57 protein-coding genes and 1 riboswitch are annotated in these 53,364 nt (G+C 70.9%); of the genes, 19 read left to right on the top strand and 38 right to left on the bottom strand.

Annotated elements, in window-relative coordinates; all coding sequences use genetic code 11:
• Positions 1 to 125: 125 nt before the first annotated feature.
• Positions 126 to 1,100, bottom strand: a complete 975-nt coding sequence (locus AB0G59_RS27480; RefSeq protein ID WP_360916907.1) for a hydroxyacid dehydrogenase — start codon at positions 1,098 to 1,100, stop codon at positions 126 to 128.
• Positions 1,101 to 1,210: 110 nt separating this feature from the next.
• On the opposite strand from AB0G59_RS27480, the gene AB0G59_RS27475 reads away from it, so the two are divergent.
• The 3 genes from AB0G59_RS27475 to AB0G59_RS27465 all read left to right on the top strand — a co-directional run bounded on the left by AB0G59_RS27475 (position 1,211) and on the right by AB0G59_RS27465 (position 4,498).
• Positions 1,211 to 2,488, top strand: coding sequence for a histidine kinase (locus AB0G59_RS27475; RefSeq protein WP_360916904.1), 1,278 nt, complete (start codon positions 1,211 to 1,213; stop codon positions 2,486 to 2,488).
• Entirely contained in the window at positions 2,485 to 3,141 is a 657-nt protein-coding gene (locus AB0G59_RS27470) for a response regulator transcription factor (protein ID WP_360916901.1), read from the top strand. Before AB0G59_RS27475 ends, AB0G59_RS27470 begins: the two co-directional genes overlap by 4 nt.
• 190 nt (positions 3,142 to 3,331) lie before the next feature.
• A complete protein-coding gene (locus tag AB0G59_RS27465; RefSeq protein WP_360916898.1) occupies positions 3,332 to 4,498 on the top strand; it encodes a serine hydrolase domain-containing protein in 1,167 nt (388 codons plus the stop codon).
• 30 nt (positions 4,499 to 4,528) lie between these two features.
• Here the strand turns inward: AB0G59_RS27465 and AB0G59_RS27460 are convergent, their stop codons facing one another.
• The 6 genes from AB0G59_RS27460 to AB0G59_RS27435 all read right to left on the bottom strand — a co-directional run bounded on the left by AB0G59_RS27460 (position 4,529) and on the right by AB0G59_RS27435 (position 11,817).
• A complete protein-coding gene (locus AB0G59_RS27460; RefSeq protein ID WP_360916895.1) occupies positions 4,529 to 6,097 on the bottom strand; it encodes a type VI secretion protein in 1,569 nt (522 codons plus the stop codon).
• Position 6,098: 1 nt separating this feature from the next.
• Entirely contained in the window at positions 6,099 to 7,511 is a 1,413-nt protein-coding gene (locus AB0G59_RS27455; protein ID WP_360916892.1) for an ATP-binding protein, read from the bottom strand.
• A 10-nt stretch (positions 7,512 to 7,521) separates the two neighbouring features.
• A complete protein-coding gene (locus AB0G59_RS27450; RefSeq protein WP_360916889.1) occupies positions 7,522 to 9,081 on the bottom strand; it encodes an SCO6880 family protein in 1,560 nt (519 codons plus the stop codon).
• On the bottom strand, positions 9,078 to 10,454 hold the full coding sequence (locus tag AB0G59_RS27445; protein ID WP_360916886.1) for a hypothetical protein: 1,377 nt from the start codon (positions 10,452 to 10,454) through the stop codon (positions 9,078 to 9,080). The genes AB0G59_RS27450 and AB0G59_RS27445 overlap by 4 nt, the downstream gene beginning before the upstream one ends.
• Entirely contained in the window at positions 10,444 to 11,301 is an 858-nt protein-coding gene (locus AB0G59_RS27440) for a hypothetical protein (protein ID WP_360916883.1), read from the bottom strand. The genes AB0G59_RS27445 and AB0G59_RS27440 overlap by 11 nt, the downstream gene beginning before the upstream one ends.
• Positions 11,302 to 11,508: 207 nt before the next feature.
• Positions 11,509 to 11,817 (bottom strand): hypothetical protein, encoded by a 309-nt coding sequence (locus tag AB0G59_RS27435; RefSeq protein WP_071965919.1) that lies wholly within the window; start codon positions 11,815 to 11,817, stop codon positions 11,509 to 11,511.
• A 324-nt stretch (positions 11,818 to 12,141) separates the two neighbouring features.
• Here AB0G59_RS27435 and AB0G59_RS27430 point away from each other — a divergent pair, with 324 nt between their 5' ends.
• Entirely contained in the window at positions 12,142 to 13,440 is a 1,299-nt protein-coding gene (locus AB0G59_RS27430) for a serine/threonine-protein kinase (protein ID WP_360916880.1), read from the top strand.
• 6 nt (positions 13,441 to 13,446) lie between these two features.
• Here AB0G59_RS27430 and AB0G59_RS27425 read toward each other — a convergent pair whose 3' ends face one another.
• From AB0G59_RS27425 to AB0G59_RS27410, 4 genes are all read right to left on the bottom strand, one after another.
• Positions 13,447 to 13,665 carry a DUF397 domain-containing protein gene (locus tag AB0G59_RS27425; protein WP_360916877.1) on the bottom strand — a complete coding sequence of 73 codons (219 nt, stop codon included), beginning with the start codon at positions 13,663 to 13,665 and terminating at the stop codon, positions 13,447 to 13,449.
• 220 nt (positions 13,666 to 13,885) lie between these two features.
• A complete protein-coding gene (locus tag AB0G59_RS27420) occupies positions 13,886 to 14,653 on the bottom strand; it encodes a hypothetical protein (protein ID WP_360916874.1) in 768 nt (255 codons plus the stop codon).
• 26 nt (positions 14,654 to 14,679) lie between these two features.
• Positions 14,680 to 16,920, bottom strand: coding sequence for a hypothetical protein (locus tag AB0G59_RS27415; protein ID WP_360916871.1), 2,241 nt, complete (start codon positions 16,918 to 16,920; stop codon positions 14,680 to 14,682).
• A 68-nt stretch (positions 16,921 to 16,988) separates the two neighbouring features.
• Entirely contained in the window at positions 16,989 to 17,375 is a 387-nt protein-coding gene (locus tag AB0G59_RS27410; RefSeq protein WP_360916868.1) for a DUF6507 family protein, read from the bottom strand.
• 249 nt (positions 17,376 to 17,624) lie between these two features.
• On the opposite strand from AB0G59_RS27410, the gene AB0G59_RS27405 reads away from it, so the two are divergent.
• From AB0G59_RS27405 to AB0G59_RS27395, 3 genes are all read left to right on the top strand, one after another.
• On the top strand, positions 17,625 to 19,382 hold the full coding sequence (locus AB0G59_RS27405; RefSeq protein ID WP_360916865.1) for a serine/threonine-protein kinase: 1,758 nt from the start codon (positions 17,625 to 17,627) through the stop codon (positions 19,380 to 19,382).
• Positions 19,383 to 19,457: 75 nt separating this feature from the next.
• Positions 19,458 to 20,468, top strand: coding sequence for a bifunctional lytic transglycosylase/C40 family peptidase (locus AB0G59_RS27400; protein WP_360916862.1), 1,011 nt, complete (start codon positions 19,458 to 19,460; stop codon positions 20,466 to 20,468).
• Between the two features lie 191 nt (positions 20,469 to 20,659).
• Positions 20,660 to 21,385, top strand: coding sequence for a phosphatase PAP2 family protein (locus tag AB0G59_RS27395; RefSeq protein WP_360916859.1), 726 nt, complete (start codon positions 20,660 to 20,662; stop codon positions 21,383 to 21,385).
• Positions 21,386 to 21,403: 18 nt separating this feature from the next.
• On the opposite strand, the gene AB0G59_RS27390 is transcribed toward AB0G59_RS27395, so the two are convergent.
• Positions 21,404 to 21,613, bottom strand: a complete 210-nt coding sequence (locus AB0G59_RS27390) for a hypothetical protein (protein WP_360916856.1) — start codon at positions 21,611 to 21,613, stop codon at positions 21,404 to 21,406.
• 89 nt (positions 21,614 to 21,702) lie between these two features.
• Between AB0G59_RS27390 and AB0G59_RS27385 the strand changes: the two genes are divergently transcribed.
• Positions 21,703 to 22,752, top strand: a complete 1,050-nt coding sequence (locus AB0G59_RS27385; protein ID WP_360916853.1) for a hypothetical protein — start codon at positions 21,703 to 21,705, stop codon at positions 22,750 to 22,752.
• Positions 22,753 to 22,864: 112 nt separating this feature from the next.
• Positions 22,865 to 23,056, top strand: coding sequence for a hypothetical protein (locus AB0G59_RS27380; protein WP_360916850.1), 192 nt, complete (start codon positions 22,865 to 22,867; stop codon positions 23,054 to 23,056).
• 100 nt (positions 23,057 to 23,156) lie between these two features.
• On the opposite strand, the gene AB0G59_RS27375 is transcribed toward AB0G59_RS27380, so the two are convergent.
• A complete protein-coding gene (locus AB0G59_RS27375; RefSeq protein ID WP_071965891.1) occupies positions 23,157 to 23,540 on the bottom strand; it encodes a metal-sensitive transcriptional regulator in 384 nt (127 codons plus the stop codon).
• 270 nt (positions 23,541 to 23,810) lie between these two features.
• Between AB0G59_RS27375 and AB0G59_RS27370 the strand changes: the two genes are divergently transcribed.
• Both AB0G59_RS27370 and AB0G59_RS27365 read left to right on the top strand, forming a co-directional pair.
• Positions 23,811 to 24,431 (top strand): DUF47 family protein, encoded by a 621-nt coding sequence (locus AB0G59_RS27370; RefSeq protein ID WP_121801285.1) that lies wholly within the window; start codon positions 23,811 to 23,813, stop codon positions 24,429 to 24,431.
• 6 nt (positions 24,432 to 24,437) lie between these two features.
• Complete coding sequence (locus tag AB0G59_RS27365; protein ID WP_360916845.1) at positions 24,438 to 25,436, top strand: inorganic phosphate transporter; 999 nt, start codon at positions 24,438 to 24,440, stop codon at positions 25,434 to 25,436.
• 122 nt (positions 25,437 to 25,558) lie between these two features.
• On the opposite strand, the gene pstB is transcribed toward AB0G59_RS27365, so the two are convergent.
• The 4 genes from pstB to pstS form a co-directional block, all read right to left on the bottom strand.
• Positions 25,559 to 26,338, bottom strand: a complete 780-nt coding sequence (gene pstB, locus AB0G59_RS27360) for a phosphate ABC transporter ATP-binding protein PstB (protein ID WP_360916842.1) — start codon at positions 26,336 to 26,338, stop codon at positions 25,559 to 25,561.
• Between the two features lie 29 nt (positions 26,339 to 26,367).
• Positions 26,368 to 27,441, bottom strand: a complete 1,074-nt coding sequence (gene pstA, locus AB0G59_RS27355) for a phosphate ABC transporter permease PstA (protein ID WP_360916839.1) — start codon at positions 27,439 to 27,441, stop codon at positions 26,368 to 26,370.
• Positions 27,438 to 28,433, bottom strand: coding sequence for a phosphate ABC transporter permease subunit PstC (gene pstC, locus AB0G59_RS27350; RefSeq protein WP_360916837.1), 996 nt, complete (start codon positions 28,431 to 28,433; stop codon positions 27,438 to 27,440). The genes pstA and pstC overlap by 4 nt, the downstream gene beginning before the upstream one ends.
• 102 nt (positions 28,434 to 28,535) lie before the next feature.
• Positions 28,536 to 29,669 carry a phosphate ABC transporter substrate-binding protein PstS gene (gene pstS / locus AB0G59_RS27345; protein WP_360916834.1) on the bottom strand — a complete coding sequence of 378 codons (1,134 nt, stop codon included), beginning with the start codon at positions 29,667 to 29,669 and terminating at the stop codon, positions 28,536 to 28,538.
• Between the two features lie 363 nt (positions 29,670 to 30,032).
• Between pstS and AB0G59_RS27340 the strand changes: the two genes are divergently transcribed.
• Together AB0G59_RS27340 and AB0G59_RS27335 are read left to right on the top strand one after the other, a co-directional pair.
• A complete protein-coding gene (locus AB0G59_RS27340; RefSeq protein WP_360916831.1) occupies positions 30,033 to 31,112 on the top strand; it encodes an NlpC/P60 family protein in 1,080 nt (359 codons plus the stop codon).
• Positions 31,113 to 31,388: 276 nt separating this feature from the next.
• Positions 31,389 to 32,648, top strand: a complete 1,260-nt coding sequence (locus tag AB0G59_RS27335; RefSeq protein ID WP_360916922.1) for a fused response regulator/phosphatase — start codon at positions 31,389 to 31,391, stop codon at positions 32,646 to 32,648.
• A 19-nt stretch (positions 32,649 to 32,667) separates the two neighbouring features.
• Here AB0G59_RS27335 and AB0G59_RS27330 read toward each other — a convergent pair whose 3' ends face one another.
• The 3 genes from AB0G59_RS27330 to AB0G59_RS27320 all read right to left on the bottom strand — a co-directional run bounded on the left by AB0G59_RS27330 (position 32,668) and on the right by AB0G59_RS27320 (position 34,148).
• Positions 32,668 to 33,012 carry a DUF2516 family protein gene (locus AB0G59_RS27330; protein WP_071965727.1) on the bottom strand — a complete coding sequence of 115 codons (345 nt, stop codon included), beginning with the start codon at positions 33,010 to 33,012 and terminating at the stop codon, positions 32,668 to 32,670.
• A 119-nt stretch (positions 33,013 to 33,131) separates the two neighbouring features.
• On the bottom strand, positions 33,132 to 33,728 hold the full coding sequence (locus AB0G59_RS27325) for a hypothetical protein (protein WP_360916828.1): 597 nt from the start codon (positions 33,726 to 33,728) through the stop codon (positions 33,132 to 33,134).
• A gap of 18 nt (positions 33,729 to 33,746) precedes the next feature.
• On the bottom strand, positions 33,747 to 34,148 hold the full coding sequence (locus AB0G59_RS27320; protein WP_071965723.1) for a helix-turn-helix transcriptional regulator: 402 nt from the start codon (positions 34,146 to 34,148) through the stop codon (positions 33,747 to 33,749).
• Between the two features lie 189 nt (positions 34,149 to 34,337).
• Here AB0G59_RS27320 and sigJ point away from each other — a divergent pair, with 189 nt between their 5' ends.
• Both sigJ and AB0G59_RS27310 read left to right on the top strand, forming a co-directional pair.
• On the top strand, positions 34,338 to 35,180 hold the full coding sequence (sigJ, locus tag AB0G59_RS27315) for an RNA polymerase sigma factor SigJ (RefSeq protein WP_360916919.1): 843 nt from the start codon (positions 34,338 to 34,340) through the stop codon (positions 35,178 to 35,180).
• Entirely contained in the window at positions 35,168 to 35,623 is a 456-nt protein-coding gene (locus AB0G59_RS27310) for an SRPBCC family protein (protein WP_360916825.1), read from the top strand. The genes sigJ and AB0G59_RS27310 overlap by 13 nt, the downstream gene beginning before the upstream one ends.
• Positions 35,624 to 35,635: 12 nt before the next feature.
• Here the strand turns inward: AB0G59_RS27310 and AB0G59_RS27305 are convergent, their stop codons facing one another.
• Complete coding sequence (locus AB0G59_RS27305; RefSeq protein WP_360916822.1) at positions 35,636 to 36,529, bottom strand: sigma-70 family RNA polymerase sigma factor; 894 nt, start codon at positions 36,527 to 36,529, stop codon at positions 35,636 to 35,638.
• A 99-nt stretch (positions 36,530 to 36,628) separates the two neighbouring features.
• On the opposite strand from AB0G59_RS27305, the gene AB0G59_RS27300 reads away from it, so the two are divergent.
• Complete coding sequence (locus AB0G59_RS27300; RefSeq protein ID WP_360916819.1) at positions 36,629 to 37,090, top strand: carboxymuconolactone decarboxylase family protein; 462 nt, start codon at positions 36,629 to 36,631, stop codon at positions 37,088 to 37,090.
• Between the two features lie 36 nt (positions 37,091 to 37,126).
• Here the strand turns inward: AB0G59_RS27300 and AB0G59_RS27295 are convergent, their stop codons facing one another.
• Positions 37,127 to 37,936, bottom strand: coding sequence for a pentapeptide repeat-containing protein (locus AB0G59_RS27295; protein ID WP_360916916.1), 810 nt, complete (start codon positions 37,934 to 37,936; stop codon positions 37,127 to 37,129).
• A gap of 203 nt (positions 37,937 to 38,139) precedes the next feature.
• On the bottom strand, positions 38,140 to 39,276 hold the full coding sequence (locus AB0G59_RS27290) for an MFS transporter (protein ID WP_360916913.1): 1,137 nt from the start codon (positions 39,274 to 39,276) through the stop codon (positions 38,140 to 38,142).
• Between the two features lie 213 nt (positions 39,277 to 39,489).
• Here AB0G59_RS27290 and AB0G59_RS27285 point away from each other — a divergent pair, with 213 nt between their 5' ends.
• Positions 39,490 to 39,873, top strand: a complete 384-nt coding sequence (locus AB0G59_RS27285; RefSeq protein WP_360916816.1) for an ArsR family transcriptional regulator — start codon at positions 39,490 to 39,492, stop codon at positions 39,871 to 39,873.
• Positions 39,874 to 39,875: 2 nt separating this feature from the next.
• On the opposite strand, the gene AB0G59_RS27280 is transcribed toward AB0G59_RS27285, so the two are convergent.
• The 5 genes from AB0G59_RS27280 to AB0G59_RS27260 all read right to left on the bottom strand — a co-directional run bounded on the left by AB0G59_RS27280 (position 39,876) and on the right by AB0G59_RS27260 (position 43,986).
• A complete protein-coding gene (locus tag AB0G59_RS27280) occupies positions 39,876 to 40,214 on the bottom strand; it encodes a helix-turn-helix domain-containing protein (protein ID WP_360916813.1) in 339 nt (112 codons plus the stop codon).
• 18 nt (positions 40,215 to 40,232) lie between these two features.
• Positions 40,233 to 40,826, bottom strand: a complete 594-nt coding sequence (locus tag AB0G59_RS27275; protein WP_360916810.1) for an NAD(P)H-dependent oxidoreductase — start codon at positions 40,824 to 40,826, stop codon at positions 40,233 to 40,235.
• Between the two features lie 149 nt (positions 40,827 to 40,975).
• Positions 40,976 to 42,220, bottom strand: coding sequence for a GNAT family N-acetyltransferase (locus AB0G59_RS27270; RefSeq protein ID WP_360916807.1), 1,245 nt, complete (start codon positions 42,218 to 42,220; stop codon positions 40,976 to 40,978).
• A gap of 94 nt (positions 42,221 to 42,314) precedes the next feature.
• Positions 42,315 to 43,310, bottom strand: coding sequence for an asparaginase (locus tag AB0G59_RS27265; RefSeq protein ID WP_360916804.1), 996 nt, complete (start codon positions 43,308 to 43,310; stop codon positions 42,315 to 42,317).
• A gap of 55 nt (positions 43,311 to 43,365) precedes the next feature.
• Positions 43,366 to 43,986 carry an AmfC protein gene (locus AB0G59_RS27260; RefSeq protein WP_071963662.1) on the bottom strand — a complete coding sequence of 207 codons (621 nt, stop codon included), beginning with the start codon at positions 43,984 to 43,986 and terminating at the stop codon, positions 43,366 to 43,368.
• A 180-nt stretch (positions 43,987 to 44,166) separates the two neighbouring features.
• Here AB0G59_RS27260 and dtd point away from each other — a divergent pair, with 180 nt between their 5' ends.
• The gene (gene dtd / locus AB0G59_RS27255; RefSeq protein WP_071963663.1) at positions 44,167 to 44,592 is read left to right on the top strand and encodes a D-aminoacyl-tRNA deacylase; all 426 of its coding nucleotides are present in this window, start codon (positions 44,167 to 44,169) and stop codon (positions 44,590 to 44,592) included.
• 8 nt (positions 44,593 to 44,600) lie between these two features.
• On the opposite strand, the gene AB0G59_RS27250 is transcribed toward dtd, so the two are convergent.
• From AB0G59_RS27250 to AB0G59_RS27225, 6 genes are all read right to left on the bottom strand, one after another.
• A complete protein-coding gene (locus AB0G59_RS27250) occupies positions 44,601 to 45,581 on the bottom strand; it encodes a folate-binding protein (protein WP_360916801.1) in 981 nt (326 codons plus the stop codon).
• A 9-nt stretch (positions 45,582 to 45,590) separates the two neighbouring features.
• Positions 45,591 to 46,040, bottom strand: coding sequence for a transcriptional repressor (locus tag AB0G59_RS27245; protein ID WP_071963665.1), 450 nt, complete (start codon positions 46,038 to 46,040; stop codon positions 45,591 to 45,593).
• A 19-nt stretch (positions 46,041 to 46,059) separates the two neighbouring features.
• A complete protein-coding gene (locus tag AB0G59_RS27240; protein WP_360916798.1) occupies positions 46,060 to 47,088 on the bottom strand; it encodes an ABC transporter substrate-binding protein in 1,029 nt (342 codons plus the stop codon).
• Between the two features lie 8 nt (positions 47,089 to 47,096).
• Positions 47,097 to 47,864: an ABC transporter ATP-binding protein gene (locus tag AB0G59_RS27235; protein ID WP_360916795.1), complete on the bottom strand. Its 768-nt coding sequence runs from the start codon at positions 47,862 to 47,864 to the stop codon at positions 47,097 to 47,099.
• Complete coding sequence (locus AB0G59_RS27230) at positions 47,864 to 48,946, bottom strand: iron ABC transporter permease (RefSeq protein WP_360916910.1); 1,083 nt, start codon at positions 48,944 to 48,946, stop codon at positions 47,864 to 47,866. The genes AB0G59_RS27235 and AB0G59_RS27230 overlap by 1 nt, the downstream gene beginning before the upstream one ends.
• Before the next feature lie 140 nt (positions 48,947 to 49,086).
• Positions 49,087 to 49,171: riboswitch (cobalamin riboswitch) on the bottom strand.
• 21 nt (positions 49,172 to 49,192) lie between these two features.
• On the bottom strand, positions 49,193 to 49,789 hold the full coding sequence (locus tag AB0G59_RS27225) for an FABP family protein (protein WP_360916792.1): 597 nt from the start codon (positions 49,787 to 49,789) through the stop codon (positions 49,193 to 49,195).
• A gap of 275 nt (positions 49,790 to 50,064) precedes the next feature.
• Here AB0G59_RS27225 and AB0G59_RS27220 point away from each other — a divergent pair, with 275 nt between their 5' ends.
• Positions 50,065 to 50,430, top strand: a complete 366-nt coding sequence (locus AB0G59_RS27220) for a DsrE family protein (RefSeq protein ID WP_360916789.1) — start codon at positions 50,065 to 50,067, stop codon at positions 50,428 to 50,430.
• Positions 50,431 to 50,488: 58 nt separating this feature from the next.
• Here the strand turns inward: AB0G59_RS27220 and AB0G59_RS27215 are convergent, their stop codons facing one another.
• The 4 genes from AB0G59_RS27215 to AB0G59_RS27200 form a co-directional block, all read right to left on the bottom strand.
• Positions 50,489 to 50,764, bottom strand: coding sequence for a DUF3099 domain-containing protein (locus tag AB0G59_RS27215; protein WP_071963670.1), 276 nt, complete (start codon positions 50,762 to 50,764; stop codon positions 50,489 to 50,491).
• 111 nt (positions 50,765 to 50,875) lie between these two features.
• The gene (locus AB0G59_RS27210) at positions 50,876 to 51,163 is read right to left on the bottom strand and encodes a DUF1416 domain-containing protein (protein ID WP_360916784.1); all 288 of its coding nucleotides are present in this window, start codon (positions 51,161 to 51,163) and stop codon (positions 50,876 to 50,878) included.
• A gap of 33 nt (positions 51,164 to 51,196) precedes the next feature.
• The gene (locus AB0G59_RS27205; protein WP_360916781.1) at positions 51,197 to 52,039 is read right to left on the bottom strand and encodes a sulfurtransferase; all 843 of its coding nucleotides are present in this window, start codon (positions 52,037 to 52,039) and stop codon (positions 51,197 to 51,199) included.
• 407 nt (positions 52,040 to 52,446) lie between these two features.
• Entirely contained in the window at positions 52,447 to 53,154 is a 708-nt protein-coding gene (locus tag AB0G59_RS27200) for a DUF2993 domain-containing protein (protein ID WP_360916778.1), read from the bottom strand.
• Positions 53,155 to 53,364: the final 210 nt, after the last annotated feature.

Below are 53,364 nucleotides of genomic sequence, written 5' to 3'. Positions count from 1 at the left end.
AGGGGGGACCCTGTGGGAGAGTAGGACGCCGCCGAACAAATTGTGAAGCCGCAGGCCCCGAGTCTTTGACTCGGGGCCTGCGGCATTTTTGCGTTCAGGGTAATTCCGCGTGCATTCAGGGTGCGTTATGCCAGGCGATCGAGTTCCTCCCCCCGTACTTCGCCCCGCAGCCGATCCCCGCGCACCCAGCGTCCGACCTCCTCCACCGCGTACGCGCCGAGCCGGCGGACCTCGCTGCCCTGTGCTCCCGCGATATGCGGCGTGACCAGCACATTCGGCATTCCGAACAGCGGATGCCCTGGCGGCAGCGGCTCCGGATCGGTGACGTCCAGAAAGGCGGCCAGACGTCCCGACGCGCATTCCCGCACCAGAGCCTCCGTGTCCACGAGCGTGCCGCGCGCGGTGTTGACGACCGTGCCGCCGTCCGGAATGAGGGCCAGGCGTGCCGCGGTCAGCAGACCTCGAGTCTCCGGCAGTTCCGGTGCGTGGAGGGTGACGATCGAGCTGTTGCCGCACAGGGTGTCGAGATCGACTGCCGTGGCTCCCAACTCCCGTGCTTCCGCCGCCGATACATACGGGTCGTACAGCAGAGTGCGATATCCGGCATCCGCCGTGCGCAGCCGGTCCATGACCAGACGGCCGATGCGTGAGGCTCCGACGACACCGACCGTTCGGGCGTCGGCGCCCGTGCGTTCATGGAAGTCCGGCCAGTGCGATGCGGCCGAGTACGCGGCAGCGGTGGGGAGAGCCCTTTTCGAGGCCAGGATGATCAATGCGTAGGTGTAGTCCGCGACCGGGCCCGCATTGGCGGCCGCCGCGGACGAGACGACGATTCCCCGCTCCCAGACGGCCGGCGTGAGCAGCCATTTGACCGAGCCGGCAGCGTGAACGACGGCTCGCAGCCGAGGGGCCCGGCCGAGGAGCTCTCCCGTGAGCCGGGGGCTTCCCCAGCCCGTGAGCAGGACGTCGGCCCGGGCCAGTTCGTCCTGGCCGGCCACGGCACCGAATTCCGCGAGCCGGGCGCGTAGGTCTGCGGGGAGCACGGCCGTGGCCTCGTCCGTACCCATGGCGATCACGATGGTTCGGGCGTCCTCCGTCATGCGCTGCCCACTGCCCGCCGCGCGGCGAGCGAAAACGTACCGAGCGGAAACGTGCTGAGCGAAATCGCGCGTGCAGGCGTTGTCCGCGTCATTCGGGCAGGCGAGGATCGGTGAATGCACCAGATCGTCACGGCCGTTCGGGCCGCCCGGCCGCCGAGGGCCTGATGCCGTCCCTGATACTCCGGCTCCGTCCTTCCAACCCCTGGGCCGTCGACGCCCTGATCACCGCCGTCGTCCAGGCCGCGGTGACGATTCCCTTCGTCGTACCGCGCCCGGCCGACGCCCCGCCCGCCACCTGGCCCATGTACGGCATGACCACGTTGACCGTGCTGCCTCTGCTCTGGCGTACGCGGGCGCCGTTCACCGCCTTGCTGTGCATCACGGCCGCCGGCTTCGTCTATCTGCCGCTGGACGGGCCGGGGCAGCCGATGCCGTACAGCCCGGTGGTGGCGATCTTCAGCGTTGCCGCCCAGGCGGGGCTCCGGCAGCGGCGGTTCACCATCGGGCTCGGCCTTCCGCTGGTCGCGGTGGCCGTGGCCCTCAAGACGAACACGGCCCGCGAGTACCTCTTCTCCTACTTCCTCTTCGGCATGGTGTACGTGCTCGGGGTGCTGGCCCGCACCCGTCAGGCCTATACGGAGACGGTCGAACTGCGGGCTGCCGAGCTGGAGAAGGCGCGGCAGGTGGAGGCGGAACGGGCGGCGGAGCGGGAACGGGCGCGGATCGCACGCGAGATGCACGACATCCTGTCCCACGCCGTGAGCCTGATGATCGTGCAGGCCGAGGCGGGCCCGCTGGTCGTACGGTCCGATCCCGAGCGGGCGGAGGCGGCCTTCGACGCCATCGCGGGGGCGGGGCGGGACGCGATGGTGCAGTTGCGCCGGATGCTCGGCGTGCTCCGGGACGATCCGTCGGACGGGAGCGAGCCCGGCGGCTCGCGCAGCCCGCAGCCCACGCTGGCCGGGATCGAGGACCTGGTCGCCGCCGTCCGGCGTACCGGGCTCTCGGTGACCTACGGGGTGGACGGGGCCCCTCGACCGCTCGCACCGGACATCCAGGTGACGGTGTACCGGGTCGTCCAGGAGGCCCTCACCAACGTGCTCAAGCACGCCGACGCCGCGACCGTGTCCGTACGCCTCACATGGACGTTGGACGGCCGTCTCGGCGTCACTGTCGGGAACGACACCGTCGACGACGCCGTGGGTGCGCGGGAGGGGCGTACGGGCGCCGGCGGCGGCCGTGGGCTGATCGGCATCCGTGAGCGTGCGGCGGCCCATGGCGGGACGGCCTCCGCGGGGCCCGGGCCCGGCGGCCGGGGGTTCCGCGTTGCCGTGGACCTGCCCGTCGTGTTCTCCTCTGGCTCGGAGTGCTCGGAGGTGCGAAGTTGACGATCCGTGTGGTGGTGGCCGACGACCAGGAGTTGGTGCGCGGCGGCTTTGCGATGATCCTGGCGGCGCAGCCGGACATCGAGGTGGTCGCGGAGGCCGGCGACGGGGTCGAGGCGGTCGAGGCCGTGCGGCGTCATGCGCCCGACGTCGTGCTGCTCGACATCAGGATGCCGCGCATGGACGGCATCGAGGCGGCCCGGAGGATCTGCGCGGAGTCCGGGACCAAGGCCGTCATGCTCACGACGTTCGATCAGGACGACTATGTGTACGAGGCGTTGCACGCCGGCGCGAGCGGCTTCCTCCTGAAGGACGTACGCCGTGACGATCTCGTGCACGCGGTACGGGTCGTGGTCGCGGGGGACTCGCTGCTTGCGCCCTCGGTGGCCCGGCGCCTGGTCGCGGACTACGTCGGGCGTGGTCCGCAGCGCGGGCCGTCGCCGGAGCTGGGGGCGCTGACCGCGCGCGAGAGCGAGACGCTCGTCCTGCTCGGGCGGGGGATGTCGAACGCGGAGATCGCGGCCGAGCTGGTCGTCAGCGAGCACACCGTGAAGACCCATGTGAGCAATGTGCTGTCGAAGTTGGGGCTGCGCGACCGCATACAGGCGGTGATCTGCGCGTACGAGACCGGTCTGATCGCGCCCGGTCGGCTCTGACCCCGGCTGTCCGGCGCGAGGCCGCGCGCGCGTCCGTATCCCCCGCGCGAGATCCCCCGCGCGAGGGATACGGGCGGGCCGTGGAACCGCTCGCGTCGGCGATTCGCCGGTCGTCGCCGGTCTCCAGGATGGAGCACGTCAGCAAGTGCTCCATCGAGACCTGGGGGAACCCGTCGTGCACCGAAGCCCTGTGAGAGCCGTCGTCATCGCCGCCGCAGTCGTCGCCATGAGCGCAGGTGCGGTCACTCCGTCGCTTGCCGCGCAGGCCGCTGAACGAGCGCCTGGGCACGCGCCCGCGCACGCGCAGAAGCTCACTCCGTCGGCCTCGGACGCACTGCGCAAGGCCATAGCCGGGCTCCCGGACCCGGCGGTCGCCACCGCCGCGCAGGTCCGGCTCGGCGGCAAGGTGGAGAGCTGGCAGGGCACCTCCGGCGAAGCCGACATCCGGACGCACCGCGCTCCGAAGGGGGACGAGCGCTTCCGGGCCGGCAGCATCACCAAGACGTTCACGGCCGCCGTCGTGCTGCAGCTCGTGCACGAGGGGAAGCTGAGCCTCGACGGGACCGTGCAGCAGTACCTCCCGGGGCTGTTGCCCGCCCACTACCCGGACGTCCGGGTCAGGCACCTGCTGAACTACACCAGCGGCCTGCCGAGCGCCGACGGCTCCCAGGCTTCCGATTTCGCGCACCGGTTCACCAGCTGGGACCACCGTGAGCTGGTGCGGCGGGGCTTCGACAAGCCCATGGAGTTCACTCCGGGTACGCGGCAGCACTACTCGAACATCGGCTACAACGTGCTGGGCCTGCTGATCGAGAAGGTCACCGGCCGCTCGTACGAGAGCCAGATCCAGGACCGTGTCGTACGCCGTGCCGGGCTCACGGACACGTACAGCCCGGGCAATGACCCGACGATCCGGGGCCGGCACACGCGCGGCTACCAGAGGGTGAGCGGGCCGGGCGGTTCCGCCGGGCTCGTCGACGTCACCGAGTGGAACCAGTCGATCACCTGGGCCTCCGGCGATCTGATCACGACCACCGCCGACCTCGAACGCTTCACGGCCGCGCTCTTCCGGGGCCGTATAGTGCCGAAGCCCGAACTGAAGCTGATGTTCACCGTCCCCGACGTCCCCTCGTACGAGGACGGCGGGAAGGCGTCACACTCCAGCGGCATGAGCCGCATCGAGGTCGGTGACAGCGTCGTCTGGGGCAAGTCGGGCGGCCGCTACGGCTACGTCAATGGCTTCGGCGCCACCGAAAACCTCTCCCGCACGCTCGTCTACTCGGTCAACGCCACGGACGCGAAGAGCGAGCAGCGCAATCCGGTGGTCGGCCGGATCATCGCCGCGGCGGGTTTCTGACCCCCGCGGACGCCTCCGCGTGCCGGGGCCCTACCGGGGCGGGAGGGTGTGGCGGGGCCAGCGGGCGCGGGCCTGCTCCTCGGAGCGCATCAGGGCGAAGGTGGGCAGGCCCTGCGCCTCCCCGCCCTCCAGCAGCTCCGGGAGGGCGGGGAGCGGGGCCACGGCAGCCACGTCGTCGAGGACGAGGGTGAGTGGTGGGTCGAGCCGGCCGGAGGATGACCGTTCGGCCATGCGGCGGCCGTGCTCGACCACGCTTGAGGCGAGTGCGGTGAGCAGCGGCATCGCACCCGGGCGGGTGCGGGGATCCTCAATCGCCTCACCCACCACGTACAGCGTTCCCCCTTCGGCGATGAATGATTCCGATGCCGACGAATTGGCTCGATTGGGGTTGCACGCGTCGCGGATGTGGACCGAGGCGAGCGCGCCGAGGGCCCGTGCCGCCAACTCCTGGGCCATGTCGCGGCGCTCGGGATGGCCGGTGAGGGCGGACTCCAGCTCGCCGGCCGTGCCGCCGGTGGCCTTGGGGTTCGTACGCAGGATGCGGACGGGCTCATGGGCCGAGGTGCCCTGCGCCCAGCGGTGCACCTGGCGGAAGGGGCGGCCGTCCACGGCGGCGGCGTGCAGCCAGCAGCGCAGCAGGGTCTCGGCCGTGTCGGCGGTGGCCGAGTCGAGGGCGCTCAGCGGGCGTACGGGCGCGAGCAGGGCTGCCGCGCGGGAGGCGGCCGCCGCACGGGACTCGCAGCCGGTGGTGGGGTTCCAGCGGAGGCGGTCGGGGGTGTCGAGCAGGTGGGCCGGGTCGAAGACGTGGACCGGGCCCAGCTTGGCGCGGGGCGCCTTGGTGTCGGCCCAGAGTCCGGGGTCGCTGGTGACGACGAGTACGGGGCCGGTGGCCTCGAGGACCGCGCGGGTGGCGGGGCCGCGGCGCTCGGTGGTGTAGACGAGGCGCCGGGGGGACTCGGGGGCGGGGGCGGGAGGCTGGGGGTGGGGGGAGCTCGGGGCCGGCGCTTCGGGGGGTGTGGCGGTGACCGCGGCCGGTGGTGCTGCTGAGGTCGCCGCCGCCGCGGTCGCTGCGGTCGGTGCGTGCCACGGGCCCGGGGCAGGGCCGCCTGGCGCCGGGGCCGTCGCCATCGGTGCCGCTCCTGCGGCGGGTTGGCTCTGGCCGGGAATTCCGCCGTGAGCCTGGCTCTGGGCCTGGGCCTGGCTCGGCCCCGGCCCTTGTCCCAGCTGTCCTTGCCTACGTGCCCGCGTCCCCCGCCACCGGGCCACCGTCCCGATCACGAAGGTCATCAGGACCACCGTCACCAGGACCTCGCTGACGAGGATCCCCCAGAACAGTCCGTACCCCGACAGCGCGTCCGGCGACGTCTCCGGCCAGGCGGCGGGCAGATCGCGCGGCTGCGTCATGAGGTGCCGCAGGGCCTGGGGCGTACGGGTGAGGGAGACGCCCTCCGGCCAGGCGCCGTGCGCGAGGAGGGCCGCGAGGCCGGTCGCCGTCCAGACCAGCAGGGTCAGCCCCAGCAGGAAGGCGAGGATGCTGACCAGGAGGCCATCCGGAATTCCGCGTTCCGGTGCGGGTTCCCGGTCCCGTATGGGGGCCACGTCACGCCACCGTCGGCTCGGACCCGTAGGACTCGTCGGTCAGCCGCGCGTCCAGGGCCGCGGCCGCCCGCTCGGCGGCGGCCGCCTCGGCCGCGAGCTCGCGCGCGAAGTCGCCGTCCTCCGTCATGGCCCGGTCGGTGTAGACCAGAGGGCGTTCGGCGTCCGTGATGAGGTGCTTGACGACCTGCACGTTGCCGTTGACGTCCCAGACGGCGATGCCCGGCGTGAGCGTCGGAATGATCTCGACCGCCCACCGGGGCAGGCCCAGCACCCGGCCGGTGGCCCGGGCCTCGTCCGCCTTCTGGGCGTAGACGGTCCGCGTCGAGGCCATCTTGAGGATCGCCGCTGCCTCCCGCGCGGCCGCGCCGTCGACGACGTCGGACAGGTGGTGCACCACCGCCACGAAGGACAGGCCGAGCCGTCGGCCGAACTTGAGCAGGCGCTGGAAGAGCTGGGCCACGAAGGGCGAGTTGATGATGTGCCAGGCCTCTTCCACCAGGAAGATGCGCTTCTTGCGGTCCGGCCGGATCCAGGTGTGCTCCAGCCAGACGCCGACGATCGCCATCAGGATGGGCATGGCGATGGAGTTGCGGTCGATGTGGGAGAGGTCGAAGACGATCAGCGGGGCGTCGAGGTCGATGCCGGCCGTCGTGGGGCCGTCGAACATGCCGCGAAGGTCACCGTCGACCAGCCGGTCCAGGACGAGCGCCACGTCCAGGCCCCAGGCCCGTACATCGTCTATGTCGACATTCATCGACTCGGCGGACTCGGCCTCGGGGTGGCGCAGTTGCTCGACGATGTCCGTCAGGACCGGCTGGCGGTCGAGGATGGTGTCGTTGACGTAGGCGTGTGCCACCTTCAGGGCGAAGCCGGCCCGTTCGTCGAGGCCGCGGCCGGTGGCGACCTCGATGATCGTGCGGAGCAGGGCGAGCTGGCCGGTCGTGGTGATGGCCGGGTCGAGCGGGTTGAGCCGGATGCCGCCGTTGAGGGCGGCCGTCGGGTCGAGCCGGATGGGGGTTATGCCCAGCTGCTGCGCGATGAGATTCCACTCGCCGACACCGTCCTCGCCCTGGGCGTCCAGGACGACGACCTGCCGGTCGCGGAAGCGCAGCTGGCGCAGGACGTACGTCTTCTCCAGCGCGGACTTGCCGTTGCCGGACTCGCCGAGGACGAGCCAGTGCGGGGCGGGCAGTTGCTGACCGTAGAGCTGGAACGGGTCGTAGATGTAGCCCTTGCCGGAGTAGACCTCACGCCCGATGATCACGCCCGAGTCGCCGAGGCCGGGGGCCGCGGTGGGGAGGTAGACGGCCTGCGCCTGACCGGTGGAGGTACGCACGGGCAGCCGGGTGGTTTCGACCTTGCCGAAGAGGAAACTGGTGAACGCGTCGGTGACGGCGGCGAGCGGATCGAGCACGGCATTGCCCCTATCGTCGGATGCCGGTCGCGAACGGCAGCGTGTTGACGAACGCCCGGTGGTGCTCGCGGTCGCACCATTCGAGCTTGAGGTAGCTCTTGCCTGCCGACGCTCTTATGGTCCGCTTGTCGCGCGCCAGCGCCTCCGGTGAGCGGGACGAGACGGTGATGTACCCGACGAGGTTGACGCCGGCCGCGCCACTGGCGAGGTCCTCGCCGCGCTGGTCGACGCGGGAGTGGTGGGCGACGTCGCGCGGGTCGACGACCCGGTTCATCTTGGCGGCGCGGGAGGCGTCCGCGTCGTCGTTCGTCTTCTCGGTGAGCATCCGCTCGATGGCCACGTCGGTCGGCTCGAGGTCCATGCAGACCGCGACCGTACGGATCACGTCCGGGGTGTGGACGAGGAGGGGCGCGAGGAAGTTGACGCCCACCGGCGTCATCGGCCACTCCTTCACCCACGCGGTGGAGTGGCACCAGGGCGCGCGCGTGGACGACTCGCGCGTCTTCGCCTGGAGGAAGGTGGCCTCCATGGCGTCCAGTTCGGCCGGCCAGGCGTTCCGCTTCGTCATCGCCTGGATGTGGTCGATGGGGTGGTCCGGGTCGTACATGGAGTGCACGAGCGACGCCAGCCGCCCCTGCCCGAGCGGCTGGCGCACCCGGATGTCCGCCTCGGCCAGTCGTGCGCAGATGTCCGTCAGCTCACGGGCCATGACCACGGCCAGTCCCGCGTCGCGGTCCAGCCGGCGCTTGCCTCCCTCGTGCCGGGACGCCCGGGCGATGGCCTGCGCCTCGGCGGCCAGCTCACGGCCGTAGTGCATGCAGGCGACGAGGTAGGCGCGGTGCTGCTCCGAGGACGTCGACACCATCGACTGCAGCTGGTCGTACGAATCCTTCAGCCACTCCGGCGCCGTGCCGTCGCCGCGCCGCTCGACGTCCTTGGCGTGCGCGTCGGGGTCGGCGGGGAGCGTACGGGCCAGCATCTGGATGCGGGTGACGTAGCCGTCCCCGTTGGCGACGTGCTTCAGGAGCGTGCCGAACCGCTCGACCAGGGCCTCCTGGTCCTCGGAGTCGCGCAGCCCGACGCCCGGGCCCTCGATCTCGATGGCGGCGGTGACGGTACGGCGGTCGGCGTGCAGCAGCACGGCGATCTCGTCGGGCCCGAAGGGCGCCGAGAGCCAGTTGATCCGCCCGATGCCGGGCGGCGGCCCCACCTCGACCTCGCGCCCGTCCAGACGCGTGCCCGCCTCCATGGTGCCGGAACGGTACGTCGTGCCCCGACGCAGCGTCCGTTTGTACGACCGGTTGATTTCAAACCACTTGTAGAACGTGCGGTTCTTGTACGGCACGTAGACGGCGGCCAGCGCCAGCGCCGGGAAGCCGGTGAGGGTGAGGATCCGCAGGGGCAGGATCGGCACCAGCAGCCCGGACATCATGCCCAGGAACGCGCCCGCGATGATCAGCGCGATCTCGCCGGTCTCGCGGTTCTTGCCGACGACCGCGTTGGGACGCGCACGGCCGATCAGATACGTACGGCGGGCCGCGATCGGCTGGGACTGGGCCGGGACCGTCAACTCCGCTCACCTCCGGATGTATTGCTCGTGCTGTTGTTCTGCGCGCGGGGCGCGGGGGCCGGTGCTGCGGAGGGAGCGCTTCCATTGCCGCCGTGGCCGCCGCCGGTGGCGGCGGGGCGGGCACTGTGGGCGGCGACACCGCCGGAGACGGGGTTGGCCGGTCGGGCCTGCTGGGGAGCGCCGCCGCCGTTGCCGCGGGCGCTGTGGGTGGTGATGCCCTGCTTGACGAGGGCGGCGGGGGAGGAGATCACGGCGGCGGCCTGGCGGGACGCCGCGTCGTTGCTGGCGTTGCGGCTCTTGACGATCTCGTCGCCGAAGCCGGGGACGAAGCGGTAGATCATCGCACTGGCGAAGATCGCGAGAATGATGATCGCGAGCCCGGACACGACGGCGGAGAAGGCGGTCGGCCCGTCACCGGAGGACAGCGCGCCGGCGAGACCGAGCACGATCATGATGATGGGCTTCACCAGGATCACCGCGATCATGATTCCGGCCCAGCGGCGCACGTGGCCCCACATGTTCTTGTCGACGAGCCCCGCGTACACGGCCGTGCCGAGCAGCGCGCCGACGTAGAGCAGGGCGGCTCTGATGACCAGCTCCAGCCAGAGCACGCCGGCGGCGAGGACGGACACCAGGGAGACGACGATCAGCATGATCGGCCCGCCGCCGATGCCCTCGCCCTTCTTGAGGGCCTCGGCGAAGCCGCCGAAGAAGGCGTCGTTGTTGACCCCCGAGCCGCTGGCGATGACGTCGGTCACGGCGTCGGTGGCCGATACGACGGTGTAGAGCACGAGGGGGGTGAACGCGGACGCCAGCACCGTCAGCCACAGGAACCCCACGGCCTCGGTGATCGCCTCCGTCACGGGCACGCCCCGCACGGCCCGCTTGGCCACGGCCAGCAGCCACAGGACGAGGGTGAGGATGGTGGAGGCGGCGAAGACGACGGCGTACTGGCGGAGGAAGGGCGCGTTGGTGAAGTCGACGTTGCCGGTGGAGCGGATGGCCTCGGAGAGCTTGCCGATGATCCAGGCGCCGGCGTCGGCACAGCCTTTGGCGAGGGAGGCGAGGGGGTCGAGGGCGGCTTGGTCGGAGGGGGGCGTGGTGGTCTTTCCGCTGCCGCTACTGCCCTTCTGACCTGTGCAGTACTCCTTGGCCAGCCCGACGATGAGGTCGCAAGGGTCGTTGCTTTTGGACGCCGAGGGGCCGGGGCTTGTCGATGCCCCTGGGCTTGGCGTGGCTGAGGGGACAGGTGTGGGTGTGGGTGTGGGTGAGGGCGCGGCAGTTGCGCGGGAGGCCAGCGCGATAACGGCGACCTGGATGGACACGGCAATTGCCGTTGCGGAACAGGCGCGCGGGCGGCGGCTACCTGGCATAAGTGAACCCTCCGTATCCGCTTACCGCGTTCGAGATCTCAGCGGCCCCTGACGCGCGATCGTCACCGCCGACCGGCGTCGGCCCCTGCTTCTGGCTGGAAGACACGATCTTCCAGTCGTCGTTCACCCAACGGAGCTTCTCGGTCACGGTGAACCATGTCTGGGCGACGGGCTTGGTCGACCCCTCGCCGGCAAGGCCGACGAGCCCCGTGCACCAGACCTCGACGGTCGCGTCGTCGTTGCTGTACGCCGTGGTTTTTGACCCCACCGGTACGGAGCGCGAGACGAAGGTCAGGCCCTTGGGTGCCGAGCCGTCGGGCTGCAGCCCGACGTTCTTGAGGAAATCGGCGGAGTAGGCCTTGTCCAGATCGCCCTTGAGGCCGGCAGCGACATCGGGTGTGTGAGTGGCGTCCACGATCGCGTGACGACTGCTCGCCTTGAACATCCCGTCACCGCCCAACGCCACCGCGAAATTCGCCGCGGCCGACTGCGCCCCCTGCTCCGAGTGGGCGAACCCGGAAGCGATTCCTCCGGTCTTGCCGTCCACGGGCTTGACGCCCGACGGCGCGGTCGCCTCGCTGCGGGCGCCCTTGCCGCCGTCACCGCCGCTCTCCGAGCCGCCGGAGCCGGAACCGCCGCCTCTGTTGGCGAAGGCGATGGCGGCGATGAGCAGCACGACGACGCCGACCACCGTCATCAGGCTCCGGCTGGAGGACCGCCCCGCACGGCCACCGCGGCCGCCACCGCGCCGCGGTGGTGCGTACGGGTCGATCTCGCCCTCGGGGAGCCGCGTACGCGTCACGTGCTGATCGCCGCCACTGCCGTAGCCGTCGTCGCCGAGACTCATCGCTCGCCTGCTCCCTCATACGTCGTGGCTGGCTTGCCGCCCGTATATGACGGTAGCGGTGTGAAGGGAATCCGGGGGGAGGACGAGGGGGAGTGAGGGGGCATCAGGTGGCAGCCTCGGTGCGGGGGGACTCGGGGACGAGGGGGTCTGCGCGGGGGCGATGCGCGGTGGGGCAGACGGGGGCGGAAGGGGGGCGCGTGGGGCGGCTCAGACCGCCATGCCGTAGACGATCGTGAACAACGTGCCGAGCGAGCCGATGATGAACACACCGGTGAGCCCGGCGACGATCAGCCCCTTGCCCTGTTCCGCGCTGAAGGTGTCGCGAAGCGCCGTGGCGCCGATCCGCTGCTTCGCCGCTCCCCAGATCGCGATCGCCAGGCACAGGAGGATCGCTGCTGCCATGATGACCTCGATCATCACGCGGGCCTCCTGGCCGAGTTGGCCAAATGGACCCCATTTCGGGGCGATTCCCCCAATGATGAGGTTGATGTCGCCCTTGCCGGCAGCCAAAAACATTTCTAACTCACCGCCCCTTATGGGTTGTTGTATCCCCTCTGCCGCACGGCAAAGGTCAGGACCTATCTTCGCCGACGATGCCGCCCTTGCATGTCGATTTGGCGGCAATTTTTGTCGGGACCCGTATGGGTGAGCGGTGGTACCGCTCTGACCTGCGGCGAAGCCCGTTGTCAGTGGGGAGCCCTAGGGTGACTCTGTGTATCACGCGTATGGACGCCGAGCAATGTTCGGTGGGGCAGGGGGGCGTGGAGATGTTCAAACGACAGTGTGTTCGGTGGGTACTCTTCGTGATCGGCGCATGGGTCGAGATCAAGGGTGGTACGGGTGCTGGTTGCCGGTCGTTACCGGTTGGGGGAGCCGCTCGGCCGGGGCGGGATGGGCGAAGTCTGGCAGGGCCACGACGAAGTGCTGGGCCGTCAGGTGGCGGTCAAGCTGCTGCTGGGCGACGACGGCGACGAGTCGGCCGCGATGCGCTTCCGGATGGAAGCGCAGACGGCCGCCCGCCTGAATCACCCTCAAGTCGTCGCGGTGTACGACTTCGGCGAGTGGGAGGGCCGCTTCTACCTGGTCATGGAGCTGGTCAAGGGGCCGAGCCTGGCCGCCGAGCTGTCCGCGCAGGGCATGCTCGCCGTGCCGCGCGTAGCCGACCTGGCCGCTCAGACGGCCTCCGGCCTGGCGGCGGCGCACCGGCAGGGTGTGGTCCACCGGGACGTGAAGCCGGGCAACCTCATGGTCGACGCCTCGAGCGGCGCGCTGAAGATCGGCGACTTCGGCATCGCCCGCTTCGTCGACGAGACGTCGGCCGGGCTGACCCGGGCGGGCCAGATCGTCGGTACGAGCACGTACCTCGCCCCCGAACGGGCCCTGGGCCGTACCGCGGGTCCGGAGTCGGACGTGTACGCGCTGGGATGCGTGCTGTACCAGCTGCTGGTCGGCCGGCCGCCGTTCTGGTCGGACAGCCCGACCACGTTGCTCTACATGCACGTGGACAGCCCGCCCGAGTCGCCGCGGCTGCGGCGCGGCGAGGTGCCGTACGCCTTCGAGGCGTATCTGCTGCGGATGCTGGCCAAGCAGCCGGAGGAGCGGCCGTCGGCGCAGGAGGTGGCGGACTTCTTCGCGGGCTCGTCCTGGCAGGACACCCCCCAGCCGCTGCCGCCGCCCGTCGCGCCGGCCGCGATGCCGCAGGCGCCGTTCGCCCGGCCTGCCGCACCGGCCTCCGCGCCGCGGGCGCCGTTCGCGCCGCCGGTGGCAGCGCCCCCGCGCCCGGCGGTGCCGGCGGCGCGGCAGGAGAGGACGACGACCTACGCGGCGGTTCCTGCGGCGAACCGGAAGAGAAAGGTGCTGCTCGGCGCCACGGCCGGCGTGGTGGCCTTCGTGGCGGCGGCGCTGATCGGTGCGTCACTGTTCGAGTCCGACAGCGGCTCCGACAGCCCGCGCCCGGCCCAGGCGCCCAGCACCGCTCCGCACGCCGATCTCGACCCGGACGCCGGTCCGGCACAGGAGACGAGGCGGCCGAAGCCGGCGAAGCCGTCACCGTCGTCGAGCAAGCACAAGAAGCCGTCGAAGCCGAAGTCGTCGAAGTCGCCGAAGCGGGAGGAGGGCGATGACGACGACCGGGACTGACGACCGTCAGCCGTCGAGGTCCTCGAGGCCCTCGACGAAGTGGTCGAACTCCCCGGCCTTCACGCCGAGGACGAAGGCGTCCCACTTGGCGTCCGTGGTCACGACGACCTTGCCGGGGTTGATGTTCTCCCGGATGTAGACATTGCCGTCGTCACCGAAGGCGACCTCCAGATACTCGGTGACCGTCTCGTCGTCGGTGGCCGGGATCCAGTTGAGCTCGGGCACGCGTCGCCCTCCTCAGGGTGGGATGTTCGGATGAACGTCAGGCCCACGATAGGGGAGGGGTGAAGAGCCCGTCGGGAGCGGACACTTACCGGCTGCCGCCCCGTGCCGGGTGGCGGGCGCCGGAGCCCGCGCCCAAGGAGCCGCCGCCGCACGAGCCGGAACGAGGCCAACGGCCCGGCTTCGACTCGCGCGTGCGACTCAGCGCCTTGAAGCGGTCCGCTCAGGACTCGTTCAGTGCTTCGCGGACTTGCCGCCGCACTTCCTCGTCACCGACTGCCGTCAGGTACTCCGCGAACTGCCGGACCTCGGGGCCCTCGCCACGGTAGACGATGTCAACGGCATGGTTGAGCGTGCGCGGAGAGGCGCTGACATCAAGCACACTCATGGCCAGCTCCACTGCCAAGCGGCCGTCGACCATTGCCACAGCGCCTGCGAGGTCCACCAACTGGGTGGCCAGGTCGAACCGCTGCTTCTCCCCCGATGCGAGAGAGCGCGCGCCGCGGCCTATGACGTCTTTGATGTCATCCAGCGCGACCATGAGAAACTCATCGTCGAACAATTCGCCCAGACGGTCTTCGAAGTACTGACTGTCAGCGAGCCGCACGAGGGAAAGGAATGCCTGCTGTCGCTGCTCGCCCGTCCCCTTTTCGTCGGACAGGTTGCAGCTGTTCTCCACAGCCAGCGCCAACTGTGAAAACGTACTGTCCACCGAAAACTTTCGGTCGACCGAAAAATCGTACCAAGGCGTCTTTTCCGGGTCCGCTGCCGCGCGCATGACGGCCTCATACCCGGCCGGCTCCGCCCATGTCGTCAAAGCCATGCAGGCGACAAAACGTTCCATTTCGGGCGCTGCAGAGTCATTCATCAACTCGACCAGCCCGGGAACGCGTTCCATGTGCCGGGGGTCATCGAACGCCTTGTAAAGCACGATGTCCGTCGTCGAATTACCCTCGAAATCTGTATAGAGCAATTCTTTGAACCGCGTCATAACTGTCCTCCCTTCGCGCTCAGGAACTAGAACGGACCCGTGATGTACTCGCTGGGCACGATACCCTTGATGAGCCACTCGGAGTCTCGACGCGTGTGCATCATGTCCATCATGCGTTGCGTGATGAGGAGCGTCGTTTCCTGATCGAACCCGAACTTATTCGCTATCTTACGGGCCTTCGCCCTCGGCGTTCTCGGCGGAATCGTGAGGTCGATATGGTACCCGGCGGTCTTGTCGGCAGCCGCTTGGATCGCCGCTTCGACCTGCTCTGGCGAATAGACCTCGACGCCCTTGAGCTTGCCGCTGGCGATGTCCGCTCTCAGCTTCGGCAGGTCGATCCGGATCGTTTTGCCGCCGTAGTCCTTGGCGTCGGCGCCGTCCTTACTGGTCGAGGTGTAGGGGCTATCCGACTTCGCCGGGTCGACACCCTCAATGTGGTCGACGATCGTTGCGTCGCCGTCCGGGTTGGCGGGCACGAGGTCGCCATCCTCGTTGATGTAGCTCTTGCGCTGCTTCTTCTTGTTGTGCGTGTCCGAGAATTCGTTGTCCTGACGCCGGAGGTGCGGAACCTCTTCGTCCGGGCCGGGCTTGTACGTACCGGGCGGCGTGTGGTCGCCCGAGCCCGAGCCGGATCCGGTGTCACCGGTCCCCGAGCCTGCGTCCTTGCCGGCATCGTCGCCGGCGCCCGTGCCCTTACCGGCGTCGTCACCGTGGCCGGCACCGGAGCCCCCACCGGAGCCGGAGTCGCCACCGTGCCCGGCGCCCCCACTATGACCGCCGGCCGAGCCCCTGCCCGATCCGGCGCCAGAGTCGGTGGAACTGGCATGGTTGCCTGCGCCTGCGCCTGCGCCTGCGCCTGCGCCTGCGCCTGCGCCTGCGCCTGCGCCCGAGCCCGCGCCGGAGTCCGCTGCCCGGCCCCCGGAGTGAGCCAAGACCCGCCGGTCGGCCGTAGTCGCAGCCTCCCGCGGCGTCGCCAGGTCGTGCCTGCTCGGTTCCTTGGGGGCCTCCGCGCCGGGCTGTTTGATGCCGGTGTTGTCGCGGATGGTGCCGTCCGGATGGAGGTACTGGGGCTTGCCGTCCAGGGTGGGGAGTTCGACCGAGCTCGGATTGTGGGTGCCTATTCGGCCCAGGCTCTGCCTGACCTCCGACGCGATGTCACCGATCTTCGGTATCGCGAGCTTCGTGGCCTCCACGCTCAGGCCCGTGGCCTTCTGCACGTACGTCACCGGGTCGACGTAGCGCCCCACCGTGCCGAGAGCGGTGGCGGCCTTGGCCGCTCTCGCGGCCGCTGCGGCGGTACCGGCGGCTTCTCCGGCCGCACCGGCCTGGCCCGCCTTCCCGGCCGCGCCGGCCTTCAGGAGGGGACCCGCGGCGATCGTCAGCACGTTGAAGGCGACGGTTCCTGCAGCGCGGCTCGGGTTCGTCTTCCACTCGTCGTAGGCGATGAAGGACTTGCCGAACTCCCTGGCCGCCTTCTTCGCCCGGATCTCGTCGGGGCCGTCCTTGTCCCTGAGCATCGTCTGGTCGAAGACCATGTCGAAGGGCTTCGTGGCGTACAGGCCGAGGCCGTAGACGGTGGTGCCGAGGCCGTTCCAGGTTTCCTTGAAGGTCTTGCCGTCGGTGAAGTTGACCAGGTGGTAGAGGCCCTTTGCGGCGTTTCCCACGCCGTCGACGAAGAAGCCCTTGGCGACGTTCGTCACGGTGTCCGACGTCCAGTGCCACGCCGCCGCCAGGCCGTCGTATTCGCGGTCCTCGACCACGCCCCACGGCGTCTTGGTGGCCTTTTCGACGTCGCTCGGCTTGTAGCCGTACATCCCCTTCTTGTGGGTGCCGTCGTCGACGGTCAGACGGAGGCTCTTGTCGAAGACTCCGGTGATTTTGTTGAAGGCGTCGCGCTCGGCGTCGTGGAACTTCTCCTGCGCCACCGCCACCGCGCGGATCAGGTGCGCGTTCCGGTCGACCTTGCTCTGGTCCTTGAGCCAGCGGTCGCTGTCGCCTATCTCGGCGCGGAAGGCCACCGCCTGCTCGCGCAGGCCGTCCAGCTCCTTCACGATGGGGCGGATCGCCGACGCGTACGTGGCCAGCGCGGACTTCACCGTCTCCAGGCCGTCCGCGAAGTGGTCGGCCTTGTCGCGCACCGGCAGGGTGCTGTCCAGCAGCTGCTGGACCTCGGGGGCGACGTACCAGGACGAGAGGCCCTGGAAGGTGGTGTGGGTGTTCGCGCCCGTGGTGCGGACGCTCGATGCGTCCTTGGCCAGGGCGGCCACGTCCCGTTCCAGTGCGCCGACGTCGCCCGTGAAGTGGGGGATGAGGATCGGGTCGATCGGGGAACTCTTCACTTCTTGTCCCCCCGCTTGCCCAGGACGGCTGCGAGTTCCTCGGGCGTCGGCGCCTTGCAGGCGGCCGCCTGCTTGTTCGCGGCCATCTCCAGGTCGCCCTGCTCGTACGCGGCAGTGGCGTCGATCGCCCCCTGCAGGGACTTCTTCGCGCGCACCGCGATGAACGCGAGCTCCGGCGTGGCGTGCTGGGTGTAGGCGGCCAGTGCCAGCCCCACTAGGCCCTGGCTTGCGTCGCAGGGGCCGACGAGGGCGCCGGCGTGCCCGGCGGCGGACTGAGTGTGGGTGCTGTACGAGGTGGACTCGTCCCCCAGCTTGCCGATGACCTCCGACGTTCTGGAGATCACTCCCCGGACACCGGCGGGCTTGATGTCCCATTGAGACATGGTGGTGCGGACCCCTCCCCGGGAATGCAACTGTGCCAGTGCAACTGCCTGCACACGGCTCACACAGTTGACACCACGTCACACCGTAGATCATGTGGCGATGGGGCGTCGTGAGTATTCGTACTCATGTTCAACGCGGGGTGTTCGGCAGGGCGCACAGCGTGTTCCTGAGGGGGCGTGAGCGCCTCTCCGTCGGCGTCGGCTTCGATGTTGATCAGGACATGCCTCTTTGTGGCACAGTCTCCCCCCGTGGAAGCTCTTCGTCCTCAGGACCCCGCAAGCATCGGTACGCACACCGTCCTCGCCCGGCTCGGCGCCGGCGGCATGGGGCAGGTGTACTTGGGGCGGTCGCCGGGTGGGCGGCAGCTGGCCATCAAGGTCATCAGGGAGGACTTCGCGGACTCGCCCGAGGCCCTGGCGCGCTTCCGGCGCGAGGTGGCGACCGTACGGGCCGTGCGCAGCGCGTTCACCGCGAATCTGATCGACGCCTCGCTGGACGCGGCGCCGTACTGGCTGGCCACGGAGTACGTGCCCGGGCCCACGCTGATCGAGGCGATACGCGAGCGGGGACCGGTCCCCGCCGCCACGTGCTTGCGGCTGTTCGCCGCGCTCGCCGAGGCGCTGGCCGATGTGCACGCGCACGGGGTGATGCACCGGGACCTGAAGCCGCACAACATCATCCTTTCGGCGGTCGGGCCCAAGCTCATCGACTTCGGCATCGCGCGCGGCGCCGAGCAGACCGCCCTGACCCAGGCGGGGACCGCGCCGGGCACGCCCGGCTACACCGCCCCCGAGATCATCACCCGCAACGACGTCACGGCCGCCGCCGACGTGTTCGCGCTGGGTGCGACCGTCGCCGCCGCGGCGACCGGCCGGCCGCCCTACGGTGAGGGCTCGCTGGAGTCGGTGACGTACCGGGTCGTCCACGGCGAGATCGACGTGGCCGGGGTCGAGCCGGCACTGGCGGAGCTCGTGCGGGCGTGCGTGACGGGTGACCCGGCGAAGCGGCCCACCCCCGCCGAGATCATCAGCCGGTGCGCGGTGACCTCCGCGCTCGTCGAGGACCCGGTGTACCAGGAGCTGGCGGGCAGCGCGCCCGTGGCACTGCCGTCGCCCGGCTACGTACCGACGGTGATGTCCGCCCAGGCCGCGCCCCAGGCCGCGTCCCCTGCCGCGCCCGCATTCCCCGCCACGCCCACGGCGCCCGGGACGCCTCCGGCCCCCGGGGCCCTCCCGGTGCCGCCTCCGCCCCCGGCGCCCCAGCGGCCGCGCACGAAGCTGTTGCTCGCGGTCTGCGCCGCCTCGGTCGTGCTCGGGGTCATCGTGGCTATCTCGGTCCAGGCGGCCGGCGACGACTCCAAGCAGGGCGGGCAGAAGGCGGCCGGCACGGCGGACGCCAAGCCTTCGGCGTCGTCCTCGCCCTCTGCGGCCGATTCCGGAGCTTCGTCGGGTCCGGCCGGGAAGGAGCCCGCCTACCTCGAGGCGACCGCTCCTAACCGCGACTACTGGACGCCGCAGGAGGGGTCCAGCCACGGTGAAGGGGCCTGTCAGCTTCCTGCGGAGGAGCGTTCCCCGCAGTTCCAGTTCTCGGTCGTGAACGCCGAGAACCCCGACATCAATGTGATGTCCGGCAAGGTGAAGGTCTCATTCCGCTTCAAGTACGCCGACCCCGCCCTCGGTAAGCCGTACTACGTCTCCGTGGCCGTCAAGCCCCCGCACGAGATCGACGCGAAGACCGGCAAGCCGTTCGAGGGCCTGCGCCAGCAGAACCTCGGTCTGGGCTACACCAGCAAGCCCGTGGACCTGTTCAGGAACGGCGACGGGCACGGCACCTCGTTCGTCGAGCTGACCTACCCTGACGACTTCCAGCAGACGGTCAACGGCAAGCCCTACGCGGACGGCATCCCCGTCGTCAACGACCCCGGGAACTGGACGGTGCTCTTCCAGCACGTCAAGGGCCCGAAGGAGTATGCGAGCATCGCCTGTTACGGCTTCACCGCGAAATAGGGGAGCGAGGGCCCGGAACACAGGACATTCCGGAAACGGCAGTGCACCGGCCCCGCGTTGGGGGAAGGTTGACGGGTGCGCAAGTTCTGGGTGGGCGTGGGTGTCGGCATCGGGATGTGCCTGTGTTTCCTCGGGCTGCTCGTCGCCGGGGTGTACGCAGCCGCTGGGAACATCATGGGCGGCGGCGGCAAGGGCACGGTCGGGCTGGCCAAGGGCGCGGTGCCGGACCAGTACCAGGCCCTCGTCGCCAAGTGGGGCAACCTCTGTTCCGCCCTCAACCCCGCCATCCTCGCCGCCCAGCTCTACACCGAGAGCAACTGGGACCCGACGGCGGAGAGCCACGCCGCGGCACAGGGGATAGCGCAGTTCATCCCCGAGACATGGGCGACGCAGGGGATAGACGGCAACGGCGACGGCAAGCGGAACGTCTGGGACCCTGCGGATGCCATCCCGTCAGCCGCCTCCTACGACTGCGAGTTGGCCAAGGACGTCAAGGGCGTATCGGGCGACCTGACGGACAATATGCTCGCCGCGTACAACGCCGGCCCGTACCGGGTCATCAAGGCCGGCGGGATCCCGTCGATCAGCGAGACCCAGGGCTACGTGAAGTCCATCCGCAGCCTGGAGAAGAGCTTCGCCCGGCCCGTCGGCAGGGTCGCGCCCTCGCAGGCGGCCGCCGGTGCGATCTACTACGCGCAGGACAAGCTCGGCACGCCCTACCTGTGGGGCGGTGACGGGACGAAGGAGGACGGCGGCCGCTTCGACTGCTCGGGGCTGACGAAGGCCGCATACGCCTCGGTCGGTATCGAATTGCCGCGCGTGGCGAACGACCAGTGGAACGCCGGAGCCCACCCCAAGCGGGACGAATTGCTGCCGGGAGACCTGGTCTTCTTCGCCAACGACCTGAAGGACCCACGGACGATCCACCACGTGGGGCTGTACGTCGGGGGCGGGTACATGATCCACGCGCCGCGCACGGGGGCCGTGATCCGGTTCGAGAAGATCGACGCGCAACCGGACTACATCGGGGCGACCCGGGTGACCGCTGACGGAGCGAAAGCTCTCCCGAAGCCGGACAGGGCATGAACGACGGACCCTGGAACCGGACGATCGGTCACCCTTCGATAACGTCCTGGTGATCATTGGGTGGAGAGTGGAACGGCTGGCCGGAGTCGGGCGTTCCATGGAAGTGTCGAAGCAGCGCCGCGGCTGCGGCGCACGGACCACGGGGGTCGGTAGCTGGACGTAGCGACGGGCGACAGATAGGGGCCGGGGCGATGGCTGGACTCGTGACGGGAGACTCCATGCCGGTGGCCGGGGGTGAGTCGAACCCCGACGTCAGCCTGCTCTACGACATCAACGGCATCGCCAAGTCCGCGCCGAACTGGGCGGACCGGACGATGGAGTACATCGGCGAGTACGGCATCGTGTTCGGGCTCGCCGTGCTCATGCTCTGCGCCTGGTGGAGCCTGCGGAAGAGCGCGGACGCCCCCGCGGGCGTCGCCGCGCTGCTGTGGTCCCCCCTCGCGGCCGGGATCGCCCTGCTCGTCAACATCCCCATCCGGGACTTCGTCCGGCGGCCACGGCCCTTCCTCGACCATCCCGGGCTGGAGGTGCTGGTCGACGGCAAGAAGGACTACTCCTTCGTCAGCGACCACGCGACGCTGACCATGGCGCTCGCCGTCGGCTTGTTCGTAGCGAACCGGAAGTACGGGTTCATCGGCATCGGCCTGGCGCTCCTCGAAGGCTTCTGCCGCGTCTACATGGGAGTGCACTACCCGACCGACGTCGTCGGCGGCCTCGCCCTGGGCACGGCCGTGGCACTGCTCCTCGCGCCGCTGGCCATGATGCTGCTCACCCCGCTGACCCGGATGATCGCGGGCACCCGCGCCGGACGGCTCGTACGGTCGCCCGACGCGCCCCTGCCCGTGGTGCCGGCCGCCGGCGACCCGGCGCTGCCCGGGCAGCAGCCGTTCCACCACGACCGCGACCTCGCCGCCTAGCCGGAGCGGGGCGGAGGCCTAGCCCAGCGGGGGCGGCGTCTGGCGCTGGCCGGGCAGGTCGCCGCCCGCCGTCGTCACATGGGTCTCGGCGTCCTCACGGGCCAGCGAACGGGCCCGGCGTGCCGGGCCGTACCAGCCGCAGGAGCAGCGGGCCGTGCAGAACGAGCCGCGCTCGCTCGTCGTGGTGCTGTGTGCGGCGCCGGACGGCGCGAAAGCTGGTTCGGACACGGGACCACGCTACCCGGCCGTGACGGCTACCCCGGGGCGGTCGTTGAAGAGAACGGGTTCCACCAGCGTGCGGCAGGGGGCTTTCCTTCATGGCGGTGCAGGGGCACAGACGCAAAGGCGCGGTCGTCGCCGGCGCGGTCGCGGGCGGCCTGGCCCTCGGGCTGCTCGTGGTGTCCGGCTGCGCCGAACCGCCGCAGGCCGACGAGGCCCGGGGCGCCGGTGCCGCCCACGGCCGTGGCAGCAGCCAGGTCCGGCAGGTCCACGAGGCGGCGGGCCCCGCGGCCGCCGACCCCGCCCGCGCGCTCGCCGCCGTGCGGCACGCCCCGAAGGCCCTGGCGGGCGTGGGCGGGGCGCGGGTGCGTACGTCCATGGAGACCGTCAGCGGCGGCACCCGGCTGACCATCCGGGGCAAGGGCGTCTACGACTTCACCCGGCCGGTCGGGCGGTTGACGGTGATGCTGCCGGAGGGTTCGGCCGGCCGGGCCGGGCACCGCCCGATCACCGAGGTCTTCGCGCCCGGCGCCCTGTACATGAAGAACCGCGGCGCCGGGGTGCCCGCCGGCAAGTGGGTACGTATCGACACGGGCGCCCTTCCCGACGGCGATCTGCTCACCAGCGGGGCCACCGACCCCCTCGCCGCGGCCGAGCTGCTGGGCGGCGCGCGCGAGGTCGCGTACGTCGGGGACGAGCGGGTCGGCGGGGAGCGGGTGACGCACTACTGGGGGACGATCGACCTCTCCCGCGCCGCGCGCACCGCGCCCGCGCGGGACCGGGCGGCGCTGGCCGCGGCGGCGAAAGGGTTCTCCAGTGGGACGGTGGCTTTCGACGCATACCTCGACGAGCGGGGCAGGCCGCGCCTGCTGCGCTACCGCTTCGGGGTCGCGGACCGGGTCGCCGCCCGTGAGAGGACGCCGGTGGACGGCCAGCGGCCGGTGACGACGGCGGCGGCCTCGGCGATGGCCCCGGCCGCGTCCGTCTCACCGGCCGCCGTGGCCACGGGGGCCGCCGTTTCGGCCCCGCCGTCACCCATGACGGTGGTCTCGACCGTGGAGCTGTTCGCCTTTGGACACCGGCCGGTCATCGCCTTGCCCGCACCGGCCGAAATCTATGCGGGCACGGTCGCTTCGCCGCAGAAATAGCGCGGCAGGGCGTAGTTGGCCATGGAAATGGTCCTTCTGTGCCATGCGCGGAGTGTGTACCGATCACTACGCTGGAAGGCCGTGGGCGAGGTGACCCGAGGAGGTGAATCACGTGGTTTCGCGACGCGGTTCGTCCGGCGGGCCGGATCCCGTGGCCCTCATCGAGATCGATCTCTACGGGGAGCTGATGATCGCGGCGTCCAGTGCGGTTGAGGAGCGGCTCAGCTTTGACCGGATCGATGAGGTTTTGAGGGTTGTACGGCGTGGGGGCGCCGGCGCCGAGACGGGTGAGCCCGAGGGGTGAACGGTCGGGTGCGGCGCCGTGTTCCGTTGTGCCCACCCTCCCCCAGCTACCGCTGGGAGGTGCCCCCAGCCCAGCGGAACGATTGCCCACAACGGCGGTCTTACGTCCTCAGTAGGCGGGCGATTGCTGCGCTGGCTTCTTCTACCTTTGCGTCGATCTCCGTGCCGCCCTTCAGGGCCGCGTCGGCCACGCAGTGGCGGAGGTGTTCCTGGAGCAGCTGGAGGGCGAAGGACTGGAGGGCCTTGGTGCCGGCCGACACCTGGGTCAATATGTCGATGCAGTAGACGTCCTCCTCGACCATGCGCTGCAGGCCCCGGATCTGGCCCTCGATGCGGCGCAGTCGCTTGAGGTGCTGGTCCTTCTGCTTGCTGTAGCCGTGGGGGCCCGGATGGGCGCTCTGGTCACCCTGGACGGCGGTGTCGCCGTGGCAGGAGCCGCCCGCCGCTTCAGTGGTGCTGGTCACTGTGGCATCCGTGGGCGTCATGGCGTCCTCCGTTGTCCTGCCGGCGCCTCAGTGCGCGCTGGTCATCAGCCCGTGGCGGGGGCGTCGCGCCGCGTGGTGGCCGCATGTCGGCTATCCGCCATTTGCATACCCCCGCCGGGTATATGGTACCGAAATTTATCGCCGGAGGCCCGTACCGCCTTCATGAGCACTCTGCCCGATGGGCGACACTGAGGGAATGCCAGTTAGCTGTGGCTGGATGATGCGCCTAGCATCAACGAGACCGAATCCGCTGCACCCCGAGGATCCCACGTGCGCTTTCGTCTGACCCCCAGGGAGACGAGCTTCTACGACATGTTCGCCGCCTCCGCGGACAACATCGTCACGGGCTCCAAGCTCCTGATGGAACTGCTCGGAGCGGACACCTCCGCCCGGGCCGAGATCGCCGAGCGGATGCGTGCAGCGGAACACGCCGGGGACGACGCGACGCACGCGATCTTCCACCAGCTGAACTCCTCTTTCATCACGCCGTTCGACCGTGAGGACATCTACTCCCTCGCGGGTTCGCTCGACGACATCATGGATTTCATGGAAGAGGCGGTCGACCTGGTCGTCCTCTACCAGGTGGAGGAATTGCCGAAGGGCGTCGAGCAGCAGATCGAGGTCCTCGCGCGGGCCGCGGAGCTGACCGCCGAGGCGATGCCGAATCTGCGGACCATGACGAACCTCACCGAGTACTGGATCGAGGTGAACCGGCTCGAGAACCAGGCCGACCAGATTCACCGCAAGCTCCTCGCCCAGCTCTTCAACGGCAAGTACGACGCCATCGAGGTTCTGAAGCTCAAGCAGATCGTGGACGTGCTGGAGGAGGCCGCCGACGCGTTCGAGCACGTCGCGAACACGGTCGAGACCATCGCGGTCAAGGAGTCCTGACCCCCGGTGGATACGTTTGCGCTTGTCGTGACCATCGGGGTCGCGCTCGGATTCACCTATACGAACGGCTTTCACGACTCCGCGAACGCCATCGCCACCTCGGTCTCCACGCGGGCGCTGACCCCGCGGGCGGCCCTGGCGATGGCGGCGGTCATGAACCTTGCCGGTGCCTTCCTGGGCAGCGGGGTCGCCAAGACCGTCAGCAAGGGCCTGATCGAGACGCCGGTGGGCGACAAGGGGATGGGCATCCTCTTCGCCGCGTTGGTCGGCGCGATCGTCTGGAACATGGTCACCTGGTACTTCGGCCTGCCCTCGTCCTCCTCGCACGCCCTCTTCGGCGGCATGGTGGGCGCGGCGCTCGCGGGCGGTACGACCGTCATCTGGTCGGGCGTCGTCGAGAAGGTCGTCATCCCGATGTTCCTCTCGCCGTTCGTCGGCCTGATCATCGGCTATCTGGTGATGGTCGCGATCATGTGGATGTTCCGGAAGGCCAACCCGCACAAGGCGAAGCGCGGCTTCCGTATCGCCCAGACCGTCTCCGCGGCGGGCATGGCGCTCGGCCACGGTCTGCAGGACGCCCAGAAGACCATGGGCATCGTGGTGATGGCCCTGGTCATCGGTGACGTCCAGGACAAGGACGCCGCGATCCCGCTGTGGGTCAAGCTGGCCTGTGCGATCACGCTGTCGCTGGGTACGTACGCGGGTGGCTGGCGCATCATGCGGACGCTGGGGCGCCGCATCATCGAGCTGGACCCGCCGCAGGGCTTCGCCGCCGAGACGACGGCCGCCTCCGTGATGTACACGGCGTCGTTCATGTTCCACGCGCCGATCTCCACGACGCATGTCATCACCTCCGCGATCATGGGCGTCGGCTCCACGAAGGGCACGCGCGCGGTCCGCTGGGGCGTCGCCAAGAACATCGTGATGGGCTGGTTCATCACCATGCCGGCCGCGGCCATCGTCGCCGCGTTCAGCTTCTGGGTCGTGAACCTGGCATTCGGGTGACCCTCCCGGATCTCGTCCGTTGAACGGATCGGGCCCGCCCCCTGGTACGAACAGGGGGCGGGCCCTTTGCCTTGCGGCGGCACCGCCATGCAGCACCGCAAGGCGGCTGGGGGAGGGGCGGCTCAGCCGAAGCGGCCGGAGATGTAGTCCTCCGTGGCCTGGACCGAGGGGTTGGAGAAGATCCGCTCCGTGTCGTCGATCTCGACCAGCTTGCCCGGCTGGCCGACGCCCGCCAGGTTGAAGAAGGCGGTGCGGTCGGAGACGCGGGCCGCCTGCTGCATGTTGTGGGTCACGATGACGATCGTGAACCGCTCCTTCAGCTCGCCGATCAGGTCCTCGATGGCGAGCGTGGAGATCGGGTCGAGGGCCGAGCAGGGCTCGTCCATCAGCAGGACCTGCGGCTCCACCGCGATGGCCCGCGCGATGCACAGTCGCTGCTGCTGGCCGCCGGACAGGCCCGCGCCGGGCTTGGTCAGGCGGTCCTTGACCTCCTTCCAGAGGTTGGCGCCCTTGAGGGACTTCTCCACGATCGTGTCCAGCTCCGCCTTGCGGACCCGGCCGCCGTTGAGGCGGACGCCGGCGGCGACGTTCTCGTAGATGGACATCGTGGGGAAGGGGTTCGGCCGCTGGAAGACCATGCCGACGGTCCGGCGCACGGAGACGGGGTCGACGCCGGGGCCGTAGAGGTTCTCGTCGTCCAGCATCACCTTGCCCTCGACGCGGCCGCCGGGGGTGACCTCGTGCATGCGGTTCAGGGTGCGCAGGAAGGTGGACTTGCCGCAGCCGGAGGGGCCGATGAAGGCGGTCACGGAGCGGGGCTCCACGGTCATCGAGATGTCCTCGATGGCCTTGTGGGTGCCGTAGTAGGCGGTGAGGCCGCTGACGTCGATTCGCTTGGCCATGGGGATCACTACTTCTTTCGTACGGACGGTCAGCGACCGGTCTTGGGGGCCTTCCAGCGGGCGATGCCGCGGGCCCCCAGGTTGAGGAGCATGACGAAGGCGATGAGGACCAGAGCCGCTGCCCAGGCGCGGTCGTAGCTGGCCTCGTTGCCCGCCGCCCACTGCTCGTAGATGTAGTACGGCAGGGAGGACTGGGCGCCTTCGAAGGGGTTGTTGTTGATCAGCTGGGAGCCGAAGACCAGCAGGACGATCGGGGCGGACTCGCCGGCGATGCGGGCCACCGCGAGCATCACGCCGGTGGCGATGCCGCCGATGGCGGTCGGCAGGACGACCTTGAGGATCGTGCGCCACTTCGGCACGCCGAGCGCCAGGGAGGCCTCGCGCAGCTCGTTCGGGACGAGCTTGAGCATCTCCTCCGTGGAGCGGACGACCACCGGCATCATCAGGATCGCCAGGGCCATGGAGCCGGCGAATCCGGAGTAGCCGTTGTCCAGCATCAGGATCCAGAAGCTGAGGATGAACAGACCCGCGACGATCGAGGGGATGCCCGTCATGACGTCGACGAAGAAGGTCACGGCCTTGGCGAGCCGACCGCGCCCGTACTCGACCAGGTAGATCGCCGTCAGCAGGCCGATGGGGGCCGCGATGGCGGTGGCGATGCCGACCTGCTCCAGGGTGCCGATGATGGCGTGGTAGACGCCGCCGCCGGGCTGGATGGTCAGGACGCCGCCCATGGAGTGGCCGAGGAAGGCGCCGTCGAGGACCTTGCTGCCGCGCGCGACCGTCTCCCAGATCAGGGAGACCAGCGGCACGACGGCCAGCAGGAAGCAGACCCACACCATGCTGGTGGCCAGGCGGTCCTTGGCCTGCCGGCGGCCCTCGACGCGGGCCGCGAGCGCGTACATCGCGGCGACGAAGAGCACGGCGGCGATCAGGCCCCACTGGATGCGGCTGCTCAGCCCGGCGCCCAGGCCGACGCCCACGCCGACGGTGGCCGCGGCGGCCGCGAGGGCGGCCGGGGCCCAGCGGGGCAGGCGGGGCTGGTGGAGGCTGTACGAGGGCCGGTCGGCGACGGCCGGCTTGTCCAGGGTCGTGGGGCTCATGCCGTGTACTCCTTGCGGCGCGCGATGATCAGCCGGGCCGCGCCGTTGACCAGCAGGGTCAGGACGAACAGCACCAGGCCGGAGGCGATCAGGGCGTCCTTGCCGATCTCACCGGACTCCTTGAAGCTGCTCGCGATGTTCTGCGCAAACGTTCCGCCGCCCGGGTCCAGCAGGCTCGTACCGATCTCGAAGCTGGGGGAGAGGACGGTGGCCACGGCCATCGTCTCGCCGAGCGCACGGCCCAGGCCCAGCATCGAGGCGCTGATGACGCCCGAGCGGCCGAAGGGCAGCACCGACATCCGGATGACTTCCCAGCGGGTCGCGCCGAGCGCGAGCGCCGCCTCCTCGTGCATCTTCGGGGCCTGCAGGAAGACCTCGCGGCTGACGCTGGTGACGATCGGCAGGATCATGATCGCCAGCAGGATGCCGATGGTGAAGAGCGAGCGGGCGGCGCCGTCGTTGTACTCGAAGACGCCGGTCCAGCCGAAGTAGTCGTCCAGCCAGCTGTAGAGCCCGCCCAGGTGCGGCACCAGGAAGAGGGCGCCCCACAGGCCGTAGACGATGGACGGCACGGCGGCGAGCAGGTCGATGACGTACGACAGCGGCGTGGACAGCTTGCGCGGCGCGTAGTGCGAGATGAACAGCGCGATGCCGATGGCCACCGGCACGGCGATGACCATGGCGATGAGCGAGCTGACGATCGTGCCGAACGCCAGGACGGCGATGCCGAAGACCGGCGGGGTGGCATTGGCGCGCCACTCGAAGGTGGTGAAGAAGTGGCCCTCGTTGTGGGAGAGGGCGTTCGCGGCCCGGATGGTGAGGAAGACCGCGATGGCGGCCATGATCACCAGAAGCAGGATCCCGGAGCCGCGGGAGAGCGCGAGGAAGATGCGGTCACCGGGGCGGGCGGCCGCCTTCGTCTGGCCGGCGGAGGCCGGAGCGCTGCCGGGAAGGGGCGGCGGTGCGGCTGCTGTGGCTGGGGTTATGTCCATGGGTTTCTCCGGTCTGCGGAGCGGGCCCCCGCTGGGGGCGCCGCTCCTGGCGCGGCGGTGCACCGGATGGTGCGGCCGGGCAGGTGCCCGGCCGCACACGGGTCAGGAGAGGTTCGCGATGCTCTCGCGGACCTTCTTGGCGATCTCGGCCGGCAGCGGGGCGTAGCCGAGGTCCTTCAGGACCGACTGGCCGTCCTCGCCGGCGATGTAGGTGAGGAAGGACTTGGTGGCGGGGAGCGTGTCGGCCTTGTTGCCCTTGTCGCCGACGACCTCGTACGTCACCAGGGTGATCGGGTAGGCGCCCTCGGCCTTGGTGGCGTAGTTGAGCTTGAGGGCGAGGTCCTGGCCGGTGCCGGTGATCTTCGCCTCGGCGATGGCCTTGGAGGCGTTGTCGGAGGTGGCCTCGACCGGGGCGGCGGCACCGGTGTTGATCTTCACCGTGTCGATCTTGTTGGCGGTGGCGTAGGACAGCTCGAAGTAGGAGATGGCGCCCGGGGTCTGCTTGACCTGCGAGGACACTCCGGCCGAGCCGTCGGCCGACTGGCCGCCCTTGGCCGCCCAGGCCTTGGCGGGGGCGTAGGGCCAGGACTTCTCGGCGGCGGCCTTGAGGTACTTGGTGAAGTTGTCCGTGGTGCCGGACTCGTCGGAGCGGTGGAACGCCTGGATCTTGAGGTCCGGGAGCTTGGCGTCCGGGTTGAGCTTCTTGATCGCCTCGTCGTTCCACTTCTCGATCTTCGAGTCGAAGATCTTGGCGAGGGTGTCCGCGTCCAGGACCAGGTTGTCCACGCCGGGGACCTTGTAGCCGATGGCGATCGGGCCGCCGAGCAGGGGCAGGTTGATGCCCTGGCCGCCCTTGACGACCTCCTTGGACTTGGCGACCTCTTCCGGCTTGAGCGCCGAGTCGGAGCCCGCGAAGGCGGTCTTGCCCTGGAGGAACTCCTGGATGCCGGCGCCCGAACCGGTGGGCTTGTAGTTGACCTGGATGTCCTTGCAGGCCGCCATGAAGTTCTTGACCCACAGGTCCATGGCGTTCTTCTGCGCGGACGAGCCGGAGGCCAGCAGCTGCCCCTTGCCCTCGCACTTGATGTTGCCCGCGGCCTTGGTCGAGCCGCTGCCGCCGCCGGAGCCGTTGCCGCTGTTGTCGTCCGAGCCGCACGCCGTGAGGACCAGGGCGCCGGAGACGGCGATGGCGCCGAGGGCGACGGTGCGAAGCCGGTTGGTGCGCTGAAGCTTCACTTTCGGGTGTTCCTTCCGGGAGCCGCCGCTCGGGCGGCGTGCGAGAGGTGGGATGAGGCTGTTCCGCTGCATGCGGGCGGGGACCGTTCGGACGGCGTGGCCCGCACCCTCTACGGCCGAAATTAGGCAGATCAGGTGAAGCGGTCGATGGGTCAGAGTGAACGGAGGGTGAACCTCGGCCGTCAGGGTGGTGGCCCCTGGAGGGGCCGGTTCCGGTCGAAGTGTGACGCAGCCCTCTGTCGATTTGCGAGCGGACATGACAGCATCCGATCCTTGCGTGACGGCGCGTCAGGCGCGGGGGCGGAGTGGTGGAGGTGTCCGGTGGGGTGTCCTGAGAGGCGTAACGGCGGCGTCGGCGGTGCGGTGGCGGGAAGACGGTGGCGACTGGCCGCCGCGACCGCGCTCGCGAGCGCGGTCATCGGCGTCCTGGGCGCCCCGGGCGCGGCGTACGCGGCCCCCGGAACCCCGCAGCCCCCCTCGCCCGGCCCCTCGGCCGGCGCCACGCGGAGCCTCGAGGACGTGCACAGGGAAGTGGAGACCCTCTACCGCAAGGCGGAGGCCGCCACGGACGCGTACAACGCGGCCGGCGAGCAGCTGCGCCTGCAGGAGAAGTCGGTCGAGGAGATCACCCGGCGGATGACCGCCGCGCAGGAGCGCATGGACCGGCTGCGCAACGAGGCCGGCGCCCTGGCCCGCGCCCAGTACCGCAGCGGCGGGCTCACCCCGCAGACCCAGCTCTTCTTCAGCGCCTCGCCCGACAACTTCCTGAGCGGCGTCGCCCTCGCCCGCAAGGGCGAGCAGGCCACGCGCGGCCTGCTGGCCCAGGTCGAGGCCGTGCGCGGGGAGCTGCAGGGGCACGCCAAGGCCGCGGACGAGCGCCGGAAGGCGCTGGACGCGGAGCGCGGGAAGAAGGAGGCCGCGAAGAAGGAGGTCGAGGCCCGGCTGGACGCGGCGAAGAAGCTCGAGTCCCGCCTGGAGGAGAAGGAGCGGGAGCGGCTGCGGCAGCTGGAGGAGGAGCGGGCCCGCCGGGCGCAGACGGCCTGGCTGGCCTCCGACGCCGGCAAGGGCCTGGCCGGCCAGGGCTCCGCCGCCACGGGCGAGGGCAAGCGCGCGGTCGACTTCGCGACCGCCCAGATCGGCAAGGACTACGTCTGGGGCGCCGAGGGCCCGCAGTCCTTCGACTGCTCCGGCCTGACGCTCAAGGCATGGGCGGCCGCCGGCCGCGCGATACCGCGCACCTCGCAGGAGCAGTGGCGGCAACTGGCCAAGGTCGACGTCAAGGACATGCGCGCCGGGGACCTGGTGATCTACTTCTCGGACGCCAGCCACGTGGGGATGTACGTGGGCGACGGAACGATCGTGCACGCGCCCCGCCCGGGCCGGCAGGTGACGCTCGCGGGCGCCGGTTCGATGCCGATCCTCGGGGTCGTGCGGCCGGGATAGGGCGCCGGGCGGACCGGTGGCGGCGGCACGAGCCGCGGGCTACCGGGCGGCTACAGCGCGTTTATTCATACGCTTGTACGATGTGACGCTCGTCATCGCGCGGTCCCTCATCCGGGGGCATTCCGCCGCCAATTCCCTTTGTGGCGAGGGCATATGACAGAGGCGGGTGGCTCCGTACCATTCCGTTGGGCCGGGCTCTGGCGCTAGGGTCACCCTCGGTGCTCGCCCCTCGGCGAGGCGCCGTGCCCTCGGGGGGAGGGAAAGGAAGCCGACGTGATGCCCGTACCCGCGCCGAGGCAGGCGGAGCCCTCCGCCGTGCTGCCCGACGGCGGGCTGACACTGCTCGTGATCGAGAACGACCCCGGTGGCGCGCTGTCCGGCCCGGACATGGCGGACATGACCGGTGCCGCCGGCAGGCCCGTACGCATCCGTACCGCCCGCAACCTCACCGAGGCGGAACGGTTGCTCACCGACGACGTGCAGTGCATCCTCCTCGACCTCGCCCTGCCGCCCGTGGACGGCCCGTCCGGCAAGCAGCCCGGCGGGGCGTGCGGGTCCGACGGGCCGGACGAGATGGACACGCTGCGCCAGGTGCTGCGGCTCGCCCCGCACCACGCCGTCCTCGCCCTGACGGCCGAGGCGGACGCCGAGCGGGCGGCGGAGGCGGTGCGCGTAGGCGCGCAGGACTACCTCTGCCGCGACGAGCTCGACGGACGGGTCCTGAGCCGGGCCATCCGCTACGCCGTCGAACGCAAGCGCGCGGACTTCGCGCAGCGGCAGCTCACCGAGACGCGGCTGCTCGCGAAGGAGAACGCCCGTCTGGAGCGCGGCCTGCTGCCGCACCCGCTGCTGGCCGGCTCGGAGCTGCGGTTCGCCGCCCGCTACCGCCCCGGGCGCAGCCGGGCCCTGTTGGGCGGGGACTTCTACGACACGGTCCGCACCGAGGACGGCACGGTGCACGCGATGATCGGTGACGTGTGCGGCCACGGCCCGGACGAGGCCGCCCTGGGCGTCGAACTGCGCATCGCGTGGCGCGCCTTGACGCTGGCCGGGCTGTGCGGCGACGAGCTGCTGGCCACGCTGCAGCAGGTGCTCGAGCACGAGCGGGCGGACGAGGAGATCTTCGCGACGCTGTGCACGGTCGACATCGCCCCGGACGGCCGCACGGCGGCCCTCTGCCTGGCCGGGCATCCGGCCCCGCTGCTCGTGAGCCCCGGCAGACCGCCCGTGCTGCTGCCCCAGGACGGCGGGGGGCCGGCGCTGGGTCTGCTGTCGCCCGCCCGCTGGCCGCATCAGGAGGTCGAACTCGGCGACGCCTGGAGCCTGTTGATGTATACGGACGGCCTGATAGAGGGCCGGATCGGTGCGGGCACGCGGCGGCTGGGCCAGGAGGGCATGATCGAGTTGATTGCCCGTCAGGTGAAGGAGGGGCTGGGCGGCGAGGAGCTGCTCGACGCGGCCGTCACCGAGGTGCGGGCGCTCAATGGCGGGGAGTTGACGGACGACCTGGCCGTGATGCTGCTGGACCGCGGGTAGGCCGGCCGCTGTCGTCGCGCTACCGGCCGCCGTTGTACGGGCCGTAGGGGCCGTCCGAGCTGGAGCCGCCGCGCCGGCGCGGGCCGCCGCGGCCGGTGACGTGCCGCAGGGCGGGGCGGACGTCGACCATGTAGACGATCGTGGCGATCAGGCCGAGGACCGGCAGGAAGGCCAGGATCCCGAAGAAGATGTTCACGGCCACCGCGATGGCGAGGATGATCAGCCAGAAGCCCTTGGTCTGCTTGTCGGCCGCCCGGTAGGCGTCCTCGCGCCGGACCGCCGCGTCGACCAGGGCGACCGCCGAGAAGACGAGCAGGCCAACCGAGACCCAGGACAGGACTTCGCCGAAACCTTCTACCAGCATGCCGTCCACCTCTTGTCAGTGCGTCTGCTGCCCACCGTACCGGGAGAACGATCCGGGCACGCGGGGCGTGCCCGGATCGCCGCGGTCACCGGCCCGGCCGCCGCCGGGCCGGCCTGTCGCTACTCGCCGGTCTTGGCGTCCGCCTTCTTCGCCGCGGGCTTGCGGGCGGCGGGCTTGCGGGCGCCCGCGGGCTTGTCGTCCGCCTCGGAGGCGCCGGCGTCGGCCTCGGCCGGCCGGCCCTCCTCCTTGGCCTTCGCCTCGTCCCCGTTCGCGGACTTCGCGGGCTCCGGGTCCGGCTCGACGGCGACGGCGATCTCGGAGATCTCCTCGGCGGCCTCGCCGCGCCAGGTCTTCACGGCCGTACGCCCGCGCTCGACCAGCTCCTCGAACTTCTCACCGGCCTGCGCCGCGATGGTGAGGGCCTGCCCGACGCCCTGGCCCGCCAGGTCCTGGGCGGTCTGGCCCAGCTTCTTGGCGTCGGTGTCGATCGTCCCGACGATCTCGGTGAACTTCGCGGTGACCTGCGTCTGGACCTGCTTGGCCTGCCGGGTCACCCGCTCGCCCAGAACCCTGGGGTCGGTGTTGCGCAGCTGCTCGAAGCGCTCGGGGGCCTCGGTGACGAGCTGCCCGATCTTCTCGGCCGCCAGGTCCGCGGCGCCCGCGGCTGCGTAGGCGGTGTCGGTGGCGGTCTTGCGGATGTCTTGGGTGATGGCCATGTCGATGGGTCTCCCGGATCAGCTCGAAGGTGTGCTGCTCGAAGGCTTGTCGTGGTCGTCCGGTACGTCCGTCGCGAGCGCGTTCTCCTTGCGGAAGGACTCGTAGATCTGGAGCAGCACCTGCTTCTGCCGCTCGTTGATCGAGGGGTCGGCGAGGATCACGCTGCGGACCTCCGCCTCGTCCCGGTCCCGCTCGTCGAGGATCCCGGCCTGTACGTACAGCGTCTCGGCGGAGATCCGCAGCGCCTTGGCGAGCTGCTGCAGGATCTCGGCGCTCGGCTTGCGCAGGCCGCGCTCGATCTGGCTGAGGTACGGGTTGGACACTCCGGCGGCATCCGCGAGCTGCCGCAGCGTCAGCTGCGCGGTGCGCCGCTGCTCGCGGAGGTACTCGCCGAGATTGCCGACGTTGAGTGATGCCATGGGAGCGATGCTGCCCCACCTTGCTAACTTTTGCAAGCAGGTGCTTGCAAAAGTTTTTCGGCCGGGGTGTCACGGTTCCCCGCTCCGGCGTGTCTCGATGGGCGTCGCAAGAGAGTCGGAAGAGAGGAGCCGGGTGTGGTCGACGCCTTCACCGAACACCGTCCGCTGTTGTTCACCATCGCCTACGAGATGCTGGGCAGCGCCGCCGACGCCGAGGACGTGCTGCAGGAGAGCTATCTGCGGTGGAGTGCGGTCGATCCGGCCGCGGTGGAGCATCCGCGCGCCTACCTGGTCCGCGTGGTGACCCGGCAGTCCCTCAACCACCTGCGCGCGGTCAGGGCGCGGCGCGAGGAGTACGTCGGCACGTGGCTGCCCGAGCCGATCCGCACCGCACCCGACGTGAGCGAGGACGCGATCCTGGCCGAGTCGGTGTCGATGGCCATGATGCTCGTCCTGGAGACGCTCGGCCCCACCGAGCGCGCGGTGTTCGTGCTGCACGATGTATTCGGCTACACCCACGGCGAGATCGCCGCCTCGATCGGCAAGACCGAGGTCACCGTCCGCCAGATCGCCCACCGCGCGCGCCGGCACGTCCACGCGCGGCGCCGCCGCTTCGAGCCCGGCTCCGACGCCGGACGGGAGATCGTCCAGCGGTTCCTGCTCGCGGCGACGACCGGCGAGGTCCAGGAGCTGATGGACCTGCTGGCGCCCGATGTGGTGTCGCTCTCCGACGGCGGCGGGAAGGTGGTCGCCGCCCGCCGCCCGATCGCCGGCCGCGACGAGGTCGCCCGGTTCGTCCTCGGCGTGATCCGCACCGGCACCACCGCGGCGACCCGCGTCGAGCACACCACCTACAACGGCATGCCCGCGGCACGGTTCCTGACGGACGGTGAGCTCGACTGGCTGGTCGCCTTCGAGATCCACGACGGACGGATCACCGGCCTCTACGGCATCCGCAACCCCGACAAGCTGCTGCACGCCGACACCGTGCACCCACTCGACAGAGGGGAACACCAGCCGTGGAAACCATGACCGTCGAACGCGTCGTCAACGCCCCGATCGACGACGTGTTCGCCTGGCTCACCACGACCACCCACTACACGCGTTCGCCCCTGGTGATGCGCTGCCGTCTGACCCGGCGCGGCGAGGGCGCGCCCTACGGCGTCGGAGCGGTGCGCACTCACCTGTGGCTGATCGGCTGGTTCCGGGAGCGCATCACCCGCTACGACCCGCCGTACGCCACCGACTACGTCGTCGAGCGCAGCCTGCCGCCGGCCCGGCACGAAGTCGGCCGCATGACGTTCACCGAGGTCGAGGGCGGCACCCGGGTGTGCTGGACCACCCGCGCCGAGATCCCCGTCCCGCTCCTGGGCGCCTTCCTCACCCGGCACGTCGCGCGGCCGATCATCACCCGTACCTTCGGCAACATCCTCGCCGCCGCCGACAGCGCACTGGCCGCACGCCCCCGGCGGTGATCCGGCGGGGGTTCACCCGCCGAGGACGCTCAGGTCGATGCGGGCGAGGCGCTCGGGGTCGGTGAGGATGTCGAGGGCCGTGACCCGGTCGTTCTGGATGGTGAACGCCATGACCGAGAGCACCCGGCCCTCCGCCACCGCGACCACGCCGGGGGTGCCGTTGACCAGGGCCGGGAGCGAGGCTTCGGCGAAGCGGGCGAAGGTGATCGCCTGGGAGGCGACGGTGGCGGCGCCGCGGCGGATCAGGCCGGGGCGCAGTGCGCCGCCGTCCGAGCGGGCCACGATCCGGGGGTCGAGGACCGAGACGAGGGCCTCGAAGTCCCCGCCGCGGGCGGCGGCGAGGAAGGCGTCGACGACCGAGCGCCGGCGGGCCAGGTCGGTGTCGGGAGCGGGCGCCCGGCCCTGGACGCGACGACGGGCGCGGCTGGCCAGCTGCCGGGTGGCGGCGGGGGTGCGGCCGAGGACGTCGGCGATCTCGTCGAAGGGCACGGCGAACATGTCGTGCAGGACGAAGGCGAGCCGCTCGGCCGGGGCGAGGGTGTCCAGGACGACGAGCAGGGCGATGCCGACCGAGTCGGCCAGGAGGATCTCCTGCTCGGGGTCGAGGCCGTCCGGGCCCGAGACGACCGGGTCGGGGAGGCGGACGTAGCCGTCCTCGTCGTGCAGGGGGTCCTCGCGCCGCGTGGTGCGCGAGCGCAGCATGTCCAGGCACGTCCGGCCGACCACCGTGGTCAGCCAGCCGCCCAGGTTCTCCACCTCGGTGACATCCGCGCGGCTCAGCTTGAGCCAGGCCTCCTGCACGGCGTCCTCGGCCTCGCTGAGCGAGCCCAGCATCCGGTAGGCCACCGCCCGCAGATGGGGGCGCTGCTCCTCGAACCGCTGTGCCAGAAAATCTTTTTCGCTCACCTGTCACATCCTCGCGTTCCGATCCGTCAATGCAGTGACGGACACCAAGCGGGCGGCGCGGCAAGCGCACCGACCGGCCGACGAGCGGAGAATATGATCATGAACGCCCGGATGAAGAACCCCACGATGGTCCTGCCCGACGCCATGAAGGGCGTCCAGAACCTCTTCAAGGCCATGCACCAGGGCGGCGTGCCGCAGGAGATCATGGAGTTGGTGCACCTGCGCGCCAGCCAGATCAACGGCTGCAGCGCCTGTGTGTACGGCGGCGTGGACAGCGCCAAGAAGGCCGGTATGAGCGACGAGCGGCTCCACGCGGTCGCCGCCTGGCGCGAGGCCCCCTTCTTCACCGACGCCGAGCGCGCCGCGCTGGCGCTCGCCGAGGCCGCCACCCGGATCGCCGACCGCTCCGGTCAGGCCGTGCCGGACGACGTGTGGGACGAGGCCGCCGACCACTTCGACGAGCAGCAGCTCGCCGCCATCATCCTCATGATCGCGACGACCAACTTCTTCAACCGCATCAACACCACGGTCCAGGAGCCCGCCGGCGCGACGTGGAGCTGAGCGCGCACCGGGCGTACGAAGCCGCCGGGCCGCCCGCTACTTCGCGCCGGCGCCCTTGCCCGTCCAGTGCGAGGGGCGGGTGAGCGCGGGCGGCAGCTTGGTGGCGGCGTCGCCCTTGGCGGCGTTGACCTGGGGCTGGGTGAGGAAGAGCGACCCGGTGAGGTCGGCGCCGCTCAGGTCGGCGTCCCGGAGGTCGGCGCCGATGAGGTCGGCGCCCCGCAGGTCGGCGCCGGTGAGGTCGGCGGCGATGAGGTAGGCCCCGCGCAGATTGGCGCCGCGCAGGTCGGCCTTCTTGAGGCGGGCGCCCATGAGGTCGGCGCCCCTGCGGTCCTTGCGCTTGCCGCCGGACCCGGCCCGCGCGAGTTCGCTCGTGCGCAGCAGGAGGGTGTTGACCTGCTGCCGGTGCGCCGCCACGTCCACGTCGGCGAGCGGCCCGGCGTCGAGGAGGGTGAGGCGCTCGGTCTCGTCGAGGGCGCGGCGCAGATCCTTGTGGACCGGGCGGGCCGCGGGCAGCGTGAGGGCCTCGGAGAGGTACCAGAGCAGCTCGTGCAGCTGCCGGACGACCGGGAACACGTCGAACATCTGCTGCGCGGTCTCCGGGGCCTGCCGCCAGTCCCGGCCGCCGAAGGTGACCTGCGAGACCTTCTGCCCCGCCCCGAAGCAGTCGTAGACGGTGCAGCCCCGGAAGCCGCTCTTGCGCAGGCGGGTGTGGATGCCGCAGCGGAAGTCGCTCTGGAGGTTCGTGCAGGGCTTGCCGGCGTTCTTGTTGACCGCGAAGTCCGCCGAGGCCGCGAAGGGCAGGGCCACGCAGCACAGGCCGAAGCAGTTCCCGCAGTCGCCCAGCAGGTCGAGGTGGCGGCGGCCGCCGGCGTCGGCGTCCGTGCTCCGGCCTGCCTCTGAGCTGGTGTTTCGGTCTTTCTCGGACACGGTGTGCCGCTCTCCCCGCGCCCTAGGGCGACTCGACTGCTTCCACTACGACAAGGACGTAGCAGTCTAACGTTCCGGGCATATGGACCGACCAGGCATTTTCGTCCGGGCCGGGCCTCGCCCTACGCGCCGGGCACCCGGCGCCCGCGGGTGAGGACGACGAGGCCGCCGGTGATCGCGAGGCCGGCCAGGGTGGCCGCGAACGTCGTCGCGCCGTCGGTCAGGCCGATCGCGTCGCTCAGGTAGCCGGCCGAGACGGCCAGGGCTCCGGCGGGGAGGTAGCCGCCGACGTTGAGGGCGGCGTTGGCCTCGGCGAGGCGCGAGGCGGGGATGCCGGAGTTCAGCAGGGAGAGCCCGCCGAACTGCCCCATGCCCTGTCCGGCGCCGGCGAGCAGCGCGGCGACGACGAGGAGGGCGACGGAGGAGGTGTGCACGGCCGCTGTAAGGACGCTCATGCCGGCCACGATGCTCGTCGAACCGGCGAGCAGGATCGTACGGATCCGCAGCCGTGTGACCGCGAACTGCACGCCCGCCGAGGCGAGGAACATCACGAAGGCCATCGCCCCGGCGGCCCCGCGGTCGGCCGTGCCCAGCAGGCCGGACAGCAGGGACGGGCCGAGCGCGAGCACGAACGAGGTCGACGCGAGACCGGGGGCGAACACCGCGATGCCGAGCAGGAGCCGGCCGCCGTCGCCCCGCGGGACCTTCGGCACCCGGATCCAGGCGCCCCGGCCCGTCGTGGCGGGGCGGTGCACCGGCATGCGCAGGACGACCGGGAGCGCCAGGGCCAGCAGCGCGATCTCGACGAGGAAGACCGTGACCGTCGGGGCGGGCAGCGTCTCGGAGAGCACGCCGGCCAGCAGCGGGCCGAGGCCGGCGCCGAGGACCATCGCGCAGGACGCCAGCAGGGCGGCGAGGCGCTTGCGGCCGGGGCCCGCCACGTCCGTCACGGCGGCCATGCCGGCGGAGACGACGGCGCCCACGGCGATCCCGGTGAGCAGCCGGGCCACGATCAGCGCGGTCACGGAGGCGGCGGTGGCGAAGATCGCGGAGGCCAGTGCCGCGAGCACCAGCGCCGGTACGAGGACGGGCTTGCGGCCGAGCCGGTCCGAGGCCACGCCCGACACCAGCAGCGAGGCGGTCATCCCGACGACGTAGGAGGCGAAGACGACGGTCAGCGTGCCCTTGGAGAAGCCGATGTCGCGCTGCCAGAGCCCGTACAGCGGGGTCGCGGCGTTGGAGAGGACGAACACCGCCATGACCGGCCAGGCCGCCAGCCAGACCCACCACCGGGGTACCGGTGCCGGTGCGGGGGAGCGGCCGGGCTCCGTTTTCGGGCGTGCGGACAGGGTCGACGGCATGGGTTCTCCTCGGCGAGCTCCAGTACGAGTCGAGTCGAACATAGCATGCAGTACGATTGGAGTCGTACAAAGGAATCGACTGGTGAACCGCCCGACGGAGGGGATGTACCGATGGCGTCAACGGCCCGTGCGCATACGGTCGTCAAGGCTCTGCCCGAGCCCGAGGGCCTGCCCGAGCCCCTGCCGGAGCCGGCCGTCGACGAGCTGCGCCTGGATGTCGTGATGGGCGCCCTCAGCGATCCGCTGCGCATGACGGTCGTGCGGAAACTCCTGCTGGAGTCCGAGCAGTTCGACCATTCCTGCGGGTGGTTCGGGCTGGACCGCCCCAAGTCCTCGCTCACCCACCACTTCAAGGCCCTGCGCGAGGCCGGCGTCACCCGCCAGCGTCAGTACGGGCTCGAACGGCGCAGCCACGTCCGCATCGACGACCTCGAAGCCCGCTTCCCCGGACTGCTCGACCTCGTGGCCGCCTGGACGCCGCCCGCGGCGCCCTGACGCTACGCGCCCGCCGCCCGCAGGCGGGCGAGGCGGCGGCCGCCCCAGGCGCCGAGCGGCGCCAGGGCCCGGTGGAGGTCGTGGCCGTCCTCGGTGAGGGAGTACTCCACCTTGGGCGGCGCCACCTCGAACACCTCGCGGTGCACGATGCCGTCCGCCTCCAACTCCCTCAGCTGCTGGGCCAGCACCTTCTCGCTGATGCCCGGCAGCAGCCGCCGCGTCTCACCGAAGCGGCGAGGACGCTCGTGCAGTGCCCACAGGATGAGCACTTTCCACTTGCCGTCGATGACGTCGACGGCGGCGTCCAGTCCACACTCGTACGACGGCGGCTGTTTGTTCATGCCCCCACGGTAAACGTGTCACTTGCCGTACGGGCGGGCCGCGCGCGCCTCGCGCAGGGACTTGGCCCACCAGCCGAGCTGGTCGAGCATCGCCTTGGCGGCGCCGGCGGCGGAGGTGCCCGCCTCCTCGTCCAGGTGGCGGCCGGACTCGTCCAGCTTGCCCCAGGGGCTGTGGAAGCTGACGGTCTCGCGAATGGTGACGGCGTGCAGCTCGGCGAAGACCGGGCGCAGGTGCTCGACCGCGCGCAGGCCGCCGGAGAGCCCGCCGTAGGAGATGAAGGCCACCGGCTTGGCCTGCCACTGGGTGTAGTGCCAGTCGATGAGGTTCTTCACGGAGGCGGGGTAACTGTGGTTGTACTCGGGGGTGATGACGATGAAGGCGTCGGCCTCCGCCAGCCGCGGGGTCACGGTGGCGAGGGCGGCCGAATCCTGCGGGCCGGGCTCGCTGCTGAGGTTCACCGGCAGCGGGTGGTAGGCCAGGTCGATGACGTCGACGTCGATGTCGTCGCGCTGGGCGGTCTGTTCGGCGAGCCACTTGGCGACGGTGGGGCCGAAGCGGCCCTCGCGGGTGGAGGCGACGACGACGGCGAGGCGGTACGGGGACTCGGACATGACGGGCTCTCCTCGGCAAGGGTGGCAAGGTAATTGGAACGTCCCCGGGCTGTTGACCGCGGGGCCGTTGAGAAGAAGCCTCTTACCTCAACCGCGCTTGAGGTCAAGCGTGGATCTGTGAGGCCGGGGAGAGCCCGTACCGCCGGGCCTCAGAAGTGGTCGGGGCACCAGGGCCGTCGCGCCGTGCGCAGCATGAGCTCCGCGCGCTGTGCGGCGCCGGTGCGCTCCTCGTCGAGCCGGCCCAGCGTCGCGAGCCGCACCGCCGACTCGTCGCCGAGGTAGAGGGAGGCCAGTTCGGCGACGCCCAGGGAGAGTTCGGCCGGCCGCTTCGAGGGCGTGCAGCTCGTGCCGCCGGGGTCCACCTCCAGCAGGAAGCGCCCGCCGGCGTGGCCCCCGGGGTCGGTGACGTCCAGCACGAGGGAGCCGGGGCAGGCGTACGTGCGGGCCTCCAGCAGGGCCGGCACGTCGAGGGGGCGCAGCCACAGGTAGTCGGAGTGCAGGGTGAGCTTGGCGGCGCGGGGGTCGGGCAGCAGCAGCGGCAGGATGTCGTCGGGCGCGCGGAAGCCGGAGGCGACCTTGGTGACCCAGTCGACGGACAACAGGAAGTGCCACAGGGCGCGTTCGGCTTCCGTCGAGACCGCTATCAGGCCGTGCACCGTGGCGGTGTTCTGCGGCCGCTTGCCGTCCCACACCTCGTCGCAGGTGTAGCTCACCAGCCCGTCGACGCTGCCCTCGGGGGAGCGGTAGAGGGCGTAGTAGGGCTCCGTCCACGCGGGCATGCCGGGCTGAGGGATGTCGCCCGTGGCCAGCCGCCACCAGCGCTCGGTGCGGTCGACGACGCCGTGGCGGACGGCCCGCAGCCGCTCGTGCAGGGCGGGGCCGAGCCGCCGCACGGTCTCGGCGTCCACGAAGTCGACGCGGCCGCCGTCCGCCGGGCCCGCGTAGCGCTTGTCCAGGCCGGCGCGGGCCACGTCGACCTCCCACTCGGAGACCCAGGCGGCCGGCCCGAACCCGTACCGGCCGTAGATGAGCCACTCGGACGCCAGGAGCGTGGCGGCCACCTCGCCGCGGTCCCGGGCGGCCCGCAGGTCGTGCTCCATCATGCGGCTGAGCAGGCCGCGCCGGCGGTGGGTGGCCGAGACGGTGACGTTGGAGACCGCGCTCGCGGCGACCGCCGCCCCGCCGGGCACGGTGATGCGCTGCGGGAAGCTGCGGAACGTGCCGACGCACTGTTCCGCGTCGAACGCCCCCTGCGCGCGCTCGAGGTCCGTGCCCGCGCGCCGGGTCTCTATCTCTTCCTTGGTCACGGTGGGAGGCCGTAGGAAGCCGGTATGCATGGCTCGGATCCAGTCGGGCAGGTCGGGGTCGCCGATCGTACGCACCTCGAGGCTCATACGAGCACGCTAGGGGCCCTGCCCGGGCGCACGCATGCGATTTGTGGCCGCTATCGGATCCTTACGAGCGTCAGCGGTACATCACACGGCTTGCTCAGAACGCGACGCGGATCTCCCCGACCCGCCGCCCGCCGCCCAGCAGCGGCTCCTCAGCGATGCGGGCGACGACGGGGGAGTCGACGCCCAGCAGTTCCAGGGCGCGCGCCAGCACCGGGCCCAGGGCGCGCAGGGCACCGTCGTCGATCTTGAAGGCGAGGGCGCGGCCGTCCGGCAGGGCCACCGCCTGCACCGCCTCGGCGCCCATCTTCGACAGCGCGCCCGGTATCGCGCGCATCAGCCAGGTGTCCGGGCGGCGGGTGCCCGCGACGTACTCGGGGTGGGCGCGCATCGCGTCGGCCACCCTGCGCTCGGGCGTGCCCGGCTCGGCCAGCACGAAGCTGCGGAAGGCCCGGGCGAGACCGGTCAGCGTCAGCGCCATCAGGGGCGCCCCGCAGCCGTCCGTGCCGACGTGGGCCACGGACTCGCCGCTCGCCTCCTCCACGGTCCGCAGCACCAGCTGCTGCAGCGGGTGCTCGGGGGCGAGGTAGCTCTCCACCGGCCAGCCGTTGGCGACACACACGGCGATCATGGCGGCGTGCTTGCCGGAGCAGTTCATGGTGACCTTGTCGCGGACCTGGCCGGAGGCCAGGTAGGACTCCGCCTCGACCGGGTCCAGGGGCAGGTCCGGCGGGGTCTGCAGGCCGTCCTCGGGGATGCCGAACTCGGCGAGCATCGTGCGGACGAGATCGAGGTGGAACGATTCTCCGGAGTGGCTGGCGGCGGCCAGTGCCAGCCGCTCGCCGGACAGTTCCAGCCCGGCCCGCAGCATCGCGGCCGCCTGCATCGGCTTGTTGGCCGAGCGGGGGTAGACCGGGGCGTCCGGGTCGCCGAGCGCGTACTCCACGCTGCCGTCGGCCGCCAGGACCACCAGCGAGCCGCGGTGCCGGCCCTCGACGAAGCCCGAGCGCACGACCTCGGCGAGGACGGGGGATACGCCCGGTATGCCGGCGGGAGCCGCGTGCGCGGGCGATGCAAGGGTCGAGGAGGTCATCGTCGGCCTTCCGGGGGGGGTGGTGCGAGGACCCCTCCGGCGCCCAGCGGGGCGATTACGAGAGGAGGTCGTCTACTTGTGCTTCCCCTTCACGGTACCTGCGTGCGATTTCCGCGCTGCAATCGTCGGCCGTGTGCTGCAGCCCCGTGCGCCGCACGGACACCTGCCGCTCGTGCGCCTCCAGGCGCCCCATGCCCTCGCGCAGCTCCCGGTCCGTCCGGGCGCCCAGATCCGACAGCTCGACCTCCGAGAGCATGTCCTCGGCCAGCCGCCGGTACTCCTCGCTGTGCGGCGTCCCCACCGTCACATGACGGGCGGAGGAGCGGTGCGCGGACGGGCCGTCCGCGAGGATCTCCGACAGCCGCTCCACCAGCAGCCGCTCCACCACGGGCGAGCCCGGGGCCGCCCGGCGCGCCAGCTCGGCCCGCAGGATGTCGATGCGGCCCTGCAGCAGCCGCCGCACATAGCTGAGGTCGGCCTCGTCCCGCTGTGCGTCCCGGCGCAGCACCCGCAGCTCCGCCAGGCGCAGCTCGTTCAGCCGCCGCCCGGGGACGTCCGCCGTTCGCCCGGAGCGCTGGCTCGGGGGTCTGGCGTGCAAGCTGTCCACTGCCTTGAGGTCCTTCAACTTCTTGAGGCCCTTCAGCTCCGTGGCCGCGCGGTCGGCCGCAGTGAGCATGGGGCCATCCTCGGTGGGTGTGGTCATGCGGTTCCGTCCCCTCGGGCGGTGTGCGGCCGGATCACGTTCCCCTTGCCCGCATAAGGCACCGCCTGCACGCATCGTGCCATTCGGTGCGCCCCGGGCGCAGGGTCTCTCCACCCGAACGGACCCTTATGGCCGCAGGGCATCATGGTCCGTATGCGTGCAGTGGTGCAGAGGGTGAACGGCGCGAGTGTCGCCGTGGACGGCCGGGTCGTCGGAGAGATCGTCGGCGAGGGCCTGTGCGTGCTCGTCGGCGTGACGCACGAGGACACGCCGGAGCGCTCGGCGCAGCTGGCCCGCAAGCTGTGGTCCCTGCGGGTGCTGCAGGACGAGAAGTCCTGCAGCGACGTGGGCGCACCGCTGCTGGTGATCTCCCAGTTCACTCTCTACGGTGACGCCCGCAAGGGGCGCCGCCCCACGTGGAACGCGGCCGCTCCGGGCCCCGTGGCGGAGCCGCTCGTGGATGAGGTCGTCGCGCAGCTGCGGGCGCTGGGCGCGCACGTGGAGACGGGCCGCTTCGGAGCGGACATGAAGGTCTCGCTCACGAACGACGGCCCGTTCACGGTGCTGCTCGAGGTCTGAAAGGGGCCCTACGGCTCGACGACGGTCTCCTGCGAGGCCGCCGTGCCCTCCCCGACCAGCAGCGGCGCGTCCACCGGTACGTTGCGCTTCACCAGGGCGAGGGCGATCGGCCCCAGCTCGTGGTGGCGGGCCGAGGTCGTGACGAAGCCCAGCTGACGGCCCTCCGGGCCGTCGGAGGCCAGCCGCACGGGGGCGCCGTGGCCCGGCAGGTGCACCTCGCTGCCGTCGAGGTGCAGGAAGACCAGGCGGCGCGGGGGCTTGCCCAGGTTGTGGACGCGGGCGACGGTCTCCTGGCCGCGGTAGCAGCCCTTCTGGAGGTGGACCGCCTCCCCGATCAGGCCCAGCTCGTGGGGGATGGTGCGGTGGTCGGTCTCCATGCCGAGCCGGGGCCGGTGGCCCTCCACGCGCAGGGCCTCGTAGGCCAGGGCGCCCGCGGCCGGGCCGTGCGCGGCCGCGAAGTCCGTCAGCTGTTCGCGCGGCAGGAACAGGTCCCGCCCGTGCGGCGTCTCGCGCACCGTGACGCCCTCGGGCGCCTCGGCGATCGAGCCCGCGGGCAGGTGCACGACCGCGATGTCGGCGCTGCGGTCGGCGACCTCGACCTTGTAGAAGAACTTCATGCTCTCCAGGTACGCGATCAGCGCGTCCTGGGTGCCGGGCTCGATGTGGGCCCAGGTCGTCTCTCCGTCGTCCACCAGGTACAGCGCGTGCTCGATGTGGCCGTGCGGGGAGAGGATCAGCGCCTGGGTGGCCTGCCCGGGCGGGAGGTCGCTCACGTGCTGGGTGAGCAGCAGGTGCAGCCAGCTCAGCCGGTCGGGCCCGGTGACGGTGATGACCCCGCGGTGCGAGAGGTCCACGAATCCGGTTCCGTCGGCGAGCGCGCGCTGCTCGCGGAAGGGGTCGCCGTAGTGCGCGGCGACGCCTTGGTCCGGGCCCTCGGCGGGTACGGCTCCGGGCAGCGACAGCAGCGGGCTCTTCGAATGACGCTCCATGAGGCCAGCCTAAGGGGCCGTGTCCGCAGCCTTGGAGGAAGGCTTCGCGGAGCACTGTGCGCACCGGCCGAAGATCGCGAAGTGCTTCATGTCGGTCTCGAACCCGAAGTCCTCGCGCAGCTTCGCCGTGAAGTCCGCGGCCACCGACAGGTCGGCCTCGATGACCTCCGTGCAGTCCCGGCAGACCAGGTGTATGTGGTGGTGCCGGTCCGCGAGGTGGTACGTGGGCGCGCCGTGCCCGAGGTGGGCATGGCTGACCAGGCCCAGCTCCTCCAGCAGCTCCAGCGTCCGGTAGACCGTCGAGATGTTCACCCCGCCCGCGGTCTTGCGGACCTCGGTGAGGATGTCGTCCGGAGTCGCGTGCTCGAGACGGTCGACCGCCTCCAGCACGAGCTGGCGCTGCGGGGTCAGCCGGTAGCCGCGCTTACGGAGGTCGCTCTGCCAGTCGGTGTCCACCACGCTCCCAGTCTAGGCAGCGTCAGCCGTTGCGTACCCCCTTCAGATAGTCGGCCAGGGCGGCGACGGCCGCGGGGTTGCGGGGGCTCTCGACGAGATCGACGTAGTCGAGGACGAAGACGCGGTCGTTCTTGATGGCCGAGACGTTCGCGAGCGGCGGGTAGGACATGAGGAACTTCTTCTTCTCCTCCGCGCTCACGTTCCCGTAGTTGTTGATGACGATGACCTCGGGGTCGCGCTCGACGACGGTCTCCCAGCCGACGGTCACCCACGAGTCCTTGAGGTCCTTCATCACGTGGTCGCCGCCGGCCTTGGTGATGATGTCGTGCGGCCCCGCGAATGTGCCCGCCGTCAGCGGCTTGTCCCGGCCGTCGTCGTAGAGGAAGACGCGGGGCGCCCTGCCGTCCTTCGGGACGCCGGCCTGGGCGTCGGCGACGCGCTTCTTGAAGCCCTCGACGAGCGTGCGCGCCCGGTCCTCCACGTCGAAGACCTTCCCCAGGGTCTCCAGGTCGGTGTAGAGCGCCTCCAGCGGCGGCATGACCCCGCGGGACTTGCCGGTGCCGCCGTTGTGGCAGGACTCGGTGAGGACGTACGAGCCCACGCCCAGCTTCTTCAGGGCCTCGGGCGTGAAGGCGTTGCCTTCGCCGAAGCCGTAGTTCCAGCCCGCGAAGACGAGGTCCGCCTTCGCGTCCAGGACCAGCTCCTTGTTGATCTCCTTCTTGGACAGCCACTTCACCTTGTCGTAGCCGCTCTTCCAGGGCGCCTCGCCCTTGTCGTCCCGGCCGGTCTTGTAGTCGGGGGCCACATAGCCGGCCATGTGGTCCTCCAGGCCGAGCGCGAACATGATCTCGGCGATGCCGACGTCGTTGGTGACCACGCGCCGCGGCGCCTTGTCGTACGTCGTCTTCACACCGCAGTTCTCGACGGTCACCGGGTAGTGGCCCGAGCCCGCCTCGCTCTGTTTGTCGCCGGAACCGTCCGAAACCTTCGCGCCGCAGCTGGTGAGCGTGACGGCGGCGAGCAGGGCGAGGCAGATACGCGCGGTACGCATGGGGGTCCTTAGGGAAGGCGGTCGAAGAGCAGCTGCGGGGCGCCGGAGGCCGGGTGCGGCACGCGGTGCGCCCGTACGCCGAAGACCTCGGCGAGCAGCTCGGCGGTCAGCACGGAGTGCGGCGGGCCGGAGGCGACGATGCGGCCGCCGGCGATGACGTACAGGACGTCGCAGTGGGTGGCGGCGAGGTTGAGGTCGTGCAGCGCGGCCAGGACCGTCAGGCCCGAGGAGCGCACCAGCGCCAGGACCTCCAGCTGCTGGGCGATGTCCAGGTGGTTCGTCGGCTCGTCCAGCACCAGCACCTTCGGCTGCTGCGCCAGCGCCCGCGCGATCAGCACCCGCTGCTTCTCGCCCCCGGACAGGGTCAAAAAGCCGCGCCCCGAGAGATGGGCCGCGCCCACCCGCTCCAGGGCGCTCGTGCACGCCTCGGTGTCGGCCGCCGTGGCGCGCCCGGCGGCGCTCTGGTGCGGCAGCCGGCCCATCGCCACGACCTCGAAGACGGTGAAGTCGAACTCGCTCGCCGACTCCTGCGGAAGCGCCGCCAGCCTGCGGGCGCCCTCGCGGGCGCCGAGGGCGTGCAGGTCGTCGCCGTCCAGCAGCACCCGCCCGGCGGCCGGCCGCAGCGCGCGGTAGGCGCAGCGCAGCAGCGTGGACTTGCCGCTGCCGTTGGGGCCGACCAGCCCCACGAACTGCCCGCTGCCGGCCCGCAGTGCGATGTCCTCGACGAGCCGTGTGCCCGCGATGTCGACCGCCAGGCCCTCGATGTCGACGCGCATCACGAACCTCCGAAGGTGTAGCCGCGCCGCCGCATCAGCAGCACGAAGCACGGCACGCCGATGAGCGCCGTGATGACGCCGACGGGCAGCTCCACCGGTGCCAGCAGCAGCCGGGAGACGACGTCCACCCACAGCAGCAGCACCGCGCCCAGCAGCGGGGCCACGGCCAGCACCCGGCGGTGGTCGGCGCCCACGATCATGCGGGTGATGTGCGGGACCATCAGCCCCACGAAGCCGATCGCGCCGCTGACGGCGACGACGGCCCCGGTGACGGCGGCGGTGACGACGAACAGGACCCGGCGCAGCCGTTCGGCGTCCACGCCGAGCGAGGCGGCGGTCTCGTCGCCCATGGCGAGGGCGTTGAGGCTGCGCGCGGACCACAGCAGCGCGCCGATCCCGGCCAGGACGACGGCGGCGGCGATGGGCAGGGACGACCAGGTGGCGCCGCCGAGGCTGCCGAGCAGCCACATCATCGCCGAGCGGGCGGCCTCGCCCCGGTCGGCGCTGAAGACCATGAGCGTGGTGATGGCGGAGAAGCCGTAGTACATGGCGCTTCCGGTCAGCACCAGGCGCAGCGGGGTCAGTCCGTGGGCGGTGCGCGCCGCCGCGTAGACCAGGGCCATGGCGGCGAGCGCGGAGACGAAGGCGGCGCCGGAGAGTGCCCACACGCCCAGCGAGGCGAACGCGCCGAAGAGCATGACGGCGTTGGCGCCGACGGCGGCGCCGGAGGAGATGCCGAGGGTGAAGGGGTCGGCGAGGGCGTTGCGCACCATGGCCTGGGCGCCCACGCCGATGGCGGAGAGCCCCGCGCCGACGACGGCGGCCAGCAGGGCGCGCGGGAAGCGCAGCTCCCAGACGATCGTGTACGCGGAGACCTCGTCCGGTGCGATGCTCGCGCCGGTCAGCCCGGCCCGCAGGTAGCGCAGCGTTTCGCCCCAGCCGATGCCGGCCGAGCCGAGGGCCACGCAGCACAGCAGCGAGGCGAGGAGGGCGAGGACGAGCCCTGCCATGAGCGGGGGCAGGGGGAGCCTGCGGGGCGGTGGCGCGGCGCCGCCGGGCGGGCCCGGCGTCCTCGCGGCCATGGCCAGGGGGTCGATCGCCACGGGCGGTGTGCCCTTCGCCTCGGGCCGCTTCCGTACGTACCGAGGAGCGGCCCGCGGCGGGCTCCGCCGGGGTGTCCCCTCGCAGTCCACGGCGAGTTGTGCAGGGATCCGCGCGCCGCGGGCGATCGGGCTCGCGGAAGGGGCCCCGAGGGGCCCTTCCGCCTACCGTTGCGGGTCAGCGCCGGACTTCGACCGGACTTCCCCCGCGGGGCGCTCGGGTGGTGATTACGGCTGGTAGGGCGTGCCGTCCTCGCGGAAGAAGGAGACGCCGTCCGGCATGTCCTCGGGCAGGCTCTCGGCCCACTCCTGCAGGCTCTGCTGCGTGGCGACCTTCTTCAGGTGCGCGGACATGTACGGGCGCAGCGGCACCTCGGGGGTGGCCTTCTCGCCGACCCACATCAGGTCGCCCTTGACGTAGCCGTACAGGCGCTTGCCGCCGGTGTAGGGGCCGGAGGCCCCGGTGCGGGCGACGGCGTCCGTGGCGAGGTCGATCTGCGGCTTCTTGTCGGCCAGCTCGCCGTACCAGACCTCGGCGACACCCGAGTCGCGCGTCATGACGATCTCGACCTTGCGGTCGGCGTCGATGCGCCAGTAGCCGCTCTCGGTCTCCAGCGGGCGGACCATCTTGCCCTCGCTGTCGAGCACCCAGGTGTGCGAGGTGTACTCGAGGAAGTCGCGGCCGTCGTGCGAGAAGGTGACTTCCTGCCCGAAGTTGCACTTCTCGGCGCCGGGGAAGTCGGCGACGCCCGCGCCCTCCCACTTGCCGAGGAGGAAGACCAGGGGCACCAGGTCGGGGTGGAGGTCGGACGGAATCTCGATCATGAGCTCAGGCGATCTGTAGAGGGTGCGGACAGGGGGGTCAGCGCTGGCCCTGGTACAGCTTCTTCCAGGTCAGGCCCGCGAAGGCGAGAACGCCTACGGCGACCAGGACGAGCAGGGTGGTGAAGACTGCCTCAAGCACGAGCGCGCTCCTCGGTCGGAGTGAGGGTTGTACGGACCGTGGACGAGTCTAGTCGGCCGTCCCGGCGGAGGCGCTGTGAGGTGGATCGTGGTCGGGCATCCGGCCGCGCGGGACGCCGGGGACCTAGAGTGGCCGCATGGCAAAGAGGCTCGTGATCAAGGTGACGGCGGGCGCCGACGCGCCCGAGCGGTGCTCGCAGGCGTTCACGGTGGCGGCCGTCGCGGCGGCCAGTGGCGTGGAGGTCTCGCTGTGGCTGACCGGCGAGTCGTCGTGGTTCGCGCTGCCGGGGAGGGCGGCGGAGTTCGAGCTGCCGCACGCGGCACCGCTGCCGGACCTCATCGACGGGATCAGGGCCGCAGGCGGAATGATCACGGTCTGCACGCAGTGCGCCGCCCGCCGCGACATCGAGGAGAAGGACCTGATCGAGGGCGCGCGCATCGCCGGGGCGCAGGTCTTCGTCAGCGAGGCCATGGCCGACGACGCGCAGGCGCTCGTCTACTGATCGCGTGACGTGGGGGTCCGTGGGTCGGGGCCACCGGTCCGGGGCTAGTGGTCCCGGGTTAGTGCTCCTCCCACGACCCCGGGCGGCGCTTGCCGTCCAGCTCGTCCCACCACTCGTCCGACTTCGGGTCGCCCGACGGATCGTCCCACCAGCGGTCGTCCGGGCCGCGGCGGTTGGCCACGACGGCCGCGACCGGGGGGATGACCATGGCGAACAGGCACATGCCGACCGCCGCCGGCACCGACCACAGGCGCACCACGGACCACGCCAGGACGAACATGCCGATGCAGGTGCCCATCATGGCGAAGTACAGGTGGCGTCGCCGCGCGTACACACCTTCACGGTACGACCGCGCCACGGGTAGCGCGAAGGGCCGCACCCCACCATCCAGGCGTCCAACCCAGGGGTACGGCCCTCCGGCCGTTCTCGTGCCCGACGCGTCGCGTCAGACGGCGATGGCGACGTCCGCCAGCGCGCCCTTCTGCGCCACGACCGTGCGGTCGGCGCTGCCGCCCGGCACGAGCGCCCGCAGCGTCCAGGTGCCCTCGGCGGCGTAGAAACGGAACTGTCCGGTCGCGGACGTGGGCACCTCGGCGGTGAACTCGCCGGTGCTGTCCAGCAGCCGCACGTAACCGACGACGGGCTCGCCGTCGCGGGTCACCGAACCCTGGATGGTCGTCTCACCGGGCTTGGCGGTAGAGGCGTCGGGACCGCCGGCCTTTGCTCCACACATGGGTGATCCTTCTCCTTGCGGTGGGTCGGGAGGTCAGTTGGCGCCGAGCTCGATCGGCACGCCCACGAGCGAGCCGTACTCGGTCCAGGAACCGTCGTAGTTGCGCACGTTGTGCTGGCCGAGCAGCTCGTGCAGCACGAACCAGGTGTGCGCGGAGCGCTCGCCGATGCGGCAGTAGGCGATGGTGTCCTTGGCGAGGTCCACGCCCGCGCCCTCGTAGAGCTCCTTGAGCTCGTCGTCGGACTTGAACGTGCCGTCGTCGTTGGCCGACTTCGACCAGGGGATGTTGCGCGCGCTCGGCACGTGGCCGGGGCGCTGCGACTGCTCCTGCGGCAGGTGCGCCGGGGCGAGCAGCTTGCCGCTGAACTCGTCGGGGGAGCGCACGTCGATCAGGTTCAGCGAACCGATGGCGGCCACGACGTCGTCGCGGAAGGCGCGGATCGAGGCGTCCTGCGGCTTGGCCGTGTACGTGGTGCGGGCGCGCTGCGGCACCTCGGCGACCAGGTCGCGGGAGTCCAGCTCCCACTTCTTGCGGCCGCCGTCGAGGAGACGCACGTCCTGGTGGCCGTAGAGCTTGAAGTACCAGTAGGCGTACGCCGCGAACCAGTTGTTGTTGCCGCCGTAGAGGACGACGGTGTCGTCGTTGGCGATGCCCTTGCCGGACAGGAGCTCCTCGAAGCCGGCCTGGTCGACGAAGTCGCGGCGGACCGGGTCCTGGAGGTCGGACTTCCAGTCGATCCGGACGGCGGTCTTGATGTGGTTCTTGTCGTACGCGGAGGTGTCCTCGTCGACCTCGACGAGGACGGTCTTCGGGTCGCCTGCGTCGATGCGGGCCTGTACCCAGTCGGCGTCCACCAGGACGTCACTGCGGCTCATGCTGTTCTCCTCCGGGGCAGTTGCGGATGTGCGCCAGCGTGTGCGGGGTGCGCGGCGAAGGTGCGCGGCGCCGCGCAGTGGGGGGCGGTGGTGCGGGGAGGCGGCCTGAACGGCCGAAAGGGGAGCCGGAAGCGGTCCCCGTCAGACACGGCGACAGAGCATGGCGGCCACGCGGCACAGGTCTACTGCCCGCCGCTTGGTGAGATCCGCCTGTCGCTTCATGGGGCGATCGTAGGGAGGGACCGGGAGCCCTGTCACCAGTCGGCCGAATGGTGAGACGGAATGTCTCGAATAATGGGACCGGTTGGCCGAATCGAGGTTCCGGATCCGCCCGGCGCGGCCCGTGCGGCCCTGCGGTCGCCCGTATGGACTGACGTACGGACGGCCGTGTCTCGCAGCGTGGACGGTCAGCCGGCGAGGTTGACGTCGGTGCCGGTCAGGGTGATGTCGACGCCGGTCGGCGTCGTGACGACCTTGTCGAGCTTGAGGCCCTTGGGCAGGCCCGAGATCTGCCGGTCGAAGTCGGTCTTCTCGCGGACCTTGCGCTCCATGCCGGGGATGCCCTGCGCGGGGACCTCGTCCGCCCGCACCCGGACCGTGTTGCCGTCCACCACGCTCACCGTGGAGACCACGCTGCGCTCCAGGGGCTGGCCCATGACCATGACCTTGCCGGTGACCTTCACCTGACTGCGGCCGGCACCGTCCTTGCCGCCGTAGGCGACGGAGACGCCGGGGTCGCCGGCGGCCTTGGTGAGTTCTTCGTACGACAGGTGGGCGGTGCCCGTGGCGCGGCCCGCGACGGCGGAGGAGAAGCTGCTGTCGATGCGCACGTTGTGCAGCTGGGCGTCGAAGCCGCTGACCTTCACCGAGCGGTCGCCGGTGCCCGCGGTGATGCCGTCGAGCTTGACGTCGACCTGCTCGAGCTCGGAGGCCGCGACCTGGGTCAGGAAGGGGAAGCCCTTGATCGAGACATCGGGGGTGCCGGAGAGGCCCTGGCTGCTGCGGATCTTCTCGGCGGCCTGGTTCTCGGCGAAGTAGACGGCGGCACGGTCGGCGGCCACGAAGAGGCCGGCCAGGACCACGGCGACGATCACTATCGTTCGTATCGCACGCATCGGCTGTCGATCCCCACTCTCGGTCAGGCTGTCCCGTGAGCCTAACTGGACCGTTCGGGTGAATGCGGGGTCGTGCACGTCACTGGTGTGTAACCGATGGGGGGTTCTGCCCCAGTCCCGCCCTTTCTCCCCCAGCTACCGCTGGGAGGTGCCCCCAGTTTCCGGGGGGGGGGGGCGGGGGCCCGAGGCCGCCCCGCCGCCGCGCCGGGC

This window comes from Streptomyces sp. NPDC021096 (genome assembly GCF_040641275.1).
Taxonomy (GTDB): domain Bacteria; phylum Actinomycetota; class Actinomycetes; order Streptomycetales; family Streptomycetaceae; genus Streptomyces.
This window is presented reverse-complemented; position numbering and strand designations above follow the sequence as displayed.

Bases quoted from the DNA above. Each gene is read 5' to 3' on its own strand.
- AB0G59_RS27375 (WP_071965891.1), bottom strand. From the start codon at position 23,540: ATGACGCCCACGGATGCCACAGTGACCAGCACCACTGAAGCGGCGGGC.
- AB0G59_RS27435 (WP_071965919.1), bottom strand. From the start codon at position 11,817: ATGTTTTTGGCTGCCGGCAAGGGCGACATCAACCTCATCATTGGGGGA.
- AB0G59_RS27270 (WP_360916807.1), bottom strand. From the start codon at position 42,220: ATGAGCCTCGAGGTGCGTACGATCGGCGACCCCGACCTGCCCGACTGG.
- AB0G59_RS27240 (WP_360916798.1), bottom strand. From the start codon at position 47,088: ATGCGTACCGCGCGTATCTGCCTCGCCCTGCTCGCCGCCGTCACGCTC.
- pstA (WP_360916839.1), bottom strand. From the start codon at position 27,441: ATGAGCCCCACGACCCTGGACAAGCCGGCCGTCGCCGACCGGCCCTCG.
- AB0G59_RS27320 (WP_071965723.1), bottom strand. From the start codon at position 34,148: ATGGCATCACTCAACGTCGGCAATCTCGGCGAGTACCTCCGCGAGCAG.
- AB0G59_RS27385 (WP_360916853.1), top strand. From the start codon at position 21,703: ATGGCGGTGCAGGGGCACAGACGCAAAGGCGCGGTCGTCGCCGGCGCG.
- AB0G59_RS27410 (WP_360916868.1), bottom strand. From the start codon at position 17,375: ATGTCTCAATGGGACATCAAGCCCGCCGGTGTCCGGGGAGTGATCTCC.
- AB0G59_RS27325 (WP_360916828.1), bottom strand. From the start codon at position 33,728: ATGGCCATCACCCAAGACATCCGCAAGACCGCCACCGACACCGCCTAC.
- AB0G59_RS27330 (WP_071965727.1), bottom strand. From the start codon at position 33,012: ATGCTGGTAGAAGGTTTCGGCGAAGTCCTGTCCTGGGTCTCGGTTGGC.
- AB0G59_RS27395 (WP_360916859.1), top strand. From the start codon at position 20,660: ATGGCTGGACTCGTGACGGGAGACTCCATGCCGGTGGCCGGGGGTGAG.
- sigJ (WP_360916919.1), top strand. From the start codon at position 34,338: ATGCTGGGCAGCGCCGCCGACGCCGAGGACGTGCTGCAGGAGAGCTAT.
- AB0G59_RS27300 (WP_360916819.1), top strand. From the start codon at position 36,629: ATGAACGCCCGGATGAAGAACCCCACGATGGTCCTGCCCGACGCCATG.
- AB0G59_RS27420 (WP_360916874.1), bottom strand. From the start codon at position 14,653: ATGACGCGGTTCAAAGAATTGCTCTATACAGATTTCGAGGGTAATTCG.
- AB0G59_RS27440 (WP_360916883.1), bottom strand. From the start codon at position 11,301: ATGAGTCTCGGCGACGACGGCTACGGCAGTGGCGGCGATCAGCACGTG.
- AB0G59_RS27480 (WP_360916907.1), bottom strand. From the start codon at position 1,100: ATGACGGAGGACGCCCGAACCATCGTGATCGCCATGGGTACGGACGAG.
- pstC (WP_360916837.1), bottom strand. From the start codon at position 28,433: ATGGACATAACCCCAGCCACAGCAGCCGCACCGCCGCCCCTTCCCGGC.
- AB0G59_RS27225 (WP_360916792.1), bottom strand. From the start codon at position 49,789: ATGATCGAGATTCCGTCCGACCTCCACCCCGACCTGGTGCCCCTGGTC.
- AB0G59_RS27445 (WP_360916886.1), bottom strand. From the start codon at position 10,454: ATGCCAGGTAGCCGCCGCCCGCGCGCCTGTTCCGCAACGGCAATTGCC.
- AB0G59_RS27220 (WP_360916789.1), top strand. From the start codon at position 50,065: ATGGCAAAGAGGCTCGTGATCAAGGTGACGGCGGGCGCCGACGCGCCC.
- AB0G59_RS27210 (WP_360916784.1), bottom strand. From the start codon at position 51,163: ATGTGTGGAGCAAAGGCCGGCGGTCCCGACGCCTCTACCGCCAAGCCC.
- AB0G59_RS27285 (WP_360916816.1), top strand. From the start codon at position 39,490: ATGGCGTCAACGGCCCGTGCGCATACGGTCGTCAAGGCTCTGCCCGAG.
- AB0G59_RS27230 (WP_360916910.1), bottom strand. From the start codon at position 48,946: ATGGCCGCGAGGACGCCGGGCCCGCCCGGCGGCGCCGCGCCACCGCCC.
- pstB (WP_360916842.1), bottom strand. From the start codon at position 26,338: ATGGCCAAGCGAATCGACGTCAGCGGCCTCACCGCCTACTACGGCACC.
- AB0G59_RS27250 (WP_360916801.1), bottom strand. From the start codon at position 45,581: ATGGAGCGTCATTCGAAGAGCCCGCTGCTGTCGCTGCCCGGAGCCGTA.
- AB0G59_RS27290 (WP_360916913.1), bottom strand. From the start codon at position 39,276: ATGGCGGTGTTCGTCCTCTCCAACGCCGCGACCCCGCTGTACGGGCTC.
- AB0G59_RS27275 (WP_360916810.1), bottom strand. From the start codon at position 40,826: ATGTCCGAGTCCCCGTACCGCCTCGCCGTCGTCGTCGCCTCCACCCGC.
- AB0G59_RS27205 (WP_360916781.1), bottom strand. From the start codon at position 52,039: ATGAGCCGCAGTGACGTCCTGGTGGACGCCGACTGGGTACAGGCCCGC.
- AB0G59_RS27280 (WP_360916813.1), bottom strand. From the start codon at position 40,214: ATGAACAAACAGCCGCCGTCGTACGAGTGTGGACTGGACGCCGCCGTC.
- AB0G59_RS27335 (WP_360916922.1), top strand. From the start codon at position 31,389: ATGCCCGTACCCGCGCCGAGGCAGGCGGAGCCCTCCGCCGTGCTGCCC.
- AB0G59_RS27260 (WP_071963662.1), bottom strand. From the start codon at position 43,986: ATGCTCACTGCGGCCGACCGCGCGGCCACGGAGCTGAAGGGCCTCAAG.
- AB0G59_RS27235 (WP_360916795.1), bottom strand. From the start codon at position 47,864: ATGCGCGTCGACATCGAGGGCCTGGCGGTCGACATCGCGGGCACACGG.
- AB0G59_RS27265 (WP_360916804.1), bottom strand. From the start codon at position 43,310: ATGACCTCCTCGACCCTTGCATCGCCCGCGCACGCGGCTCCCGCCGGC.
- AB0G59_RS27200 (WP_360916778.1), bottom strand. From the start codon at position 53,154: ATGCGTGCGATACGAACGATAGTGATCGTCGCCGTGGTCCTGGCCGGC.
- dtd (WP_071963663.1), top strand. From the start codon at position 44,167: ATGCGTGCAGTGGTGCAGAGGGTGAACGGCGCGAGTGTCGCCGTGGAC.